The organism is Nocardioides sp. Z13_37, from assembly GCF_058355585.1.
Window position 1 is genome coordinate 1 of the sequence record NZ_JBZGDV010000010.1, and the last position, 56,045, is coordinate 56,045.

The 56,045-nt window shown below is 71.8% G+C and carries 56 protein-coding genes (1 of these 56 running past the window's edge); 39 read left to right on the forward strand and 17 right to left on the reverse strand.

Going from position 1 to position 56,045, the window contains the following annotated elements:
- Positions 1-239: 239 nt before the first annotated feature.
- Positions 240-884, reverse strand: coding sequence for a sulfotransferase family 2 domain-containing protein (locus tag AC4H2S_RS19335; protein ID WP_491498613.1), 645 nt, complete (start codon positions 882-884; stop codon positions 240-242).
- A gap of 91 nt (positions 885-975) precedes the next feature.
- Between AC4H2S_RS19335 and AC4H2S_RS19340 the strand changes: the two genes are divergently transcribed.
- Entirely contained in the window at positions 976-1,629 is a 654-nt protein-coding gene (locus tag AC4H2S_RS19340; RefSeq protein WP_491498614.1) for a hypothetical protein, read from the forward strand.
- Positions 1,630-1,634: 5 nt separating this feature from the next.
- Here the strand turns inward: AC4H2S_RS19340 and AC4H2S_RS19345 are convergent, their stop codons facing one another.
- A complete protein-coding gene (locus AC4H2S_RS19345) occupies positions 1,635-2,276 on the reverse strand; it encodes a sulfotransferase family 2 domain-containing protein (protein WP_491498615.1) in 642 nt (213 codons plus the stop codon).
- A gap of 63 nt (positions 2,277-2,339) precedes the next feature.
- On the opposite strand from AC4H2S_RS19345, the gene AC4H2S_RS19350 reads away from it, so the two are divergent.
- Positions 2,340-2,903, forward strand: a complete 564-nt coding sequence (locus tag AC4H2S_RS19350; protein ID WP_491498616.1) for a cytochrome b/b6 domain-containing protein — start codon at positions 2,340-2,342, stop codon at positions 2,901-2,903.
- Positions 2,904-2,924: 21 nt separating this feature from the next.
- Here the strand turns inward: AC4H2S_RS19350 and AC4H2S_RS19355 are convergent, their stop codons facing one another.
- The 3 genes from AC4H2S_RS19355 to AC4H2S_RS19365 are packed head-to-tail and all read right to left on the reverse strand — an operon-like array spanning position 2,925 to position 5,027.
- Positions 2,925-3,605, reverse strand: coding sequence for a thioredoxin domain-containing protein (locus AC4H2S_RS19355; RefSeq protein ID WP_491498617.1), 681 nt, complete (start codon positions 3,603-3,605; stop codon positions 2,925-2,927).
- Positions 3,606-3,639: 34 nt separating this feature from the next.
- On the reverse strand, positions 3,640-4,329 hold the full coding sequence (locus AC4H2S_RS19360) for an MBL fold metallo-hydrolase (RefSeq protein WP_491498618.1): 690 nt from the start codon (positions 4,327-4,329) through the stop codon (positions 3,640-3,642).
- Complete coding sequence (locus AC4H2S_RS19365; RefSeq protein WP_491498619.1) at positions 4,323-5,027, reverse strand: maleylpyruvate isomerase family mycothiol-dependent enzyme; 705 nt, start codon at positions 5,025-5,027, stop codon at positions 4,323-4,325. The genes AC4H2S_RS19360 and AC4H2S_RS19365 overlap by 7 nt, the downstream gene beginning before the upstream one ends.
- Before the next feature lie 130 nt (positions 5,028-5,157).
- Here AC4H2S_RS19365 and uvrA point away from each other — a divergent pair, with 130 nt between their 5' ends.
- The 11 genes from uvrA to AC4H2S_RS19420 all read left to right on the forward strand — a co-directional run bounded on the left by uvrA (position 5,158) and on the right by AC4H2S_RS19420 (position 17,594).
- Positions 5,158-8,259 carry an excinuclease ABC subunit UvrA gene (uvrA, locus tag AC4H2S_RS19370; protein WP_491498620.1) on the forward strand — a complete coding sequence of 1,034 codons (3,102 nt, stop codon included), beginning with the start codon at positions 5,158-5,160 and terminating at the stop codon, positions 8,257-8,259.
- Positions 8,260-8,304: 45 nt separating this feature from the next.
- A complete protein-coding gene (locus AC4H2S_RS19375; protein WP_491498621.1) occupies positions 8,305-8,781 on the forward strand; it encodes a Rieske (2Fe-2S) protein in 477 nt (158 codons plus the stop codon).
- 55 nt (positions 8,782-8,836) lie between these two features.
- Positions 8,837-10,813: an excinuclease ABC subunit UvrC gene (uvrC, locus tag AC4H2S_RS19380; protein ID WP_491498622.1), complete on the forward strand. Its 1,977-nt coding sequence runs from the start codon at positions 8,837-8,839 to the stop codon at positions 10,811-10,813.
- Between the two features lie 13 nt (positions 10,814-10,826).
- Positions 10,827-11,696, forward strand: coding sequence for an RNase adapter RapZ (rapZ, locus tag AC4H2S_RS19385; protein WP_491498623.1), 870 nt, complete (start codon positions 10,827-10,829; stop codon positions 11,694-11,696).
- A 1-nt stretch (position 11,697) separates the two neighbouring features.
- Complete coding sequence (locus AC4H2S_RS19390; RefSeq protein WP_491498624.1) at positions 11,698-12,666, forward strand: gluconeogenesis factor YvcK family protein; 969 nt, start codon at positions 11,698-11,700, stop codon at positions 12,664-12,666.
- Positions 12,667-12,734: 68 nt separating this feature from the next.
- On the forward strand, positions 12,735-13,721 hold the full coding sequence (gene whiA, locus AC4H2S_RS19395) for a DNA-binding protein WhiA (protein ID WP_491498625.1): 987 nt from the start codon (positions 12,735-12,737) through the stop codon (positions 13,719-13,721).
- A 161-nt stretch (positions 13,722-13,882) separates the two neighbouring features.
- A complete protein-coding gene (gap, locus tag AC4H2S_RS19400) occupies positions 13,883-14,878 on the forward strand; it encodes a type I glyceraldehyde-3-phosphate dehydrogenase (RefSeq protein ID WP_491498626.1) in 996 nt (331 codons plus the stop codon).
- Between the two features lie 5 nt (positions 14,879-14,883).
- Positions 14,884-16,113 (forward strand): phosphoglycerate kinase, encoded by a 1,230-nt coding sequence (locus tag AC4H2S_RS19405; protein WP_491498627.1) that lies wholly within the window; start codon positions 14,884-14,886, stop codon positions 16,111-16,113.
- 34 nt (positions 16,114-16,147) lie between these two features.
- Complete coding sequence (gene tpiA / locus AC4H2S_RS19410) at positions 16,148-16,918, forward strand: triose-phosphate isomerase (protein WP_491498686.1); 771 nt, start codon at positions 16,148-16,150, stop codon at positions 16,916-16,918.
- 43 nt (positions 16,919-16,961) lie between these two features.
- Positions 16,962-17,201: a preprotein translocase subunit SecG gene (gene secG, locus AC4H2S_RS19415; RefSeq protein ID WP_186342598.1), complete on the forward strand. Its 240-nt coding sequence runs from the start codon at positions 16,962-16,964 to the stop codon at positions 17,199-17,201.
- Between the two features lie 33 nt (positions 17,202-17,234).
- Entirely contained in the window at positions 17,235-17,594 is a 360-nt protein-coding gene (locus tag AC4H2S_RS19420) for an RNA polymerase-binding protein RbpA (RefSeq protein ID WP_491498628.1), read from the forward strand.
- Positions 17,595-17,730: 136 nt separating this feature from the next.
- Here the strand turns inward: AC4H2S_RS19420 and AC4H2S_RS19425 are convergent, their stop codons facing one another.
- From AC4H2S_RS19425 to tkt, 7 genes are all read right to left on the reverse strand, one after another.
- Positions 17,731-18,684 (reverse strand): type IV toxin-antitoxin system AbiEi family antitoxin domain-containing protein, encoded by a 954-nt coding sequence (locus AC4H2S_RS19425; RefSeq protein WP_491498629.1) that lies wholly within the window; start codon positions 18,682-18,684, stop codon positions 17,731-17,733.
- A gap of 160 nt (positions 18,685-18,844) precedes the next feature.
- Entirely contained in the window at positions 18,845-19,570 is a 726-nt protein-coding gene (pgl, locus tag AC4H2S_RS19430; RefSeq protein WP_491498630.1) for a 6-phosphogluconolactonase, read from the reverse strand.
- Positions 19,567-20,478, reverse strand: a complete 912-nt coding sequence (locus AC4H2S_RS19435) for a glucose-6-phosphate dehydrogenase assembly protein OpcA (RefSeq protein ID WP_491498631.1) — start codon at positions 20,476-20,478, stop codon at positions 19,567-19,569. Before AC4H2S_RS19435 ends, pgl begins: the two co-directional genes overlap by 4 nt.
- A gap of 129 nt (positions 20,479-20,607) precedes the next feature.
- Positions 20,608-22,131, reverse strand: a complete 1,524-nt coding sequence (gene zwf / locus AC4H2S_RS19440) for a glucose-6-phosphate dehydrogenase (RefSeq protein ID WP_491498632.1) — start codon at positions 22,129-22,131, stop codon at positions 20,608-20,610.
- A gap of 61 nt (positions 22,132-22,192) precedes the next feature.
- A complete protein-coding gene (gene pgi / locus AC4H2S_RS19445; RefSeq protein WP_491498633.1) occupies positions 22,193-23,857 on the reverse strand; it encodes a glucose-6-phosphate isomerase in 1,665 nt (554 codons plus the stop codon).
- Positions 23,854-24,969 carry a transaldolase gene (gene tal, locus AC4H2S_RS19450; protein ID WP_491498634.1) on the reverse strand — a complete coding sequence of 372 codons (1,116 nt, stop codon included), beginning with the start codon at positions 24,967-24,969 and terminating at the stop codon, positions 23,854-23,856. The genes pgi and tal overlap by 4 nt, the downstream gene beginning before the upstream one ends.
- Before the next feature lie 35 nt (positions 24,970-25,004).
- A complete protein-coding gene (gene tkt / locus AC4H2S_RS19455) occupies positions 25,005-27,119 on the reverse strand; it encodes a transketolase (RefSeq protein WP_491498687.1) in 2,115 nt (704 codons plus the stop codon).
- A gap of 225 nt (positions 27,120-27,344) precedes the next feature.
- Here tkt and AC4H2S_RS19460 point away from each other — a divergent pair, with 225 nt between their 5' ends.
- From AC4H2S_RS19460 to AC4H2S_RS19470, 3 genes are all read left to right on the forward strand, one after another.
- Complete coding sequence (locus AC4H2S_RS19460; RefSeq protein WP_491498635.1) at positions 27,345-28,310, forward strand: heme o synthase; 966 nt, start codon at positions 27,345-27,347, stop codon at positions 28,308-28,310.
- A gap of 281 nt (positions 28,311-28,591) precedes the next feature.
- The gene (locus AC4H2S_RS19465) at positions 28,592-29,686 is read left to right on the forward strand and encodes a hypothetical protein (protein WP_491498636.1); all 1,095 of its coding nucleotides are present in this window, start codon (positions 28,592-28,594) and stop codon (positions 29,684-29,686) included.
- Complete coding sequence (locus AC4H2S_RS19470; protein ID WP_491498637.1) at positions 29,683-30,165, forward strand: class F sortase; 483 nt, start codon at positions 29,683-29,685, stop codon at positions 30,163-30,165. Before AC4H2S_RS19465 ends, AC4H2S_RS19470 begins: the two co-directional genes overlap by 4 nt.
- A 30-nt stretch (positions 30,166-30,195) precedes the next feature.
- On the opposite strand, the gene AC4H2S_RS19475 is transcribed toward AC4H2S_RS19470, so the two are convergent.
- The 3 genes from AC4H2S_RS19475 to AC4H2S_RS19485 are packed head-to-tail and all read right to left on the reverse strand — an operon-like array spanning position 30,196 to position 32,911.
- Entirely contained in the window at positions 30,196-31,131 is a 936-nt protein-coding gene (locus tag AC4H2S_RS19475; protein WP_491498638.1) for a COX15/CtaA family protein, read from the reverse strand.
- Positions 31,131-31,976: an ABC transporter permease gene (locus AC4H2S_RS19480; protein WP_491498639.1), complete on the reverse strand. Its 846-nt coding sequence runs from the start codon at positions 31,974-31,976 to the stop codon at positions 31,131-31,133. The genes AC4H2S_RS19475 and AC4H2S_RS19480 overlap by 1 nt, the downstream gene beginning before the upstream one ends.
- The gene (locus AC4H2S_RS19485) at positions 31,973-32,911 is read right to left on the reverse strand and encodes an ABC transporter ATP-binding protein (RefSeq protein ID WP_491498640.1); all 939 of its coding nucleotides are present in this window, start codon (positions 32,909-32,911) and stop codon (positions 31,973-31,975) included. The genes AC4H2S_RS19480 and AC4H2S_RS19485 overlap by 4 nt, the downstream gene beginning before the upstream one ends.
- A gap of 64 nt (positions 32,912-32,975) precedes the next feature.
- Here AC4H2S_RS19485 and AC4H2S_RS19490 point away from each other — a divergent pair, with 64 nt between their 5' ends.
- The 10 genes from AC4H2S_RS19490 (at position 32,976) to AC4H2S_RS19535 (ending at position 41,586) form a co-directional block, all read left to right on the forward strand.
- Positions 32,976-34,025 (forward strand): ATP-binding cassette domain-containing protein, encoded by a 1,050-nt coding sequence (locus tag AC4H2S_RS19490; RefSeq protein ID WP_491498641.1) that lies wholly within the window; start codon positions 32,976-32,978, stop codon positions 34,023-34,025.
- Positions 34,022-34,846 (forward strand): ABC transporter permease, encoded by an 825-nt coding sequence (locus AC4H2S_RS19495; RefSeq protein WP_491498642.1) that lies wholly within the window; start codon positions 34,022-34,024, stop codon positions 34,844-34,846. Before AC4H2S_RS19490 ends, AC4H2S_RS19495 begins: the two co-directional genes overlap by 4 nt.
- A 92-nt stretch (positions 34,847-34,938) precedes the next feature.
- On the forward strand, positions 34,939-35,652 hold the full coding sequence (locus tag AC4H2S_RS19500) for a helix-turn-helix transcriptional regulator (RefSeq protein ID WP_491498688.1): 714 nt from the start codon (positions 34,939-34,941) through the stop codon (positions 35,650-35,652).
- A complete protein-coding gene (sufB, locus tag AC4H2S_RS19505; RefSeq protein ID WP_491498643.1) occupies positions 35,649-37,076 on the forward strand; it encodes a Fe-S cluster assembly protein SufB in 1,428 nt (475 codons plus the stop codon). The genes AC4H2S_RS19500 and sufB overlap by 4 nt, the downstream gene beginning before the upstream one ends.
- Positions 37,077-37,119: 43 nt before the next feature.
- The gene (gene sufD, locus AC4H2S_RS19510) at positions 37,120-38,340 is read left to right on the forward strand and encodes a Fe-S cluster assembly protein SufD (RefSeq protein ID WP_491498644.1); all 1,221 of its coding nucleotides are present in this window, start codon (positions 37,120-37,122) and stop codon (positions 38,338-38,340) included.
- Complete coding sequence (locus tag AC4H2S_RS19515) at positions 38,340-38,675, forward strand: non-heme iron oxygenase ferredoxin subunit (RefSeq protein WP_186342581.1); 336 nt, start codon at positions 38,340-38,342, stop codon at positions 38,673-38,675. The genes sufD and AC4H2S_RS19515 overlap by 1 nt, the downstream gene beginning before the upstream one ends.
- Positions 38,672-39,430 (forward strand): Fe-S cluster assembly ATPase SufC, encoded by a 759-nt coding sequence (gene sufC, locus AC4H2S_RS19520; RefSeq protein ID WP_491498645.1) that lies wholly within the window; start codon positions 38,672-38,674, stop codon positions 39,428-39,430. The genes AC4H2S_RS19515 and sufC overlap by 4 nt, the downstream gene beginning before the upstream one ends.
- Positions 39,431-39,501: 71 nt before the next feature.
- Positions 39,502-40,737: a cysteine desulfurase gene (locus tag AC4H2S_RS19525; RefSeq protein WP_491498646.1), complete on the forward strand. Its 1,236-nt coding sequence runs from the start codon at positions 39,502-39,504 to the stop codon at positions 40,735-40,737.
- A gap of 1 nt (position 40,738) precedes the next feature.
- Positions 40,739-41,194 carry a Fe-S cluster assembly sulfur transfer protein SufU gene (gene sufU / locus AC4H2S_RS19530; protein ID WP_491498647.1) on the forward strand — a complete coding sequence of 152 codons (456 nt, stop codon included), beginning with the start codon at positions 40,739-40,741 and terminating at the stop codon, positions 41,192-41,194.
- The gene (locus AC4H2S_RS19535; RefSeq protein WP_491498648.1) at positions 41,191-41,586 is read left to right on the forward strand and encodes a metal-sulfur cluster assembly factor; all 396 of its coding nucleotides are present in this window, start codon (positions 41,191-41,193) and stop codon (positions 41,584-41,586) included. Before sufU ends, AC4H2S_RS19535 begins: the two co-directional genes overlap by 4 nt.
- A gap of 31 nt (positions 41,587-41,617) precedes the next feature.
- Here AC4H2S_RS19535 and AC4H2S_RS19540 read toward each other — a convergent pair whose 3' ends face one another.
- Positions 41,618-42,577 carry an NHL repeat-containing protein gene (locus AC4H2S_RS19540; protein WP_491498649.1) on the reverse strand — a complete coding sequence of 320 codons (960 nt, stop codon included), beginning with the start codon at positions 42,575-42,577 and terminating at the stop codon, positions 41,618-41,620.
- A gap of 146 nt (positions 42,578-42,723) precedes the next feature.
- Here AC4H2S_RS19540 and AC4H2S_RS19545 point away from each other — a divergent pair, with 146 nt between their 5' ends.
- The 10 genes from AC4H2S_RS19545 (at position 42,724) to AC4H2S_RS19590 (ending at position 50,693) form a co-directional block, all read left to right on the forward strand.
- On the forward strand, positions 42,724-43,506 hold the full coding sequence (locus AC4H2S_RS19545; RefSeq protein ID WP_491498650.1) for an aminoglycoside adenylyltransferase domain-containing protein: 783 nt from the start codon (positions 42,724-42,726) through the stop codon (positions 43,504-43,506).
- Between the two features lie 18 nt (positions 43,507-43,524).
- Positions 43,525-43,908, forward strand: a complete 384-nt coding sequence (locus tag AC4H2S_RS19550) for a hypothetical protein (RefSeq protein ID WP_491498651.1) — start codon at positions 43,525-43,527, stop codon at positions 43,906-43,908.
- Positions 43,909-43,949: 41 nt separating this feature from the next.
- Positions 43,950-44,495: an NYN domain-containing protein gene (locus AC4H2S_RS19555; protein ID WP_491498652.1), complete on the forward strand. Its 546-nt coding sequence runs from the start codon at positions 43,950-43,952 to the stop codon at positions 44,493-44,495.
- Positions 44,496-44,558: 63 nt separating this feature from the next.
- Positions 44,559-45,485 carry an ABC transporter ATP-binding protein gene (locus AC4H2S_RS19560; RefSeq protein WP_491498653.1) on the forward strand — a complete coding sequence of 309 codons (927 nt, stop codon included), beginning with the start codon at positions 44,559-44,561 and terminating at the stop codon, positions 45,483-45,485.
- A gap of 1 nt (position 45,486) precedes the next feature.
- The gene (locus AC4H2S_RS19565; RefSeq protein ID WP_491498654.1) at positions 45,487-46,362 is read left to right on the forward strand and encodes an ABC transporter permease; all 876 of its coding nucleotides are present in this window, start codon (positions 45,487-45,489) and stop codon (positions 46,360-46,362) included.
- Positions 46,359-46,601: a helix-turn-helix transcriptional regulator gene (locus AC4H2S_RS19570; RefSeq protein ID WP_491498655.1), complete on the forward strand. Its 243-nt coding sequence runs from the start codon at positions 46,359-46,361 to the stop codon at positions 46,599-46,601. The genes AC4H2S_RS19565 and AC4H2S_RS19570 overlap by 4 nt, the downstream gene beginning before the upstream one ends.
- Before the next feature lie 20 nt (positions 46,602-46,621).
- Positions 46,622-47,227, forward strand: a complete 606-nt coding sequence (locus AC4H2S_RS19575; RefSeq protein WP_491498656.1) for an acVLRF1 family peptidyl-tRNA hydrolase — start codon at positions 46,622-46,624, stop codon at positions 47,225-47,227.
- Positions 47,228-47,261: 34 nt separating this feature from the next.
- The gene (locus AC4H2S_RS19580; RefSeq protein WP_491498657.1) at positions 47,262-48,179 is read left to right on the forward strand and encodes an ABC transporter ATP-binding protein; all 918 of its coding nucleotides are present in this window, start codon (positions 47,262-47,264) and stop codon (positions 48,177-48,179) included.
- Positions 48,176-49,753 carry an ABC transporter permease gene (locus AC4H2S_RS19585; RefSeq protein WP_491498658.1) on the forward strand — a complete coding sequence of 526 codons (1,578 nt, stop codon included), beginning with the start codon at positions 48,176-48,178 and terminating at the stop codon, positions 49,751-49,753. The genes AC4H2S_RS19580 and AC4H2S_RS19585 overlap by 4 nt, the downstream gene beginning before the upstream one ends.
- 10 nt (positions 49,754-49,763) lie before the next feature.
- Positions 49,764-50,693 carry a phosphotransferase gene (locus tag AC4H2S_RS19590; protein ID WP_491498659.1) on the forward strand — a complete coding sequence of 310 codons (930 nt, stop codon included), beginning with the start codon at positions 49,764-49,766 and terminating at the stop codon, positions 50,691-50,693.
- Positions 50,694-50,723: 30 nt separating this feature from the next.
- On the opposite strand, the gene ypfJ is transcribed toward AC4H2S_RS19590, so the two are convergent.
- Positions 50,724-51,659, reverse strand: coding sequence for a KPN_02809 family neutral zinc metallopeptidase (gene ypfJ / locus AC4H2S_RS19595; RefSeq protein WP_491498660.1), 936 nt, complete (start codon positions 51,657-51,659; stop codon positions 50,724-50,726).
- A 110-nt stretch (positions 51,660-51,769) separates the two neighbouring features.
- On the opposite strand from ypfJ, the gene AC4H2S_RS19600 reads away from it, so the two are divergent.
- From AC4H2S_RS19600 to AC4H2S_RS19610, 3 genes are all read left to right on the forward strand, one after another.
- The gene (locus AC4H2S_RS19600; RefSeq protein WP_491498661.1) at positions 51,770-53,368 is read left to right on the forward strand and encodes an ABC-F family ATP-binding cassette domain-containing protein; all 1,599 of its coding nucleotides are present in this window, start codon (positions 51,770-51,772) and stop codon (positions 53,366-53,368) included.
- Positions 53,369-53,417: 49 nt separating this feature from the next.
- Entirely contained in the window at positions 53,418-54,203 is a 786-nt protein-coding gene (locus tag AC4H2S_RS19605; protein ID WP_491498662.1) for an enoyl-CoA hydratase/isomerase family protein, read from the forward strand.
- A 90-nt stretch (positions 54,204-54,293) separates the two neighbouring features.
- Positions 54,294-56,045 carry the 5' portion of an ABC transporter ATP-binding protein gene (locus AC4H2S_RS19610; protein ID WP_491498663.1) on the forward strand. It continues 138 nt past the right edge of the window, so the window shows 1,752 of its 1,890 coding nt (coding positions 1-1,752); the start codon lies at positions 54,294-54,296; its stop codon lies off the right edge, out of view.

Sequence of the window (56,045 nt, forward strand, 5' to 3'; positions counted from 1 at the left end):
GAGATCACCCACCCAATCTGTCGGGGTGGCCTCGTTTTCGCCCGTCGCTATGGCCTCATTTTCGAGCGTCGTCGACATTGAGGGCGGCTACGCTCGCCCGGATCTGCCGCGATGAGCGCGCGATCTACCTGCGGGCTGCACGAACGCGCTCGGGCCGCGAGGTCATGGGAGCTGGCGTGCTCGTCCTCTGGGCAGGTGCCGGAACGTCGTAGCGATGCAGGCGGCCGAGCGGAGGGGTGTCAGAAGGTGTAGCCGAACGCCTCGAGGTCGGGGGCGTAGACCTCGGCGACCTTCGCCCGGGTCGCGTCGGTGTAGTAGTCGCGATAGCTGCCGTGCGGGGACCTGTTGCGGTGCGGCACGTGGACCGGCTCGCCGCCGAGGCGCCGCTCGACCTCGGCGAGGTCCTCGGCGAAGGTCTCGGTGCGTCCCACGAAGTCGACCTCGCGTCCGGGCGCGCGCAGGTAGGCCACCTGTGGCCGGCCGACCCGCGGCAGCTCGGCGGTGCCCCGCATCACGAACTCGTCGAAGCCCGAGTACGCCGCGGCCGCACGCCACATCTCGTTGCCGCGCATCCGGGTCGCCTCGGGTCCCTGCGGCCGGCCGCTCGACGGACCCCACTCGCGGTCCCAGTCCTGGATCATCGACCACCACGAGACCATCCGCGCCCACGGGTTGCGCACGAACGCGAACGACCAGTAGTCGGCCGTCTGCGGCTCGGCGCGCAGGATGCGGGCGTACGGCGCGTGCCGGCCGAGCGGGGGACGCACGCCGGGCGCCTTGCTCCGCGCGTCGGGGCAGCAGCGCTCGAACACGACCCCGACCGAGACCCCGCCGGTCTTCGGCACGTGCACGAACAGGGCGCGCCTGGTGTCGGAGATCAGCACGGGCGCGAGGCTAGCCCACGCACCTGTGGCAGGCCCGGCCTGCGGGGGAGGGTGGCGTCCCGCCGCGCCCGGGATGCGGGATGATCGGCCCGTGATGACGTTCCTCGAGCTCGGGCCGGGCCGGGACTTCGTGCTCCTCGCCCTGCCCAAGACCGCGAGCACGTCGCTCGAGCGGACGCTGTCGCCGTACGCCACCGAGGTCGTCGGCTCGCCGCCGGGCCGCAAGCACCTGCCGGCCCGCGGCTTCGTCCACACCAAGGCGCACGAGCTCGCCGCGCAGGGGCGCCCGCGCGAGTCCTACGACCTGGTCACCATGTTCCGCGAGCCGGTCGCCTGGCTGGAGTCGTGGTGGCGCTACCGGGCCCGCGAGGACAGCCGGCAGTCGACGGCCGAGATGACCTTCGAGGAGTTCGCGCTCCACTACCTCGCCGGCGACGACGAGGCGCCCGTGCCGAAGGGCCGCCCTGCGCGGTTCATCCACGCCCAGGGCAGCGTCGCGGTCGACCACGTGCTCGCCGTCGAGCGTCCCGACGTCTGGTCGTCGTGGTTCGCCGAGCGGATCGGCCGACCGCTGGAGTTCGAGCGGCGCAACGCCTCGTCCGCCGAGCGCGGCGAGCTCGGGTTCGCCACCCGCGAGGCGCTGGTGGCCCACTTCGCCCCCGAGTACGAGGTGTGGCGGCGCGTGGCCGACACCGGCGTGTGGTCGGGTGCGCGCGGCACCCGCCTGGAGTCGCTGGGTCAGTAGGTGGGTCAGTAGGTGTAGCCGAAGAGCTCGATGTCCTCGGCGTAGACCTCGGCGACCCGCTGGCGCGTCTCGTCGGTGTAGTAGTCGTGGTAGGTGCCGTGCTTGGACTTGTTCTTGTGCGGCGGCGTGGTCGGCTCGAGGCCGAGCTGCACCTGCACCTGCTGGAGGTCCTGCACGAAGTTCTCGGTGCGGCCGATGAAGTCGACCTCGCGACCGTGCTTCGGGGCGCGGAGGTACTTGATCTGCGGCGTGCCGACGCGGGGCAGCTCCTCGGTGCCGCGCATGACGAACTCGTCGAAGCCGGAGTACGCGGCCGCGGCCCGCCACATGTCGTTGCCGTCGCGCATCGAGTTGTGCTTGACGTCCTGCGGCTTGCCGCTGCGGGGGCCGTGCCGGCGGTCCCAGGCGGAGATCATCGAGTACCACGAGACCATCCGCGCCCACGGGTTGCGCACGAAGCCGAAGGTCCAGTAGTCGATCACCTGCGGCTCGTGCTTGATGATCTTGCCGAGCGTCGCGTGGCGGCCGATGGGGACGCGCGCCTTGCGGGCGTCGGGGCAGGCCTCCTTGACGGTCTCCTCGACCGACACGCCGCCCGTCTTGGGGACGTGGACGAAGAGCACCTTGCGCGAGTCGCTGATCAGCACGCGGCGAGGTTATCCCACCGCGACAGGGCTCCCACCGCGCCGCGGAGCACCTAGCATCGCGGCGTGACGACGACCGCACCGCCGCGCGGCTACCGGGCCTCCCAGAAGGTGCTGCACTGGCTGACGGTGCTGGCCGTGGCGGCGCAGTTCGCCGTCGGCTACGCCCTCGACCTCGACGGCGACTGCGACCCACCGGGGGAGGACCGCAGCGGCGGCGACACCACCGACGCCGAGGAGGAGCGGTTCGACCGGCTCGAGGAGGCGTGCGAGGCGCGCGCCGACGACTACGACCTGCTCGGCGGCGGGCTCGACCTGGCGGAGGTGCACCTCGGCCTCGGGCTGACGGTGCTGCTGCTCGGCGTCGTACGCCCGCTGTGGCGGCGGGTGGCCGGCCTCCCGCCGTGGTCGGACCACCTCTCCACGCGCCAGCGGCGCCTGGTCCACTGGACCGAGCGCGCCCTGCTCCTGCTGCTGGTCGTGGTGCCGTTGAGCGGGCTGCTGCTCGTCGGCACCGGGGACGACGCCTGGCTGCCGCTCCACATCGGGGCGCACGTGGCGTTCTTCACGGCCCTGGCGGCGCACCTGTCGACCAACCTGCGCCCGGTGATCCTGCGCCGGATGCTCTGAGCCGGCTCGCGGGCGGGCGCGTCAGCGCTCGAGCGGCCAGCCGCGCTGTGCCCAGCCGCCGGTGCCGCCGGCGACGTTGATCGCCGGGACGCCCTGGGCGCGCAGGTGGTCGACCACCTGACGGCTCCGGCCGCCGGACTGGCAGATCACGAAGACGGGCCGGTCGCGCGGCAGCTCGGCGACGTGGGCGGGCACGTCGTTCATCGCGATGTGGGTCGCCCCAGGCACGTGTCCGCCGGCGAACTCGTCGTCCTCGCGGACGTCGAGCACGAAGGCGCCCTCGCTGTGGGCGGCGGCGAACTCGTCGAGGCCGACCTCGTCCTGCGGTCCGTTGTCGGCGGCGTCCTGCGCGGTGGCGACCTCCTGGCGCACGGCGTCCATGTCGAGGCCGCGGGCCTGCTCGATCACCCCGGCCAGGGCCTGCGGCGGCAGCGCGCCGGCCTGGTTGAAGAGCAGGATGCCGTCGCGGAACAGCATCAGCGTCGGGATCGAGGTGATCGCCGCCATCTGCGCCAGCTGCTGCTCGGCCTCGGTGTCGACCTTGCCGAAGACGATGTCGGGGTTGTCCTCGGACGCCTTCTCGTAGACGGGCGCGAACTGCCGGCACGGTCCGCACCAGGCAGCCCAGAAGTCCACGAGGACGATGCCCTCACCGCTCACCGTCTGCTCGAAGTCGGCCAGGGTCAGCTCTCGCGTGCTCATGCCTCCACACTGCCACGGCGGTCGGAGCGAGGCCTCACCAGCCGCGGTCGCGCCACTCCGCGAGGTGGGGTCGCTCGTCGCCCAACCTGCCGTCGTTGCCGTGCCCGGGGTAGAACCACGTGTCGTCGGGCAGCCGGTCGAACAGCTTGGTCTCCACCTCGCCGATCAGCTGGGCGAACGCCTCGGCGTCGCCGAAGGTCGAGCCCACGCCGCCGGGGAAGAGCGAGTCGCCGGTGAACAGGTGCGGGCTGGGGGAGACGGCCTCGTCGTCGAGGAGCAGGCAGATCGAGCCCGGCGTGTGGCCGGCGACGGGGATCACCACCAGGTCGCACGTGCCCACGGCGACCTTGTCGCCCTCGCCGACCCGACGCTCCACGGCGACGCCCGTCTGCTCCTCGATCGCGTCGGCGTCGGGGGCGCCGGCGACCACGGTCGCCTCCGGGTGGGCCGCCTTCACGGCGGACAGTGCCCGGTGGTGGTCCCAGTGCTGGTGGGTCGTGACGATGGAGGTCAGGGACCGGTCGCCGATGAGCTCCAGCAGCCGCTCGGGCTCCGCCGCCGCGTCGACGAGCACCAGCTCGTCGGTCTCGGTGCAGTGCAGCAGGTAGCAGTTGTTGGACATCTCCGGGTCGACCGCCACCTTCGTCAGGGTCAGGCAGCCGAGCGGGCGCACGTCCGGCTCGCCGCCGGGTGACACCTCGCCGGTGTAGGACTCGTTCACCATGACTCCACCTCCGGGAGCTCGTCGGAATCGGACGTGAGGCCCTCGCCGGAGCCACGGCCGGTGAGCCACCAGCCGAGGGCGCCGGACCCGCCGCTGACGACGGGACCGGGGTCCCCCTGGCCGTAGCGCCAGGTGTGGTCGAGGTCGGTGGCCCGGACGGCGAACGGCCGGGGATACGCGCGCTTGGTCATCGACTCCAGCAGGATCACGCGGAAGTCGTCGGGCCAGTCGTCGGCCGTGTAGCCGGTGCCGAGGTCGGCGTGGTGGATCTCCACCTCCCGCAGTCGCATCAGCACGGCGGTGCGCAGCGCGAAGTCCGGCCCGCCGGGCGTGCGCTCGAACCTGCCCTCCCAGTCGTCGGGCCCCATCGCGGCGAGCGCCTCGCCGAAGCGGTTCGTCGAGGCCGCGAGGCGCTCGCGCAGCTCGCCCGGCGCGGCCGACGCGAGGTCCTCGATGTCGGTGTCGCGGGCCTGCGGCGAGGCGTACATGGGCTGGGGCCGCCCGGTGCGCGCCCCGTGCAGGACGCCCGCGAGGCCCTCGGCGTTGAGCGCGAGGTGCGCGAGCACGTGGCCGCGCGTCCAGCCGGGCAGTTGTGAGGCCTCGGCGTACTGGACGTCAGGGAGCGCCTCGACCGTGCGGGCGAGCGCTCGATCGGCTCGGGCGATGGTGTCCGGGCCAGGTCTCGGGAGGTCGATCACCCGACCATCGTGCCACCACCGGCGCCTCCGTGCGGTCCACCCTGCCGGGTGGACGATGGGGCGCTGTCGGTGCTGCGTGAGATGGTGGATCGGTGCGTCGACTTGATCGCGACGCCCCTCCGGGACGAACATGTGTTCGACTCCGTCAAATGCCAGAACGAGGACCACAGTGGCCGACCAGCTCATCATCCGGGGCGCCCGCGAGCACAACCTGAAGGACGTCTCGCTCGACCTGCCGCGCGACTCCCTCATCGTCTTCACCGGCCTGTCCGGCTCGGGCAAGTCGAGCCTCGCCTTCGACACGATCTTCGCCGAGGGGCAGCGCCGCTACGTCGAGTCGTTGTCGGCCTACGCCCGCCAGTTCCTCGGGCAGATGGACAAGCCCGACGTCGACTTCATCGAGGGCCTGAGCCCGGCCGTCAGCATCGACCAGAAGTCCACCTCGAAGAACCCGCGCTCGACCGTCGGCACGATCACCGAGGTCTACGACTACCTCCGGCTGCTCTACGCCCGCGCGGGCCGCGCCCACTGCCCGACCTGCGGCGCCCCGATCGAGCAGCAGACCCCGCAGCAGATCGTCGACCGCATCCTCGCACTCGAGGAGGGCCGTCGGTTCCAGGTGCTCGCGCCCGTGATCCGCGGCCGCAAGGGCGAGTACGTCGAGCTGTTCCGCGAGCTGCAGCAGCAGGGGTTCAGCCGGGTGCGCGTCGACGGCGCGACCCACACGCTCGACGACCCGCCGACCCTCGACAAGAAGCTCAAGCACACCATCGAGGTCGTGATCGACCGCCTTGCGGTCAAGGAGTCGTCCAAGCGCCGCCTGACCGACTCGGTGGAGACCGCGCTCGGCCTCGCCGGCGGTCTCGTGGTGTTCGACTTCGTCGACCTTGACGCCAAGGACCCGGGCCGGGAGATGAGGTTCTCGGAGAAGATGGCGTGTCCCAACGACCACCCCATCGACACCGACGACCTCGAGCCGCGCTCGTTCTCGTTCAACTCGCCGTTCGGCGCGTGCCCGGTCTGCTCGGGCCTCGGCACCCGGATGGAGGTCGACCCCGACCTCGTCGTCCCCGACCCCCGCGCCACGCTCGGCGAGGGCGCGATCGCCCCGTGGAGCGGCGCGCACGTCGCCGACTACTTCCTGCGCCTGATCAACGCGCTGGGCGAGGAGCTCGGCTTCGACCTCAACACGCCTTGGGAGGAGCTCCCAGCCAAGGTGCGCACCTCCCTGCTGGAGGGTCACAAGACCAAGGTCCACGTCGTCACCCGCAACCGCTACGGCCGCCAGCGGGCCTACTACGCCGCGTTCGAGGGCGTGCGCCCCTACGTCGAGCGCCGCCACCGCGAGGCCGAGTCCGACACGAGCCGCGAGCGGTTCGAGGGGTTCATGCGCGAGGTGCCGTGCCCGGCCTGCCGCGGCACCCGCCTCAAGCCGGTCTCGGTGTCGGTCACCCTCGGTGCCCGCGACCAGGGGGGCAAGAACATCGCCGAGGTGTGCGCCCTCCCGATCGACGAGGCCGCCCACTACCTCCGCACCGTGGAGCTCTCCGCGCGCGAGCGCCAGATCGGCGAGCAGGTGCTCAAGGAGATCCAGGAGCGCCTGCGGTTCCTGCTCGACGTCGGCCTCGACTACCTCTCCCTCGACCGGCCCAGCGGGTCGCTGTCGGGCGGCGAGGCCCAGCGGATCCGGCTCGCGACCCAGATCGGCGCTGGCCTCGTCGGCGTCCTCTACGTGCTCGACGAGCCCTCGATCGGCCTCCACCAGCGCGACAACCACCGCCTCATCGAGACGCTGCTCCGGCTCAAGGAGCTCGGCAACACCCTGATCGTGGTCGAGCACGACGAGGACACCGTCCGGGTGGCCGACTGGGTCGTCGACATCGGCCCGGGCGCCGGCGAGCACGGCGGCCAGGTCGTCCACTCCGGCACCGTCGAGGGCCTGCTCACCCATCCCGACTCGATCACCGGGCAGTACCTCAGCGGCCGCCGCGAGATCCCGCTCCCGGCCGTGCGCCGCCCGCGCACCAAGGGTCGCGAGCTCACGGTCCACGGCGCGCGCGAGCACAACCTGCAGAACGTCGACGTCAGCTTCCCGCTCGGTGTCTTCACCGCGGTGACCGGCGTCTCGGGCTCGGGCAAGTCGACGCTGGTCAACGACATCCTCTACACGTCGCTGGCCAAGCAGATCTACAACGCCCGCACCGTCCCGGGGCGCCACACCAAGATCACCGGCCTCGAGCACGTCGACAAGGTCATCCACGTCGACCAGTCGCCGATCGGTCGCACCCCGCGCTCCAACCCGGCCACCTACACCGGAGTCTTCGACCACGTCCGCAGGCTCTTCGCCTCCACCCCGGAGGCCAAGATGCGGGGCTACCTCCAGGGCCGCTTCTCGTTCAACGTCAAGGGCGGGCGCTGCGAGGCGTGCACCGGCGACGGCACGATCAAGATCGAGATGAACTTCCTGCCCGACGTCTACGTCCCGTGCGAGGTGTGCCACGGCGCCCGCTACAACCGCGAGACGCTCGAGGTCCACTACAAGGGCAAGACCATCGCCGAGGTCCTCGACATGCCGATCGAGGAGGCGGCCGAGTTCTTCGCCGCGGTGCCCGCGATCGCGCGCCACATGAAGACCCTGGAGGAGGTCGGTCTCGGCTACGTCCGCCTCGGGCAGCCGGCGACCACGCTCTCCGGCGGCGAGGCGCAGCGCGTCAAGCTCGCCAGCGAGCTGCAGAAGCGGTCCACGGGGCGCACGGTCTACGTCCTCGACGAGCCGACGACCGGCCTCCACTTCGAGGACATCCGCAAGCTGCTCGGCGTGCTGTCGAGCCTGGTCGACAAGGGCAACACCGTCCTGGTCATCGAGCACAACCTCGACGTGATCAAGACCGCCGACTGGGTCATCGACATGGGCCCCGAGGGCGGCTCTCGCGGCGGCACCGTGGTCGCGGAGGGGACGCCGGAGGAGGTCGCGGCGGTCCCGGAGAGCCACACCGGCTCCTTCCTCGCACCGATCCTCGAGGGTCGTGGCGCCCGGCAGCCGGGGGCGCCGCGCCGGCAGCCGGCCGTGGCCGCGAAGTCGGGGCCGGCGACGCGCACCGCGACGAAGTCCACGGCGAAGAAGGCGACGGCGAAGAAGGCGACGGCGAAGAAGGCGACGGCGAAGAAGGCGACGGCGAAGAAGGCCGCGGCCACGACGGCTCCTGCCACCAAGGCTGCGAAGAAGTCCTGAGGCGACCATCAGGTTCCTCACAGGTCCGCTGGCTAGGGTCGCCGCATGACCGCCCTCAACAGACGTCGCGCCCTCGCCGGATCGGCGGCGATCGCCGTCGGTGTCCCCGTCCTCGCCGCCTGCGGCTCCGACGACGACTCGACGGCCACCGACCCCGCCGACTCGGCCACGCCCTCGCCCAGCGACGACACGAGCTCGGCGCCTAGCACCGACGGCACCCAGACGCCGAGCGGCGGCGCGGCGCTGGCGAGCGCGTCGAGCGTGCCCGTGGGCGGGTGCGTCGTCAACACGGACGCGAAGGTCGTGGTGACCCAGCCGACCGAGGGCGACTTCAAGGCGTTCTCCGCCGTGTGCACCCACCAGGGCTGCCTCGTCCAGTCCAGCAGCGAGGGCGACATCCCCTGCCCGTGCCACATGAGCAAGTTCTCCCTCGAGGACGGCTCGCCGTTGTCCGGGCCGGCCTCCGCACCGCTCGCCGCGGTGCAGATCACCGTCGACGGGGACTCGATCACCGAGGCCTGATCGCCAGCGCCGTAGGGCCCTCCGGACTGTCGGGGGGCGCCCGTAGGGTTGAGTCGTGGCCACGCCGAGCTCCTATCGACCCCCACCGGGATCGATCCCGACCAAGCCGGGGGTCTACCGCTTCCGCGACGCCAAGGGCCGCGTCATCTACGTCGGCAAGGCCAAGAGCCTGCGGCCGCGCCTCTCGTCCTACTTCCAGGACATCGGCAACCTCCACCCGCGCACGGCCAGCATGGTCACCACCGGCGCCAGCGTCGAGTGGACGGTCGTCGACACCGAGGTCGAGGCGCTCCAGCTGGAGTACAGCTGGATCAAGGAGTTCGACCCCCGCTTCAACGTCAAGTACCGCGACGACAAGTCCTACCCCTGGCTGGCGGTGACCGTCGGGGAGGAGTTCCCCCGCGTCATGGTCGGGCGCGGCGCCAAGCGCAAGGGCACCCGCTACTTCGGCCCCTACAGCCACGCCTGGGCGATCCGCGAGACGGTCGACCTGCTGCTGCGCGTCTTCCCGATGCGCTCGTGCAGCAACGGCGTCTTCAAGCGCTCCGCGCAGATCGGACGCCCCTGCCTGTTGGGCTACATCGACAAGTGCGCGGCCCCCTGCGTCGGCAACGTCACCGCCGAGCAGCACCGCGAGATCGTCGACGACTTCTGCGACTTCATGGCCGGCAACACCGCCGCGTTCACCCGGCGCATCGAGCGTGAGATGTACGCCGCCTCCGAGGCGCTCGACTTCGAGAAGGCCGCCCGGCTGCGCGACGACCTCGGGGCGCTGACCAAGGCGCTGGAGAAGCAGGCGGTGGTGCTGCGCGACGGCACCGACGCCGACGTGATCGCACTCGCGGAGGACCCGCTCGAGGTGGCGGTGCAGATCTTCTACGTCCGCGGCGGCCGCATCCGGGGCCAGCGCGGCTGGGTCGCCGACCGCACCGACGAGGGCGGGACGCCCGAGCTGGTCCAGGACTTCCTCCTCCAGCTCTACGGCGGCGAGGACGACTCCATCCCGCGCGAGGTGCTGGTGCCGGCCCTGCCGCCCGACAGCGACGTGCTCGAGCAGCTGCTCACCGAGCGCCGGGGGAGCAGGGTCGTCATCCGGGTCCCGCAGCGCGGCGACAAGCGCGACCTCCAGCAGACGGTCGCCAACAACGCCGCCCAGGCGCTCGCCCTCCACAAGACCAAGCGCGCCAGCGACCTCACCACCCGCAACCGCGCCCTCGAGGAGATCCAGAAGTCGCTCGGCCTCGACGAGGTGCCGCTTCGCATCGAGTGCTACGACGTGTCCAACCTCCAGGGCACCGAGGTCGTCGCGTCGATGGTCGTCTTCGAGGACGGCCTGGCACGCAAGTCCGAGTACCGCCGCTTCGTCATCCGCGGCGTCGACGGGCAGAACGATGTCGCCTCGATGCACGAGGTGATCACCCGTCGGTTCCGCCGGCTGCTCGACGAGCAGGCCCGCAGCGAGACCGTCTCGACCGAGTCGGGTCCGATGCTCGTCGACCCCGAGACCGGGCGTCCCCGCAAGTTCGCCTACGCGCCCTCGCTGGTCGTCGTCGACGGTGGCCCGCCGCAGGTGGCGGCGGCCCAGCAGGCGCTCGCCGAGCTCGGCATCGACGACATCCCCGTGTGCGGGCTGGCGAAGCGCCTCGAGGAGGTGTGGCTGCCGGGGGAGGAGGACCCGGTGATCATGGCGCGCACCAGCGAGGGGCTCTACCTGCTCCAGCGGATCCGCGACGAGGCCCACCGCTTCGCGATCACCCACCACCGCGGCCGGCGCTCCAAGTCCATGGTGGAGAGCGCCCTCGACGACGTCCCCGGCCTCGGGGAGGTGCGGCGCAAGACCCTGCTCAAGCACTTCGGCTCCCTCAAGAAGCTGCGCGAGGCCGACGTCGACCAGATCGCGCTGGTGCCCGGCATCGGGCCGCGCACGGCGACCGCGATCAAGGACGCCGTCGCGCAGGCCGACGCGACGCGCAAGACTGCTCCCCGCGAGCCGAGCGTCAACACCGCGACCGGCGAGATCCTGGAGGACTGAGAGGCATGCCGCGATGAACGAGACCGATCCCGGCGAGCTGGTGATCGTCACCGGCATGACCGGTGCGGGCCGCAGCACCGCCGCCAAGGAGCTGGAGGACCTCGGCTACTTCGTGGTCGACAACCTGCCGCCCACCCTGGTGCGCGACGTGGTGCGGCTCGTCGACGAGAGCCGCGGCATCCACCAGCCGATCGCCGTCGTCGTCGACGTGCGCTCCGGCTCGTTCTTCGACTCGCTCCAGGCCAACCGCCACCAGCAGGTCACCGGCCGGCCCACCACGCTGCTGTTCCTCGAGGCGACCGACGAGGCGCTGGTGCGGCGCCAGGAGGCGGCGCGCCGGCCCCACCCGTTGCAGGGCGGCGGGCGGCTGCTCCACGGCCTCCACCGCGAGCGCCACGTGATGGCCGACCTCCGCGGCGACGCCGACGTGCTCCTCGACACCACCAACTTCAACGTCCACCAGCTCAAGGACCGCATCGCCGATCTGTTCGGCACGGCCGCCTCGACCCGGCTCAAGGTCACGATCATCAGCTTCGGCTTCAAGTACGGCATCCCCGTCGACGCCGACTGGGTCGCCGACATGCGCTTCCTCCCCAACCCGCACTGGATCCCCGAGCTGCGTCCCCAGAGCGGCCGCGACCCCGACGTGGCGGCCTACGTGCTGTCGCAGCCCGGCGCGGAGCGGTTCCTCGAGCAGTACCTCCCGGTCCTCGCGACCGTCGCAGACGGCTACCTCGCCGAGGGCAAGAGGTTCATGCAGGTCGCCATCGGGTGCACGGGCGGCAAGCACCGCAGCGTCGCGATGACCGAGGCCATCGCCGGCCGGCTCCGCGAGTCCGGCTACGACGTGCGCCCCGCCCACCGCGACCTCGGCCGGGAGTGACGTGGCCCGCGACACCGCGCAGGCCGCGGTCGCGCTCGGCGGCGGGCACGGCCTGTACGCCACCCTCTCCGCCCTGCGCCGCCTGCACGACGACCTCACCATCGACGACCTCACCGCGGTCGTGACCGTCGCCGACAACGGCGGCTCGTCCGGACGGCTGCGCGGCGAGTTCGGCGTGCTTCCGCCGGGCGACCTGCGGATGGCGCTCGCCGCGCTCTGCGGGGACGACGAGTGGGGCCGCACGTGGGCCGAGGTCCTGCAGCACCGCTTCGCCGGCCACGGCCAGATGAACGGCCACGTTGTGGGCAACCTGCTCATCGTCGGTCTCTGGGAGCTGATGGGCGACCCCGTGCGGGCGCTCGACTGGGTCGGGCGGCTGCTCGGTGCGCACGGCCGGGTCCTGCCGATGGCGACCACGCCGATGGACATCACCGCGCGGGTGCGCGGCGCGGAGGCCGAGCAGCCCGATGCCGTCACCGTCGTACGCGGCCAGGTCGAGGTCGCCACGACCGCGGGTCGCATCGAGTCGGTCGCCCTGGTGCCGGAGGACCCCCAGGCGTGCGCGGAGGCGGTCGACGCGATCCTCGCCGCGGAGTGGGTCGTGCTCGGGCCGGGCTCGTGGTTCAGCTCGGTGATCCCGCACCTGATGGTGCCCGGGCTGCGCCGGGCGCTCGCCGAGACCCCCGCGCGGCTCGTCGTCGTGCTCAACCTGGAGGCCCAGGCGGGGGAGACCACCGGCTTCGGCCCCGCCGACCACCTGGCCGTGCTGTTCGAGCACGCCCCCGACCTCACCGTCCACGCGGTGCTGGTGGACTCGTCCGCGCTCGCCGACGACCACGAGCGGCTCGCGAAGGACGTCGCCCAACGCGGCGCCCGGCTCGTCGTCGCCGACATCGCCGTGCCGGGCGAGCCGCGTCACGACCCCGACAACTTGGCGGCGGCGTTCCGTCGGATCGTGGAGGAGGCCTGAGTCACGCCGGCCGGGCGCTGGGCGCCGTTCCAGCCGAGGGTCGTTGACCAGCGTGGCAGGATTCGCTCATGGCTATGACGGCACAGGTGAAGGCAGAGCTCGCCTCCACCCAGATCACCAAGACCTGTTGCCGCAAGGCCGAAGTGGCCTCGATGCTGCGCTTCGCCGGGGGCCTGCACATCGTGAGCGGGCGCATCGTCGTCGAGGCCGAGCTCGACACCGGCGCCGCCGCGCGGCGGCTCCGCACGGACATCTCCGAGGTCTACGGGCACCCGTCCGACGTGGTCATGGTGCAGGGCAACGGCATCCGCAAGGGCAGCCGCTACATCGTGCGCGTGACCAAGGACGGCGAGGCGCTGGCGCGCCAGACCGGGTTGCTCGACCAGCGCGGCCGGCCCGTACGCGGCCTGCCGCCGGCCGTCGTCAGCGGCGGCGGGTGCGACGCGGTCGCGGCCTGGCGCGGCGCGTTCCTCGCCCACGGCTCGCTGACCGAGCCCGGACGCTCGTCCTCCCTCGAGATCACCTGCCCCGGCCCCGAGGCCGCGCTGGCCATCGTCGGCGTCGCCCGCCGCCTCGGCATCTCGGCCAAGGCCCGCGAGGTGCGCGGCGTCGACCGGGTCGTGATCCGCGACGGTGACGCGATCGGCGCGCTGCTGACCCGCCTCGGCGCCCACGAGTCGCTGATGGCCTGGGAGGAGCGGCGGATGCGGCGCGAGGTGCGGGCCACCGCCAACCGCCTGGCCAACTTCGACGACGCCAACCTGCGCCGGTCGGCCCGTGCCGCCGTCGCCGCCGGCGCCCGCGTGGAGCGGGCCCTGGAGATCCTCGGCGAGGAGATCCCCGACCACCTGCGCCAGGCCGGCCACCTGCGCCTCGAGCACAAGCAGGCCTCCCTGGAGGAGCTCGGGCAGCTGCACGAGCCGGTCCTGACCAAGGACGCGATCGCCGGCCGGATCCGCCGGTTGCTGGCGATGGCCGACAAGCGCGCCGAGGAGCTCGGCATCCCGGACACGGAGTCGTCGCTGACCCCGGAGATGCTGGCCGAGGACGCCTGAGACAGGCCCCTCCCGACCGGTTTGGATCGTTCCAAGTTACCGGTCCGTACCGCGGGAGACCCCGGGTCGGCGCGTCTCGGGTACCCAGTAGGGTCGTAGATGGTCACCAAAGGCCAACTGTCGACGGGGTCACCGAAGGCCCCACCAAGGAGGCACGGATCATGACTGTCCGCGTAGGTATCAACGGCTTCGGTCGCATCGGTCGCAACTTCTTCCGCGCGGTGCGCGCCTCGGGCGCCGACATCGAGATCGTCGGGGTCAACGACCTGACCGACAACGCCTCGCTCGCCAACCTGCTCAAGTTCGACTCGATCCTGGGCCGCCTCGACGCCGACGTCACCAGCGACGACACGTCGATCCGGGTCGGCGACCAGACGATCGCCGCGTTCGCCGAGCGCGACCCGTCCGCCCTCAAGTGGGGCGAGATCGGTGCCGACGTGGTCGTGGAGTCCACCGGCTTCTTCACCGACGCCACCAAGGCGCGCGCCCACGTCGACGCCGGCGCCAAGAAGGTCATCATCTCGGCGCCCGCCAAGAACGAGGACATCACCGTGGTGATGGGGGTCAACAACGAGCTCTACGACCCGGCTGCCCACACGGTCATCTCCAACGCGTCGTGCACCACCAACTGCCTCGCCCCGATGGCCAAGGCGCTCCACGAGGGCCTCGGCATCAACAAGGGCCTGATGACGACGATCCACGCCTACACCGCCGACCAGAACCTGCAGGACAACATCCACAAGGACCCGCGTCGTGCCCGCGCGGCCGCGCTCAACATGGTGCCGACCTCCACCGGTGCCGCGAAGGCCATCGGCCTGGTCCTGCCCGAGCTCAAGGGCAAGCTCGACGGCTACGCGATGCGCGTCCCGGTCCCGACCGGCTCCGCCACCGACCTGACCTTCGAGGCGTCCCGCGAGACCTCGGTCGACGAGGTCAACGAGATCGTCCGGGCTGCGGCCGACGGTCGCTACCTGAAGTACTCCACCGACCCGATCGTCTCCACCGACATCGTCACCGACCCGGCGTCCTGCATCTTCGACGCCCCGCTCACCAAGGTGATCGGCAACCAGGTCAAGGTGCTCGGCTGGTACGACAACGAGTGGGGCTACTCCAACCGCCTCGCCGACCTGATCACCTACGTCGGCACGTCGCTCTGACGCCGATGCCCGCCACCACTCCCGGCATCGACTCGCTCGGTGACCTGAAGGGCAAGCGCGTCCTGGTCCGGTCCGACCTCAACGTCCCGCTCGACGGCACGACGCCGGGCGAGACGAAGGTGGCCGACGACGGCCGGATCCGCGCAAGCGTGCCGACGATCAAGCAGCTCTCCGACGCCGGCGCCCGGGTGGTCGTCACCGCCCACCTGGGCCGGCCGAAGGGCGCGCCCGACCCGAAGTGCTCGCTCCGGCCCGTGGCCGAGCGGCTCTCCGAGCTGCTCGGCCGCCCGGTCGCGTTCGCCACCGACACGGTCGGCACGAGCGCCACGGAGACGGTGGAGGGCCTGCAGGACGGCGACGTCGCGGTGCTGGAGAACGTCCGGTTCAACGACGGCGAGACCAGCAAGGACGACGAGGTCCGCGCCGCGTTCGCCGACCAGCTCGCCCAGCTGGCCGACGCGTTCGTCTCCGACGGCTTCGGCGTCGTGCACCGCAAGCAGGCCAGCGTCTACGACGTCGCGCTGCGGCTGCCGTCGGCCATGGGCGGCCTGGTGGCGGCGGAGGTCGACGTGCTGCGCCGGCTCACCGAGGACCCCGAGCGGCCCTACGTCGTCGTGCTCGGCGGGTCGAAGGTCTCCGACAAGCTCGGGGTCATCGACAACCTCATCGACAAGGCCGACAAGCTGCTCATCGGCGGCGGGATGGTCTTCACCTTCCTCAAGGCCCAGGGCCACGAGGTGGGCAAGAGCCTGCTCGAGGCCGACCAGGTCGACACCTGCGCCCGCTACCTCACCGAGGCGGCTGACCGCGGCGTGGAGATCCTGCTGCCGACCGACGTCGTCGTCGACACCGAGTTCCCGTCGGGCGACCGTGAGCCGCACCCCACCGTCGTACCCGCCTCGGAGATCCCGGCCGACGCCATCGGGCTCGACATCGGGCCCCAGTCGGCGGCCGCCTTCGCGGCGGCGCTGGCCGACGCCCGCACGGTCTTCTGGAACGGCCCGATGGGCGTGTTCGAGACCGACGCGTTCGCCGCCGGCACCCGTGCCGTCGCCGAGGCGCTGACGAAGGTCGACGGCCTGTCGGTCGTCGGAGGTGGCGACTCCGCCGCGGCCGTGCGCAAGCTCGGGTTCGACGAGGCCGCGTTCGGCCACATCTCCACCGGCGGTGGCGCGTCGCTGGAGTTCCTGGAGGGCAACGAGCTCCCGGGCATCGCCGTACTCGAGAGGGGCTGACGTGGCCGGGAACAAGCAGAGCCGCACGCCGTTGATGGCGGGCAACTGGAAGATGAACCTCAACCACCAGGAAGCGGTGGTGCTGGTCCAGAAGCTCGCGTGGACGCTGGCGGACAAGCGCCACGACTTCGGCAAGGTCGAGGTCGTCGTGGTGCCGCCGTTCACCGACCTGCGCTCGGTGCAGACGCTGGTCGACGGCGACCGCCTCTCGATCCGCTACGGCGCCCAGGACGTCTCCGTCCACGACAACGGCGCCTACACCGGCGAGATCTCAGCGACGATGCTGGCCAAGCTGGGCTGCTCCTACGTCGTGGTCGGGCACAGCGAGCGCCGGATCTACCACAACGAGTCCGACGAGCTGGTCAACGCCAAGGCGCACAAGTCGCTGCACGCGGGGATGACGCCGATCGTGTGCGTCGGGGAGGGCCTCGACGTGCGGCAGGCCGGCGAGCACGTGCCCTTCACCCTCACGCAGCTCGACGGCTCGCTCGACGGGTTCACCGCCGAGCAGGTCGCCGGCCTCGTGGTCGCCTACGAGCCCGTGTGGGCGATCGGCACGGGGGAGGTGGCGACCCCGGACGACGCGCAAGAGGTCTGCTCGGCGATCCGCGAGCGCGTCCGGCACGTGCACGGCGACGGGGCCGCCGACGGCCTCCGGATCCTCTACGGCGGCTCCGTGAAGGCGGGCAACGTCGGCGGGATCATGGACAAGGCAGACGTCGACGGCTGCCTGGTCGGTGGCGCCAGCCTGCAGGTCGACGAGTTCGGCGGCATCTGCCGGTTCTACGACATGCCCGTGCTGTGAGGCGGCCTCCGGTCCCCGGCCTGCGTGACGTAGGCTGCGCCACGTGATTCTGCTCTTCACCATCCTGCTCGTCATCACGAGCGCGATCATGATTCTGCTCGTGCTCCTCCACAAGGGACGCGGAGGCGGCCTCTCCGACATGTTCGGTGGCGGTGTGTCCAGCAGTCTGGGGGGATCGTCGGTGGCTGAGCGCAACCTCGACCGGTTCACCATCGGGGTCGGCGTCATCTGGTTTGCGTGCGTCGTCGCCCTGGGCCTGCTCATGGCCTACCAGGGCAACTGAATCCCCCGAGCGTTTTCTTGAGAAGGAGTCGACATGGCTGGTGCTGGTAACGCGATTCGCGGTAGTCGAGTCGGAGCCGGCCCGATGGGCGAGGCCGAGCGCGGCGAGGCCGCGCCGCGGCAGACGGTCACCTACTTCTGCAGCCACGACCACCGCTCGGTGGTGACGTTCGCGATCGAGGCCGCGGCCCCGGAGTCCTGGGACTGCCCCAAGTGCGGCCTCCCGGCCAGCCTGGACTCGGAGAACCCGCCCCCGGCGCCCAAGATCGAGCCCTACAAGACGCACCTGGCCTACGTGAAGGAGCGTCGCAGCGAGACCGAGGCGGCCGACATCCTCGACGAGGCCGTCGCCCTGCTCCGCCGTCGCCGCAAGGCCGGCGAGATCATCTTCTGACACGTCGAGCAGGCGCGTACGTCGAGTCGGCGCGTCCTGACGCTCCGATCACGTCGAGTCGGCGCGTCTTGACGCGTGCGGCTCGTCGAGTCGGCGCGTCTTGGCGCTGCACGTGCGTCGAGTCGGCGCGTCCTGCTCAGGCGGCCTGACGCCCGCGGGCTCGACGTACGCCTTGCACGATGATGTCGTCGATCCGCCGGTCGTGGCCGTAGACGTCTGGTGACCAGACCGGCTCGATCAGCCAGTCGGCGTCCTGGCGGAGCCACCTGAATCGCGCCTCGTCGTCGGCCTCGTGCGCACCGGTGTGCCACTCCACGCCTTGGAACTCCACGCCGAAGCGCAGCGCTTCGTTGCCGACGTCGACGAACGCGATCCTGCCGTTCGCGCGCACCTCGATCTGAGGCTCGGGCGGGGGGACAGGCAGGTTGAGCCAGCGCCACCGGACGACCGTCTCGCCGCCGGACTGGGACCGGCCGTCGGTGTGCGGGGCGACCAGTCGCAGCGTCGTCACCCAGCGCATCCGGCTGAAGCGGTCGATCTCCGACAACAGTTCGCCGACGCTGAACGCGCCGAGCCGGTGGAGAGCGTCGAGCGCGGTGAGCGCCGGCTCCGGCCACCGCTGGCGCCCGAGGTCGAGCGCCGTGCGCAGCGGCGTCGTCATCCGGACGCCGCCCACCTCGATGAGGTCGCTGTCGCGCAAGGTCCGCTCACCACTCTCCGCGAGCTTGTTGCGGAGTCGGCCCCGGCCGTGGGGCAGGAACATGGCGATGGGCATCGCGTGGAGGTGCTCGTTGGGGTGCAGGAGCATGTCGGCGCCCTGTGCCCAGCCCGCGTGACGGTCCACGACGATCGCATCCGGGGGAGTCACCAGCCGCAGACACGCGAGGCGGCAGGCTGTGTCGTCGGGCACCTGCGAAGCGACGTACACGCCCTTGATCGGGGCGCGCAGGAGCCCGTCGCGGCACAGCAGCGTCAGCTCGCGCGCCGACACCCCTGCTGCCAGGGCGTCGCGCGTGGCGAACGGCGCATCCACGGGAAGCGGGAAGGTGTGATCGAGACCGGGCTGGGTGAGCCACCGAGACGCGCGCATGCTGGACGGATTCCCGGTCGGTGGCGGGTCCACTCCCGGCCGTTCCGGCCCTGTGGACAACGGTCAGGACACGCCGACTCGACCCCGTACGGCGGTCAGGATGCGCCGACTCGACCACGTACGGCGGTCAGGACGCGCCGACTCGACCCAGTGGGCTCCGTCAGAGGGCGGAGGCGGCGGCCTCGTCGAGCCACCACACGGTCTCCTCGCCGCGTACGCCCCGCGCGGGGGTCTCGGCGACGGACCCCTCGGGGGCCAGCGCCCGCGCGACGGCATCGGCCTTGCCGTCGCCGCTGGCGATGAACCAGACCGCACGGCACCGCTCCATCGCCTCGAAGGTGAGGGTGATGCGGTCGGGGGGCGGCTTGGGGGAGTCGTGGACGGCGACGGCGATCGCGTCGCGCGCCTCGAGCGCCGGGTGACCCGGGAAGAGCGAGGCGCAGTGCCCGTCGGGGCCGATGCCGAGCATCAGCACCTCGAAGAACCCGGTCCCGTGCTCGCGCAGCGCCGTGCTGTAGGCCGCGGCGGCGTCCTCGGCGGTCGCCACCTGGTCGCTCGCCGCCACCTCGTGGACGTTGGCCGGGTCGACCGGAACGTGGTCGAGGAGCGACTGGCGGGCCTGGACGGCGTTGCGGTCGGGGGAGTCGGACTCGACGAACCGCTCGTCACCCCACCAGATCACCACCCGGGACCAGTCGACCGACGAGTCCGCGGACCGGCGGGCGAGCTCGCGGTGGAGCTCCTCGGCGATGCTGCCGCCGGTGAGGCCGATCTGCGGCACCTCCCCGCGCGCCTGGGCCGTCTCGAGCCTGTCGAGCAGCGCGGACGCGACATCGCCGACGAGCGCGTCGGCGTCGTCGTGGCGGCGGACCTCGGGATCGTTCACGTCGTGCTCCTCAGCTTGACCAGGTGGGCGGCGACCTCCGCGTAGATGTCGTCCTCGTCGAGGCGCCGCAGCTCCTCGGCGAGGAGCGCAGGCACCTCGCGCCGCTTGAGCGCGATCGGCCGGTCGGGGCGGTTGGGCGAGCTGAACGTCGCCAGCCGACCGTCGGCGCGGGAGATCCGGATCGGCCCCTCCCGGGTGTCCATGCTGACCTCGGTGATCCCCGGCCCGTCGGAGGTGCCCCGGGCGACGTCGACCTTGAGGCGGTCGCTGAGCCAGGCCACCAGCAGGTCGGCGCTCGGGCTGATCCGCTCGGCGGTGACCTTGGCGCCGCGGACCTTGAGCGGGTGCTGGTCGAGGGCCGCGGCGAGCAGGGCGCGCCACGGCGTGAGACGCGTCCAGCTCAGGTCGGTGTTGCCCGGCGCGTAGGTCTGGCACTGCGTCAGCATCGCCGTGGCCTTGCCGCGCGGGACCGCCGCGGAGTCGGTGATCCGTCGCTGCGCCAGGGCGCCGAGCGGGTCCGCGGCCGGGTCGGCGGGCGCCGACGTCGGCCACCAGATGGCGACGGGGGAGTCGGGCAGGAGCAGCGGCAGGACGACCGAGTCGGCGTGCTTGACCACCTCGCCCTTGAGCCGGATCAGGGCGATCTCGCCGCCCCAGCCGTCACCGCTGCCGACCTGGGCGTCGACCCGGCCGGAGCCGCGCCCGTCGCCGAGGATCACCCCGAGCACCCGGGAGGGGTGCTCGCGGGAGGCCCGCTTGGCCGCGGCCATCGCCTCGGCGGCGTCCTCCTCCGGCGCGACGATGATCAGTGTCATCACCATGCCCATCGCCGGGCTCCCGGCCCGGGTGCGGGCGCGGACGATCTCGGCCGCGATCGCGGACGAGCTGGTGTCGGTGAGCTCGATCATCTCGGGGTCCCCTCGGAGGCGTGAGCGGAAGGAGCGGAGCGGGAGGAGCGAGCGGCTCCGTGGGGTGAGGTCATCTCGGGGTCCCCTCGGTGGCGGGAGCGGAAGCAGCGGCTGCGCGGCGCGGGGCCATCAGGGCCTCCGCCAGGTGCGCCCGTCGCGGGCGAGCATCTGGTCGGCCGACGCCGGACCCCAGGTGCCGGAGTCGTAGGGCTCCGGCTTGCCCTTCCTGGCCCAGGCGGCGATGACGGGGTCGAGGATCTTCCACGACAGCTCGACCTCCTCGTGGCGGGGGAACAGCGGCGGATCGCCGAGCAGCACGTCGAGGATGAGTCGCTCGTACGCCTCGGCGCTGGCCTCGGTGAAGGACCCGCCGTAGGCGAAGTCCATGTTGACGTCGCGGATCTCCATGGCGGTGCCCGGCACCTTCGACCCGAAGCGCATCGTCATGCCCTCGTCGGGCTGCACCCGGATCACGAGGGCGTTCTGGCTGAGGTCCTCGGTCGCGGTCTGGGTGAACGGCAGGTGCGGGGCGCGCTTGAAGACGATGGCGACCTCCGTCACGCGCCGCCCGAGCCGCTTGCCGGTGCGCAGGTAGAACGGCACCCCGGCCCAGCGGCGGGTCTCGACGTTGACGGTGATGGCCGCGAAGGTCTCGGTGGTGGAGGTCTTCTTGATGCCGTCCTCCTCGAGGAATCCCTTGACCTTCTCGCCCCCGGCCCACCCGGCGATGTACTGGCCGCGGGCCGTGGTGGTGTCGAGGCGCGGCGGGAGGGTCGCGGACGCGAGCACCTTCTGCTTCTCCAGGCGCAGGCTCTCCGCGTCGAACGCGATGGGCTCCTCCATCGCCACGAGCGCCATCAGCTGCAGCAGGTGGTTCTGGATGACGTCGCGTGCGGCGCCGATGCCGTCGTAGTAGCCGGCCCGGCCGCCGATGCCGATGTCCTCGGCCATCGTGATCTGCACGTGGTCGACGTAGTTGGCGTTCCAGATCGGCTCGAACATGTTGTTGGCGAAGCGCATCGCCAGGATGTTCTGGACCGTCTCCTTGCCGAGGTAGTGGTCGATGCGGAACACCGATCCCGACGGGAAGACACCGTCGAGGATCGCGTTGAGCTCGCGCGCCGACTCGAGGTCGTGGCCGAACGGCTTCTCCACCACGACCCGGCGCCACTGGTCCGGTGCGGGGTCGGCGAGGCCGTGCTCCTTGAGCTGGCCGACCACGTTGCCGAAGAACGCCGGCGGGATGGCGAGGTAGAACGCCATGTTGCCGCCCGTGCCGCGCAGCTGGTCGAGCTCCTCCACGGTGCGGCGCAGGTGGTCGAAGGCGTCGTCGTCGTCGAAGTCGCCCGGGACGAAGCGGAACCCCTCGGACAACTGGTTCCACACCTCCTCGCGGAACGGTGTGCGGGCGTTCTCCTTGACCGCGTCGTGGACGATCTGCGCGAAGTCCTGGTCGGCCCACTCGCGCCGGGCGAAGCCCACCAGGCTGAACCCCGGAGGCAGCAGGCCGCGGTTGGCGAGGTCGTAGATCGCCGGCATGATCTTCTTGCGCGACAGGTCGCCGGTCACGCCGAACAGGACCATGCCGCACGGGCCGGCGATGCGCGGCAGCCGTCGGTCCTGTGGGTCGCGCAGCGGGTTGACGTAGGTCATGCGGGGTCCCCTAGGGCGGTGTGCGGAGGAGTGGAGCGGCGAGAGGAACGTCTGGTGGTGCTCATCGGCCTCGGTTCTGCCGGTAGAACCGGATCAGCGCCTGGGTGGAGGGGTCCTGCCGGGCAGCGGCCGACGCGTCGCCGGCGACCGCCGGGCGCACCTCCTGGGCGAGCTGCTTGCCGAGCTCGACGCCCCACTGGTCGAAGCTGTCGATGCCCCACACGGCGCCCTGGACGAACGTGATGTGCTCGTAGAGCGCGACCAGCTGGCCGAGCACCGAGGGGGTCAGCGCCGGCGCCATGATGGAGGTGGTGGGCCGGTTGCCGGGGAACGTCCGCGCCGTCACCAGGTCCTCGTCGACGCCCTCGGCCCGGACCTCGTCGGCCGTCCTGCCGAAGGCGAGGGCCCTGGTCTGGGCGAGGAAGTTGGCCAGGAGCAGCTCGTGCACGTCGACCCGCTCGCCGTCGACCTCGTCGACGAGGTCGTACGCCGGCCGCGCGAAGGCGATGAAGTCGGCCGGCACGAGCCGGGTGCCCTGGTGGATGAGCTGGTAGAACGCGTGCTGGCCGTTGGTGCCCGGCTCGCCCCAGAACACCTCGCCGGTCTCGTAGTCGACCGCCGAGCCGTCCCAGCGCACGCCCTTGCCGTTGGACTCCATCGTGAGCTGCTGGAGGTAGGCGGGGAAGCGGTGCAGCAGCTGCGCGTAGGGGAGCACGGCGTGGGTGTGGGCGCCGAGGAAGTTGGCGTACCAGACGTTGAGCAGCCCCATCCGGAGCGGGACGTTGGCCTCCGGAGGGGAGGCGCGGAAGTGCTCGTCCATCGCGTGGAAGCCCGCCAGCATCTCGGCGAAGTGCTCGGGACCGATGGCCACGACCAGCGAGAGGCCGATGGCGGAGTCCATCGAGTAGCGCCCGCCGACCCAGTCCCAGAAGCCGAACGCGTTGGCGGGGTCGATGCCGAAGTCGGCGACCTTGTCGAGCGCGGTCGACACGGCCACGAAGTGCCGGGCGACCGCGTCCTGCGGGTCGCTGCCCTCGGGGAGCCGGTCGAGCAGCCACGCCTTGCAGAGCCGGGCGTTGGTGAGCGTCTCGAGGGTGCCGAAGGTCTTGCTCGAGACGATGAAGAGCGTGGTCTCGGGGTCGAGCCCGGCCAGCGCCTGGCCGGCGTCGGTCGGGTCGATGTTGCTGATGAAGCGGCAGGACAGCCCGTCCTGGCGGTAGGGCTCGAGGGCCTCGTAGGCCATCACCGGGCCCAGGTCCGAGCCACCGATGCCGATGTTGACGACCGTCTCGATGCGCCGGCCGGTGACGCCGGTCCACGCGCCGGACCGTACGCGCTCGGCGAAGTCGTAGACCCGGGCGAGGACCTCGTGGACCTCGGCGACGACGTCCTGGCCGTCGACGGTCAGCGACGTGTCGGCCGGCAGCCGGAGCGCGGTGTGCAGGACCGCGCGGTCCTCGGTGACGTTGATGTGCTCGCCGGCGAACATCGCGTCGCGTCGTGCGGCGACGCCGACCTGGTCGGCCAGTGCCAGCAGCGCGGCCTCCACGTCGGCGTCGACCAGGTTCTTCGACAGGTCGACGTGGAGGTCCGCCGCGGTGAGCGTCTGCCGCTCGACCCACGCCGCCGTCAGGTCGCGACGCAGGTCGGGCTCGTAGGCCTCGGCGAGCGCTGCCAGCCGCGCCCACGCCTCGGTGGTCGTGGGGTCGACGCCGCCGCCGCTCATGCCCGAGCGGCCTCGAGCGACTTCGAGAGGGTCGACTGCAGCTCGTCCCAGGCGACGACGAACTTCTCGACGCCCTCCTGGATCAGGACCTTGATCACGTCGTCGTAGTCGATCCCGGCCTCGGCCAGCGCCTGCATGTGGGCGTGCGCGTCGTCGTAGAACGGTCGTACCCGGTCGCCGCGCACCTCCCCGTGGTCGGCGACGGCGTCGAGGGTCTTCTCCGGCATCGTGTTGACGGTGTTCTCCACGACCAGGTCGACGACGTACATCGTGTCGTCGTAGTCGGGGTTCTTCACGCCGGTCGAGGCCCACAGCGGACGCTGCCTGCGCGCGCCCTTGGCCTCCAGCGCCTCCCAGCGCTCGCCGCGGAAGAACTCCTCGTACATCTGGAACGCCAGCCGGGCGTTGGCGACGCCCGCCTTGCCGCGCAGGGCCGGGTCGGTGCCGGGCCCCTCGGTCGTCGCCTCGAGCCGCTTGTCGATCTCGGAGTCGACGCGCGAGACGAAGAAGGAGGCGACCGAGTGGATGTCGGCGAGCTCGTGGCCGTTGGCGGCCGCCTGCTCGAGCCCGGAGACGTAGGCCTCCATCACGTTGCGGTACTGCTCGAGGCCGAAGATCAGCGTCACGTTGACCGAGATGCCGGCGGCGATGGTCTGGGTGATCGCCGGCCAGCCCTCCTTGGTGCCCGGGATCTTGATCATCACGTTGGGCTCGCCGACGGTCTCGTGGAGCGTGGCGGCCTCCGTGACGGTCTCGTCGGTGTCGTGCGCCAGGCCGGGGGAGACCTCGATCGAGACGCGGCCGTCGACGCCGTCGGTGGCGTCGAAGACCGGGCGCATCACCTTGCAGGCCTCGCGCACGTCGTCGGTGGTGATGACGAGCGTCGCACGGTCGACGTCGGCGCCGTCGGCGGCCAGCTCGCGGACCTGGGCGTCGTAGCGCTCGCCGTCGGCGAGCGCGGTCTGGAAGATGGCGGGGTTGGACGTCACGCCCACGACGTTGCTGTTCTTCACCAGGTCGGCCAGGTTGCCGGTCTCCAGGCGCTCGCGCGAGAGATCGTCGAGCCAGATGGACACCCCGGCGTCGGCCAGGGCCTTGAGACGGTCGTTCATGTGGTGCCTCCTGTGGGTCGTCGTGCGGGACGCGGTCAGTCGGTCAGGGTGCGCAGGCTGTCGCGGGCCGCGTTGGCCACGGCCTCGCCGGTGATGTCGAACTCCTCATAGATCCGCGCGAAGTCGGCCGAGGCGCCGTAGTGGTCGATGGAGACGATGCGGCCGTGGTCGCCGACGTAGTCGCGCCAGCCCTGCTTGACGCCGGCCTCGACCGACACGCGGGCCTTGACGGTGGGCGGCAGGACGGTCTCGCGGTAGGACGCCTCCTGCTCCTCGAACCACTCCAGGCAGGGGAACGAGACGACGCGGGCTCGGACGCCGTCGGCGGCCAGGAGCTCGCGGGCCGCGACCGCCACCTGCACCTCCGAGCCGGTGCCCATCAAGATCACGTCGGGCTCGCCGGCGCGGTCGTCGATGGTGGGGGCGTCGATCAGGACGTAGCCGCCGCGGTGGACGTTGGAGGTGTCGCTGAAGCCGTCCTCGCCGCGGGGGAAGACCGGCACGTTCTGGCGGGTCAGCGCGATGCCGGCGGGCCGGTCGGTGTGCTGGAGCACGGCGTGCCACGCGGCGGCGGTCTCGTTGGCGTCGGCGGGGCGTACGACGTCGAGGCCGGGGATCGCGCGCAGGGCGGCGAGGTGCTCGATCGGCTGGTGCGTCGGGCCGTCCTCGCCGAGGCCGATGGAGTCGTGGGTCCACACGTAGGTGACCGGCAGGCCCATCAGCGCCGCCAGGCGGACCGAGCCGCGCATGTAGTCGCTGAAGGTGAGGAACGTGCCGCCGAAGACGCGGGTGCCGCCGTGCAGCGCGATGCCGTTGAGGATGCCGCCCATGCCGTGCTCGCGGATGCCGAAGTGCAGCACCCGGCCGGCGAGCGGGTCTCCCGTCCACTGGTCGGTGGACCGGCTCTCGGGGATGAACGACGGGGCGTCCTCGATGGTGGTGTTGTTGGACTCGGCGAGGTCGGCGGAGCCGCCCCACAGCTCGGGCATCACGGAGGCGACCGCGTTGATGACCGCGCCGGAGGCCTTGCGGGTGGCCACGCCCTTGGGGTCGGCGTCGAAGCTCGGCAGCACGTCGGCGAGCCCGTCGGGAAGCGCACGGGTCTGCATCCGCTCGAACGTCTGGAGGACCTCGTCGGACGCGGCGGAGCGCCACGCGTCGAAGCGCTCCTGCCACGCGGCCTGCTGCTCCTTGCCGCGCGCCACCAGCGAGCGCGTGCGCTCGATCACGTCGGTCGGCACCTCGAAGTGCTTGTCGGGGTCGAAGCCGAGGACCTCCTTGGTGGCCGCGACCTCCTCCGCGCCCAGGGCGGAGCCGTGGGACTTGCCCGTCCCCTGGGCGTTGGGGGCGGGCCAGGCGATGACGGTGCGCAGCACGATGAGGCTGGGCCGGTCGGTGACCGCGTCGGCCGCGCGGACGGCGGCGTAGAGCTCGGGGACGTCCTCGACGTACTTCGAGCCGTCGTTGGTCCAGTCGACCTCCTGGACGTGCCAGCCGTAGGCCTCGTAGCGCGCGCCGACGTCCTCGGTGAACGCGACGTCGGTGTCGCCCTCGATCGAGATCCGGTTGGCGTCGTAGATCACGGTGAGGTTGCCCAGCTGCTGGGTGCCGGCGATCGAGGAGGCCTCGGCGCTCACGCCCTCCTGCAGGTCGCCGTCGGAGCACAGGGCGTAGACGTGGTGGGTGAACGGGGAGTCGGCCTCGGGGGTGTCGGGGTCGAGCAGGCCACGCTCGCGGCGGGCCGCCATGGCCATGCCGACCGCGTTGGCGACGCCCTGGCCGAGCGGGCCGGTGGTCGTCTCCACGCCGGCGGTGTGGCCGTGCTCGGGGTGGCCGGGGGTCTTGCTGCCCCAGGTGCGCAGCGTGCGCAGGTCCTCGATCTCGAGGCCCCACCCGCCGAGGAACAGCTGGGTGTAGAGGGTGATCGAGCTGTGCCCGCACGACAGCACGAACCGGTCGCGACCGGTCCAGTGCGGGTCGGCCGGGTTGTGCCGCATCACCTTCTGGAACAGCAGGTAGGCCGCCGGGGCCAGGCTCATGGCCGTGCCGGGGTGGCCGTTTCCGACCTTCTGGACCGCGTCCATCGCCAGGACCCGGGACGTGTCGACGGCCCGGCGGTCGATGTCGTCCCACTCGAGGGTGGCGGGCAGGGCGGACTTCTCGGTCAACGCAGTTCCTCTCGATGGGTGCAACCAGGTGCAGTGGAGATCACAGCCCGGCAGGCGTGGCCTCGACTGCGACCCTATCGTCGTGGCCGAGTAGACTCGACCTTGCTCGAGGGTCGTCCCGCACACCGGGAACCAGCTGGCAGCTCGTCCTCCGGTTCCCTCGCCGTCCGCGTTCCATCCGCTCCCGTCCTCCCGAGGTTCTCCACTGTGTCCCACGCCGGCCCGCACGCAGCCGCGTCCGCCCGGCCGTCGACCGGCGGGGGTGCCGATCCCGAGGGGCAGAAGACCTGGCGAGACGTCGTCGCCGCCTACGTCGGCCTCACCAAGCCGCGCGTCATCGAGCTGCTCCTGCTCACCACGGTCCCGGTGATGTTCTTCGCCGAGCGCGGGATCCCGCCGCTCGGCCTCGTGGCCGCCACGGTCGTCGGCGGAGCGCTCTCCGCCGGGTCGGCGTCGGCCTACAACTGCATCTACGACCGCGACATCGACGAGCAGATGCGGCGTACGCGCCGGCGGGCGTTGCCGCGCCACATCGTCTCGCCGGTCTCGGCACTCGTCTTCGCGACCGTGCTGGCGGTGCTGTCGACGGTCGTGCTGGCCCTGTGGGTCAACGTGCTCTCGGCGGTGCTGGCGGTGCTCGCCAACGCGTTCTACGTCTTCGTCTACACGATGCTGCTCAAACGCCGCACCACCCAGAACATCGTCTGGGGCGGCCTGGCGGGCTGCTTCCCGGCGCTGATCGGCTGGACCGCTGTGACCGGCGAGCTGGCCTGGACGCCGGTCGTGCTGTTCCTGGTCGTGTTCTTCTGGACGCCCCCGCACACCTGGGCCCTCGCCCTGCGCTACCGCGAGGACTACCGCAACGTCGACGTGCCGATGCTGCCGGTCGTCAAGCCCGCCGCCGAGGTCGGCCGCCAGGTCGTGATCTACAGCTGGGTGATGGTCGCGACCTCGCTCCTGCTCTGGCCGGTCGCCGACACCAGCCTCGTCTACCCGGTCGCCGCGGCCGTCCTGGGTGCGGTGTTCCTCCTCGAGGCACACCGGATGTGGAAGCGGGCCAAGGGCTCGGAGGCGCTGGTCGACATCAACCCGATGCGGCTCTTCCACGCCTCCAACCTCTACCTCTCGCTGCTCTTCGTCGCCGTCGCGCTGGACCCCCTGCTCGGTCGCTAGCGAAACGTCGGGCTTGTAGCCCAACTTCGAAGGTCTCGTCAGGCGAGTTCGGAAGATTTGGCCGTCTTCTTGAGGAAACGTTCCGGGCCCTTTGGCGCCAACCCCCGTTGAATGCAACATAGGGGGCGGCAGTGGGCCGCCTCCGTGGGAGCAGGGGGTAGTTCTGCATGTCTTCAGCACGAGTACGACGTGACCGGACCGCGGGGGGCGCGACCGGCACTGGGGTTCGTCCTCGCACGCTTCACCGGGGTGTCTCGAGGGTCCTCACCCTCGCCCTGGGGGTGGGTTTCGCGGTCGTCGGCATCGCCGGCGCGGCCAGCGCCCACCACAACACCATCACCGCATCGGTCGTCTGCAAGACGGGTGGCGGCTGGACCGTCACCTGGCGCGTCGTCAACAGCGAGCAGCGCACCGAGACGATCACCGCCAGCAACCGTCCCGCCGTCGTCCCGGTCGGCACGCAGCTGACCAGCGCGCAGGCGCGCACGTTCACCGAGACGGTCACCACCAAGCCGACCTCCACGCAGACGCTGACGCTGTCGGCGCGGTGGACCAACGGCTCGACCGCCACCAACTCGGGCAGCATCGCGGTGTCGAAGTTCTCCGACGGCTGCAACGTCACCACCGTGCAGCCCCCGACGATCCCCGTCATCGACGACTGCGGCCCGGGCAACGCGCGCTACGGCCAGGTGCCCTCGGGGCCGTGGACCTCGGTCACCAATCCCAACGGCAGCGTCACCGTGACGGCCACCGCCGGCAACCAGTTCCCGGGTGGCAAGAAGAGCATCACCTACCCGGTGCCGACCGACAGCAACGAGCCGTGCCCGCTCCCGACCGTGCAGCAGCCGACCGTCACGGTCGTCGACGACTGCGGCCCGGGCAACGCGCACTACGGCCAGGTCCCGGCCGGGCCCTGGACGTCGGTCACCAACCCCGACGGCAGCGTCACGGTGACGGTCACGCCGGGCAACCAGTTCCCCGGCGGACAGACGTCGATCACCTACCCGGCGCCGGTCGACAGCAACCAGCCGTGCCCGGTCGTGACTCCGCCGGTGGTCACCCCGCCGGTCGAGACGCCCGAGGTGCTGCCTGCCGAGGCCCGCATCGTGTCGGCCCGTGCTCGCATGATCGACAAGTGCGGCACCCGCGGTGACGTCTACAAGGTCCACAAGCGTGCCGGCGTGGTCTACACGTCCAACGGCAAGGTCCTGCGCCAGGGCGTGTGGCTCAAGGCCAAGTCGCGCCGCGTGGTCGTCCGCGCGCACGCGGCCGACGCGTCGTTCCGGCTGGAGGGCAAGCAGGTGTGGAAGATGACCTTCCGCACCCGTGCGTGCGCCACTGCACCGGAGGTCGCCCCCAACACCGGGCTGCGATGACGCGGGTCCGTGCTGCCTGGCTCGTGGCCGCGCTCACGCTCTGCGTGAGCGCGGTGGCCGGTCAGGGTGCGGCTCACGCCGCCCCTGACCGGCTCACGATCGCGCGCACCGGCACCGACGCCGTCGTGATCAAGGTGCCGGCGCGCAACGACACGCTCGCCGTCGGCAACCGGCTCCGCGGTGCCGTCTACACCTGGTCCAAGGGCGACCCGCCCTGCGACCCCACCGGCAGCACCGTCTACGCCGGGCACGCGTGGCGCGCCGGCAACGGGGTGGCCGACCGCTGGGCGACCCTGCGGCGCGGCGACAGGATCACCGTCGCCGGCTGCCGCTTCGAGGTCACCAAGCGCGAGTTCTGGCCGGCCAAGCGGCGGATGGGCTCGCTCTACTCCGTCGCGGGCCCGGCCCGCATCGTGCTCGTCGGCTGCAAGGCCGACGACTACTCCAAGCGGACGGTCGTCTTCGCCCGCAAGCTGTGACCGGTCGGCCCTCGTCCCTGCCGAGTACGCCTAGGACGGGCCGATGCGCGTGGCGGCGAGCCTCTGCGGCTCGCCGTCCGCGCGCGCCTCCGCGGAGCCCTGGTGGGGCAGCACGGCCAGCGCGATGCGGGCGAGCCCCGCCGCGAGCAGGCCGGCGCCGAGCATGTGCAGCGCCACCAGGCCGATCGGGAGCTCCAGCCAGTACTGGACCCAGCCGAGCACGCCCTGGAGCACCTCGATCAGCAGCACCAGCGCGGTGACCTGCGCCAGCCACCGGTGCCCGCCGCGCAGCGCCACGACGAGCAGCGCCACGGTCAGTGCGACGAGGACGTAGACCGCGATCGCGTGGACCTGCGACACGACGGCCGGGTCGAGGTCGTTGCGCGGGGAGTCGGTGTCGCCGGCGTGCGGACCCGCCCCGGTCACGACCGTGCCGAGGTAGAGCACCACCCAGCCGACCGCGAGGTTGGCCCAGGCGAGCGCGCGTGGCAGGGCCGGAGCGAGCCCTCGTGAGGGGCTGCGCAGCTCGTCGAGCAGCGCGACGCAGACCATGATGATCGCCATCGACAGCAGGAAGTGGCCCGACACGATCCACGGGTTGAGGTCGGTGAGCACGGTGATGCCGCCGAGCACGGCCTGCAGGGGGATCCCGAGGCCGATGACGAGCGCCAGCCGCGTCGCCCGCCGGTGCCGGGCGCCGACGGCGGCGAGGAAGCACAGCACCGCCACCGCCGCCAGCACGAAGGTGAGCAGCCGGTTGCCGAACTCGATGGCGCCGTGCATGCCGAGCTCGCCGTGGGCGACGTACGACTCGTCGGTGCAGCGCGGCCACGTCGGGCAGCCCAGGCCGGAGCCGGTCAGCCGCACGGCGGCGCCGGTGACGACGATGCCGATGTTGGCGAGCAGGTTGGCGACCGCGAGGGGCCAGAGGAACCGTGCGAGACGGTCGAGCAGGGTGTGTCCCATCATTCCCACCTGAAGGTCCGTGCAGTGAGCAGCGTGCCGAGCAGCGTCCACGCCGCCAGCACGAGCAGTGATCGAGCGTCGATGCTCGCGTGCACCAGTGCCGCGCGCATCGCCTCGCCGAGCGCGCCCGAGGGCAGCCACTCGACGACCGCGCCGGCGGCGCCGTAGGTGCTGGCGGGCAGGACGATGCCGCCGCCCGCCATGAGGAGCAGGTAGACGAGGTTGGCCAGCGCGAGCGTGGCCTCGGCGCGGAGCGCGCCGGCGACGAGGAGTCCGAGCGAGGCGAAGGCGGCGGTGCCGAGGGCCACGGCGAGCACCACGCCCAGCACCGTGCGTGCGGGGTCGTCGAGCGACGGCTCCCACCCCATGGGGAGGGCGACGGCGACGAGCACCACGAGCTGGAGCGCGACGACGCTGAGCAGCGCCACCACCTTGCCCAGCAGGAGGCCGTGGCGCGGCAGCGGCGAGGAGCCGAGCAGCTTGATCACGCCGTAGCGCCGCTCGAAGCCGGTGGCGATGGCGACCGAGGTGAACGCGGTCGACATGACGGCGAGCCCGAGCACGCCCGGGGTGAGGACGTCGATCGCCGCGCGGCCGTCGACCGTGCGGTCGAGGCGGGCGGCCGCCACGACGCCGCCCACGAGCACGATCACCGGGATCACGATGGCGAGCAGCAGTTGCTCGCCGTTGCGCAGCATCAGCCGCGCCTCCATCCGGGCCTGGGCCAGGACCATCGTCGCGAGCGATGCCGCACCCGGGTCGGGGGCGAACATGCCGCTCGACCGAGCGGAGCCGGCGGTGCCGACGGCGCTGAGGCCGGTCTCGGGGGGCGGTGTCGTGCTCACGGCGCCAGCTCCCGTCCGGTGAGCTCGAGGAACACGTCCTCCAGGGTGCGCTGACCGAGGGTCAGCGTCTGGGGAAGCACGTCGTGGAGCTCGCACCAGCGCGACACCCGACCGAGCGTGGAGGCGTCGGCCGGGCCGTGGATGAGCATGCTGACGTCGTCGAGCTGGCGGACCTCGGTCTCCGGGCCGAGCTCGGCGCGGAGCGACTCGGGCGCACCGTCGGGGAAGGGCCGGTTGACCACCAGCCGGATGGTCGCCGAGCGGCCGCCGCGGGTGAGCTCGGCCGGGGTGCCGCTCGTGATCACGGTGCCGCGGTCGATGATGTGGATCCGGTCGGCGAGGTGCTCGGCCTCGTCCATGTGGTGGGTCGTCAGCACGACGGTCACCCCGTCGGCGCGGACCTCCTCGAGCAGCTCCCACGTCGTGCGCCGCGCCTGCGGGTCCATGCCGGCGGTGGGCTCGTCGACGAACACGAGCTCGGGGCGCCCCACGAGCGCGATGGCGAGCCCGAGCCGCTGCTTCTGCCCGCCCGAGAGCCGGCGGTAGGGGGTGCGCCCGCAGTCGCCGAGGCCGAGCCGCTCCACGAGCATCCCCGTCGCGAGCGGACGGGCGTGCAGCGACGCCATGTGCTCGAGCATCTCCACCGCGCGTACGCCGCTCCACGCGCCGCCGCTCTGCAGCATGACCCCGATCCTGGGGTGGAGTGCCGCGCGGTCGCGCTGCGGGTCGAGGCCGAGGACGCGCACGGTGCCGCGCTGTGGGGCGCGGTAGCCCTCACACGTCTCGAGCGTGGTCGTCTTGCCCGCCCCGTTGGGGCCCAGCACGGCGGTGACCGAGCCGCGGGCCACCTCGAGCGAGAGCCCGTCGACGGCCACCTTGTCGCCGTAGGCCATCACCAGGCCGTCGATCTCGACGGCGGGGGAGGCTGGCGGCACGTCCCGATTCTAGGTGCGGGTTAATCAGGAGCGGTTGTCGGTCCCCGCGACTAGCGTGACGGCCATGGCACTCTCGTACGCGATCGAGGCCGAGGGCCTCGTCAAGCACTTCGGTGACACCGTCGCCGTCGACGGGGTCTCGTTCGTCGTCCCCCAGGGCTCGGTGCTCGGGCTCCTCGGCCCCAACGGCGCCGGCAAGACGACCACCGTGCGGATGATGACCACCCTGACCCGGCCCACCGCGGGCACCGGGCGGGTGGCCGGTCACGACATCCTGGCCGACCCGGCGGCCGTGCGGCGCAGCATGGGCCTGACGGGGCAGGCCGCGACCGTCGACGAGCTCCTCACCGGCCGGGAGAACCTCCGCCTCATCGGCAGCCTCTACGGCCTCGACCCCGCCTACATCCGGCGCGCCAGCGACGAGCTGCTGGAGCGCTTCTCGCTCTCCGACGCCGGCAACCGCACGGCCAAGACCTACTCCGGTGGCATGCGGCGACGCCTCGACCTCGCGGTCAGCCTCATCGCGACGCCTCCCGTGCTCTTCCTCGACGAGCCGACCACGGGCCTCGACCCCCGCTCGCGCGTGGAGCTGTGGGAGGTGCTGCGCGAGCTCGTCGCCGACGGCACGACCCTGCTGCTGACCACTCAGTATCTCGAGGAGGCCGACCAGCTCGCCGACAACATCGTGGTCATCGACCGCGGCACGGTCATCGCGGAGGGCACCCCGCTCCAGCTCAAGGACCAGTCCGGCGCCGCCGCGCTCGTCGTGACGGTCTCCCACGCCGGCGAGCTCGAGGCGGCCCGGACGCTGCTGCGCCCGCACGTGCGCGAGGTCCACGTCGACGCCGGCGCGCGCCAGCTCACCGCTCCCGCGGAGGGCCTGGGGCACATGACCCGCGTGGCCGCGATCTTCGACGAGAGCGACATCGTGCTCGACGACATCGGGCTCAAGAGGCCGAGCCTCGACGACGTGTTCCTCCACCTCACCGGGCACCGCGCCGAGCAGCCGACCGACGACCAGCTGACCGACGACCAGGAGGGCGGCGACCACGCCGACGGTGCCGGACACGCCGGCCGGGGTGCGGGGGAGACCGCCGGAGGGATGGCCCGATGACCACGCTCGAACGACCGGAGATCCGCACCACCGGGCTGCTGACGCAGTCGTGGGCCATCGCCCGGCGCAACTTCCTCCACATCAGGCGCATGCCCGAGATGCTGATGGACGTCACCATCCAGCCGGTCATGTTCGTGCTGCTCTTCGCCTACGTCTTCGGCTCCTCGATCGACGTGGCGACGCCCGCGGGCTACCGGGCGTTCCTGCTCGCCGGGATCATGGCCCAGACCGTCGCGTTCGCGTCCTTCATCGTCGCCGTCGGCCTCACCGCCGACCTCGACAAGGGGATCGTCGACCGGATGCGCTCGCTCCCGATCAACCCCGCTGCAGTCCTCGTGGGCCGCAGCATGTCGAGCCTGGTGCACGCCTCGATCGGCCTGGTGGTGATGTCGCTGACCGGCCTGCTGATCGGCTGGCGCATCCACACCAACGTGCTGGAGGCCGCCCTGGGCTACCTCCTGCTCCTCGGGTGGGGCTTCGCGATGATCTGGATCGGCATCTGGGTGGGCTCGGCGATGAGGTCGGTCGAGGCCGTCAACGGCGTGATGTTCGCGACGATGTTCCCGATCACGTTCCTGGCCAACACCTTCGCGCCCACCGACCGGATGCCGACCTTCCTGCGGGTGATCGCCGAGTGGAACCCGATCTCCTCGCTCACCCAGGCCGTGCGCGAGCTCTGGGGCAACGACCAGCCGCTGGCCGCGGGGGCGGCGTTCCCCATGCACCACCCGATCCCCTTCACCATCGGCTGGATCGTCCTCATCACCGCGGTCGTGGCGCCCCTGGCCATCCGCACCTTCCGGGCCCGCACCGCCGACTGAGTCGACCCGCCCGTCGTGGTGGCTCCGGTCACTTAGGTGACCCTTGCTTGAACCACGGGAAGCATTAACGACACACTTGCGTTGTGGAATTCGTGAGGACAGCCAACGGACAGCGTGAGGGCGATGCGCCCACGCGCGACCGCGTGGCCCGCACGATCCTCGAGAACGGCCCCTCCACGGCCGCCGACCTGGCGCTGCGCCTGGACCTCACGCCCGCCGCCGTGCGCCGCCACCTCGACCACCTCAGCGACGAGGGAGTCGTGGAGTCGCGCGAGCAGAAGGTCTACGGCACCCGCGGGCGCGGTCGCCCCGCCAAGGTCTTCGCCCTGACCCAGGCCGGGCGCGACAGCTTCGACCAGCAGTACGACGACCTCGCCATGCAGGCGCTGCGGTTCCTGGCCGAGACCCAGGGCGAGGACGCGGTCGTCGAGTTCGCCCGGCGCCGGGTCTCGTTCGTGGAGCGCGACTACGCCACCGTCGTCGCCGGCGACCCCGACCTCACCCCGGCCGAGGCCCTCGCCAAGGTCTTCACCCAGAACGGCTACGCCGCCTCGGTGCGCGACCTCGCGCCCGTGCGCGGCATCAGCGTGGGGGAGCAGCTGTGCCAGCAGCACTGCCCGGTCTCCCACGTCGCCCACGAGTTCCCGCAGCTCTGCGAGGCCGAGACCGAGGCGATCGCCTCCGTTCTCGGCACCCACGTCCAGCGGTTGGCGACCATCGCCCACGGCGACGGCGTCTGCACCACGTGCATCCCCCAGACCCTCAAGACGGACCCGAAGACGGACCCGACAAAGGAGCAGTCATGACCCAGAACCTGAGCATCGAAGACCTCAACCCGGAGCTCAAGGGCATCGGCCGCTACGAGTTCGGGTGGGCGGACAGCGACGACGCCGGCGCCACCGCGACCCGCGGCCTCAACGAGGACGTCGTACGCGACATCTCCGGCAAGAAGTCCGAGCCGCAGTGGATGCTCGACCTGCGCCTGAAGGGCCTCAAGCTCTTCCACCGCAAGCCGATGCCCACGTGGGGCTCCGACCTGTCGACGATCGACTTCGACAACATCAAGTACTTCGTGCGCTCCTCGGAGAAGCAGGCCACCTCGTGGGAGGAGCTGCCCGAGGACATCAAGAACACCTACGACAAGCTCGGCATCCCCGAGGCGGAGAAGCAGCGCCTCGTGGCCGGTGTGGCCGCGCAGTACGAGTCGGAGGTCGTCTACCACTCGATCCGCGAGGACCTCGAGGAGAAGGGCGTCATCTTCGTCGACACCGACACCGCGCTGAAGGAGCACGAGGAGCTCTTCAAGGAGTACTTCGGCACCGTCATCCCGGTCGGTGACAACAAGTTCGCCGCGCTCAACACCTCGGTGTGGTCGGGCGGCTCGTTCATCTACGTGCCCAAGGGCGTCCACGTCGACATCCCGCTCCAGGCCTACTTCCGGATCAACACCGAGAACATGGGCCAGTTCGAGCGGACGCTGATCATCGCCGACGAGGACTCCTACGTGCACTACGTGGAGGGCTGCACCGCGCCGATCTACTCCTCCGACTCGCTGCACTCCGCCGTCGTGGAGATCATCGTCAAGAAGGGCGCCCGCGTCCGCTACACGACGATCCAGAACTGGTCCAACAACGTCTACAACCTCGTCACCAAGCGCGCGACCTGCGACGCCGGCGCGACGATGGAGTGGGTCGACGGCAACATCGGCTCCAAGGTGACGATGAAGTACCCCGCCGTCTACCTGATGGGCGAGCACGCCAAGGGCGAGACGCTCTCCATCGCGTTCGCGGGCGAGGGCCAGCACCAGGACGCCGGCGCCAAGATGGTGCACGCGGCGCCCCACACGTCGAGCTCGATCCTGAGCAAGTCGGTGGCGCGCGGTGGCGGGCGCACGTCCTACCGCGGCCTGATCCAGGTCAACGAGGGCGCCTACGGCTCGAAGTCCAACGTGCTCTGCGACGCCCTGCTGGTCGACCAGATCAGCCGCAGCGACACCTACCCCTACGTCGACATCCGCGAGGACGACGTGTCGATGGGCCACGAGGCGAGCGTCTCGAAGGTCTCCGACGACCAGCTCTTCTACCTCATGTCGCGCGGCATGGAGCAGGACGAGGCGATGGCGATGATCGTGCGCGGCTTCGTCGAGCCGATCGCCAAGGAGCTGCCGATGGAGTACGCCCTCGAGCTCAACCGCCTGATCGAGCTGCAGATGGAGGGCGCGGTCGGCTGACCCACGCCGCCCGCCCTCGTCCGACGTACCAGAAAGAGATGTAGTGACCGTCACCACCGATTCCGTCCGCTCCGCCCTGGAGCAGGCACCCGCCGAGCGGGTCGAGAGCCACCTGCACCCCGCCGGCTCCTTCGCCGTCGCCGACCACGAGGTGCCGACCGGCCGTGAGGAGATCTGGCGCTTCACGCCGCTCAAGCGGCTCAAGGGCCTGCACGCCGACGCGCCGCTCGACGGGCGCAACGTCGACGCCTCCTGGACCGCCCCCGAGGGCGTGTCCGTCGGCGTCGTCACCGGCGACGAGGCCACGGCGCTGCGCGGCGTGAGCGGCTGGGTGCCCAACACCCGGTTCACCGCCCGCGTCCTCGCCGACGTGCCCGCGACGCTGCTCGTCGACGTCCCCGCCGACGTCGAGGCCACCGAGCCGATCGTCCTCGAGGTCGACGGCACCGACGCCGACGTCACCAGCGGTGCCCACGTCGTGCTGCGGTTCGGGCGCCACAGCAAGGCCGTCGTCGTGCTCAACCACACCGGCTCGGCCGCGGTCGCGGCCGTGGTCGAGGTCGTGGTCGCCGACGGCGCCGAGGCGAGCGTCGTCTCGATCCAGGACTGGTCCGACGACGCCGTCCACCTCTCGCACCACCAGGCGCTCGTGGGTCGTGACGCGACCTACAAGCACACCGCCATCTCCTTCGGCGGCGACCTGGTGCGGATGGACGCCAACGTCACCTACGACGGTCCCGGTGGCTCAGCCGAGCTGCTCGGCCTCTACTTCGCCGACGCCGGCCAGCACATCGAGCACCGGATCTTCGCCGACCACACCGCCCCCCGCACGAAGTCGCACGCCGTCTACAAGGGCGCGCTGCAGGGCGAGAAGGCGCACACCGTGTGGGTCGGCAACGTGCTGATCCGCAAGGTCGCCGAGGGCATCGAGACCTACGAGGAGAACCGCAACCTGGTCCTCACCGACGGCTGCCAGGCCGACTCGATCCCCAACCTCGAGATCGAGACCGGCGAGATCGAGGGCGCCGGCCACGCCTCGGCCACCGCACGGTTCGACGACGAGCAGCTGTTCTACCTCCAGTCCCGCGGCATCTCCGAGCAGGAGGCCCAGCGACTGGTCGTGCACGGCTTCTTCAACGACCTGATCCGCCAGGTCGGCGTCCCGTCCATCGAGGACCGGCTGCTCTCGACCGTCGAGGCCGAGCTCGCCAAGAACGTCCTCAAGGACGTCGGCTCGCTCGCCGCCTTCGGATCGGGGGCCTGATGGCGTTCGAGCGCGCCTGCTCCCTCGACGAGGTCTCGGCCGACCAGGGCCTCGCCGTGACCCTCGGACGCTACGAGATCGTCGTCGCCCGCAACGGCGACGAGGTCTTCGCGCTGGAGAACGAGTGCAGCCACGCCGCGGTCGCGCTCAGCGAGGGCGAGGTCGCCGACTGCCAGATCGAGTGCTGGCTGCACGGGTCGATGTTCGACCTGCGCACCGGCAAGCCGACCAACCTGCCGGCGACGGAGCCCGTCGCCACCTTCCCGATCGAGGTACGCGGCACCGACGTGTACATCGACACCGAGACCACCCTGAACGGAGTCACCCCCGCATGAGCAAGCTGGACATCCAGGACCTTCACGTCACCGTGGACACCGAGGACGGCCCCAAGGAGATCCTCAAGGGCGTCACCCTCACCATCAAGGACGGGGAGACCCACGCCATCATGGGGCCCAACGGCTCCGGCAAGTCGACGCTGGCCTACTCCATCGCCGGCCACCCCAAGTACACGATCACCGGCGGCTCGGTGACGCTGGACGGCCAGGACGTGCTGTCGCTCTCCGTCGACGAGCGCGCCCGCGCCGGCCTGTTCCTCGCCATGCAGTACCCCGTCGAGGTGCCCGGCGTCTCGGTCTCCAACTTCCTGCGCACCGCCAAGACGGCCATCGACGGCGAGGCCCCCAAGCTCCGCACCTGGGTCAAGGACGTCAACGGCGCCCTCGAGCGGCTCAACCTCGACTCGTCCTTCGGCACCCGCAGCGTCAACGAGGGCTTCTCCGGCGGCGAGAAGAAGCGCCACGAGATCGCCCAGCTCGAGCTGCTCGACCCCAAGGTCGCGGTGCTTGACGAGACCGACTCCGGCCTCGACATCGACGCGCTCAAGATCGTCGCCGAGGGCGTCAACCGCTTCCGCGCCCGCGAGGGCAAGGGTGTCCTGCTGATCACCCACTACACCCGCATCCTGCGCTACATCGAGCCCGACTACGTCCACGTGTTCGTCGACGGCAAGGTCGCCGAGTCCGGCGGCAAGGAGCTCGCCGACCAGCTCGAGGCCGAGGGCTACGACCGCTTCCTCACCGCGGCGCGCTGAGCAGCACGGCGCACCCTCGACCCTCCGCCGTGACCAGCACGGTGCCCCCCACCGCCCGAAAGGGGTACGACATGGAAGGACTGCTTCCGGATCTCGACGTGATCCGCAAGGACTTCCCGATCCTCGAGCGCACGCTCGCGGGCGGAGTGCCGCTGGTCTACCTCGACAGCGCCAACACCTCGCAGAAGCCGCAGATCGTCATCGACACGATGGTCGACCACCTCGAGCGGCACAACGCCAACATCGCCCGGGCGATGCACCAGCTCGGCGCCGAGTCGACCGAGGCCTACGAGGCGGCGCGCGACCAGGTGGCGGCGTTCCTCAACGCGCCCTCGCGCAACGAGGTCGTCTTCACCAAGAACGCCACCGAGGCGCTCAACCTGCTGGCCCGCACCATCGAGCTCGGCCCCGGCGACAACGTCGTCATCACCGAGATGGAGCACCACTCCAACATCGTGTCGTGGCAGCTCGCGTGCGAGCGCTCGGGCGCCGAGCTGCGGTGGTTCGGGCTGACCGACGACGGCCGGCTCGACATGGCCGACGCCGACCGGCTGGTCGACGAGCACACCAAGGTGGTCGCCTTCACCTGGGTCTCCAACATGCTCGGCACGATCAACCCGGTCACCGACCTGGTGGCGCGCGCCCGGGCGGTCGGAGCCGTGTCGGTGGTCGACGCCTCGCAGGCGGCGCCCCAGCTGCCCGTCGACGTCCAGGCCACCGGGTGCGACTTCCTGGTCTTCACCGGCCACAAGGTCTGCGGCCCGACCGGGATCGGCGTGCTGTGGGGCCGCGAGGAGCTGCTCAACGAGCTTCCGCCCTTCCACGGCGGCGGCGAGATGATCGAGACCGTGACCATGGCGCGCTCGACGTACGCCAAGGCGCCCCACCGCTTCGAGGCCGGCACCCCGCCGATCGTCGAGGCGGTCGGGCTCGGCGCGGCCGTCGACTACCTCCGTCACATCGGCCTGGACTCCGTCCACCGCCACGAGCAGGCGATCACGGCGTACGCCCTCGAGGGCCTGCAGACCGTCCCGGGCCTCACGGTCCTCGGCCCGCTCGACGCGGCCGACCGCGGCGGCGCGATCGCCTTCGAGCTCGAGGGCGTGCACCCGCACGACATCGCCCAGGTGCTCGACTCGCGCGGCGTCGCCGTGCGCGCCGGGCACCACTGCGCCAAGCCGGCGCACGCCCGGTTCGGGGTGCAGAGCTCGACGCGGATGTCGTCCTACCTCTACACGACCCCCGCCGAGATCGACGCGCTGGTCGAGGGCCTCCACCACACCCGCAGCTACTTCAAGGTGGGCTGAGATGAGCACCGACCTCGACGCGCTCTACCAGGAGATCATCCTGGACCACTACAAGAACCCGCACCACAAGGGCCTGCGCGACCCCTTCGAGTCCGAGGTGCACCACGTCAACCCGACCTGCGGCGACGAGGTCACCCTGCGGGTGCACCTGTCGGACGGGGTCGTGGAGGACGTGTCCTACGACTCGGTCGGCTGCTCGATCTCCCAGGCGTCCGCGTCCGTGATGGCCGACCTGGTGATCGGCAAGCCGGTCGACGAGGCGATGACGATCCACCAGAGGTTCCTCGAGCTGATGCAGGGCAAGGGTCAGGTCGAGCCCGACGAGGACGTCCTCGAGGACGGCATCGCCTTCGCCGGTGTCGCCAAGTTCCCCGCGCGCGTGAAGTGCGCACTGCTCTCCTGGATGGCGTGGAAGGACGCGACCAGCCAGGCCCAGACCGAAGGAGAGACCCGATGACCGAGTCCACCCACCAGACCGACCACAGCGACCTGCCCGAGGTGCCCGAGGCCATCGGTGCTGGCGCCACAGGCGGCACGTCGACGGTCACCGTCGACGACGTCACCGAGGCGATGAAGGACGTCGTCGACCCCGAGCTGGGGATCAACGTCGTCGACCTCGGCCTGGTCTACGGCGTGCATCTCGACGAGCACAGCAACGCCGTGCTCGACATGACGCTCACCTCGGCGGCCTGCCCGCTGACCGACGTCATCACCGACCAGACCGAGTCGGCCCTCGAGGGCCTCGTCGGCGACGTCGCCATCAACTGGGTGTGGATGCCGCCGTGGGGCCCCGACAAGATCACCGACGACGGTCGCGAGCAGCTGCGCGCGCTCGGCTTCAACGTCTGAGGCCGACCCGTCGGGAGGGCCGGGCCGACGCTCAGCTGCCGGCTCGCGCGGACACCTTCGTCACCCAGTAGGGCGTGGTCGGTGTCGGGGTGGTGCTGAACCGGGCGTTGGGCAGGTAGAGGTCGCCGCGGTAGCGGGCGACCGTGGTCGGCACGTCGAAGCTGGTGTCCTCATCGAGGTCGGCGGCGGTGATCGTGCGGACCAGTCGACCGCTGAGCCCGCTGCGTGAGAGGCGCAGGACGGCGACCTCGTTGAGCCGGTTGCGCACGACGTAGAGCGTCTGGCCGTGGCGCAGCATGCCGTCGCCCATCGTGAGCGATGCGCCACCCAGGTCGACCTCCGTGGCCGCCCCGGTGCCGGGGTCGACCCGGTAGAGCAGCCCGCTGGTCGAGTTGACCACGAGGAGGTGGCGCCCGCTCGGCGTGGTGCTGATGCCGTTGGCCCCGAAGCCCGTGCCCTGCACCCAGTCGCCGGTGAGCGGGAGGGTGGTGGCCGTGGCGGCCGGTCCCCGCGCGCCGCGGGCGAGCCGATAGAGCTGCGGCTGCGAGGAGTCGGTGAACCAGGCGGCATCCCGGGTCAGGACGACGTCGTTGACGAACGCGGGCCCGGTGGTGAGGGCCAGGTCCGCCACCACGGCGCCGGTGTCGGTGTCGACGACCCGGGCCGTGCCGGACGTGCCGCCGGCGACGTACAACAGGCCGCTGCGGTCGGACTTCAGCCCCACCGACGGCGTGCCGGGGCCTTGGCTGATGACCTTCCCCCGGCCGGTGCGCAGCGACACCTCGTAGATGTCGCCGTCCGCTCTCGAGCCGAACCAGGCCGTCGGCCCCGGTCCGATCGCGATCCCCTCGGGCTGGAAGCCGTCCGGCAGCGCGATGCGGGAGGGGAAGGCGCCGTCGAGCGGCACGGCCCGGGCCGTGGCGGGTGGCGCGCTGGTGAGCACGGTCAGGCCGAGCACAGCAGCGGCGCCGGAGACGAGCAGACGACCCATGGTGCACCTCCGAGTAGGTGGGACCTTCGACCGTAGCCCTGTCCTGGTGGTCGGACCAGGGCCATGGCGCTGCCACCGCCGCGACGGCCGCCTGACCTGCGGATATTGCGTGGCGGAGGGAGCCGTCGCAGGCGCACACTCCATCCGTGCTCAACCCCCACCCGACGCGCTACGCCGAGCTCAACGGCGTGCTGCACGACCTCGTCACCGGCGCCCACGACGCGCTGGGTGAGTCGATGGTCGGCGCCTACCTGCAGGGGTCGTTCGCCCTCGGCGCCGGGGACGAGCACAGCGACTGCGACTTCCTGGTCGTGGTGCGCGAGCGGCCCGACGCCGGGCAGGAGTCCGCGCTGCGACGCCTCCACGGCGACCTGCCCCACCGCGCCGGCTTCTGGTGGGGCCACCTCGAGGGCTCGTACGCCGTCGCTGCCGACCTGCGCACGACCGCCGGGCTGGGCCGCGAGTGGCTCTACGTCGACCACGGGTCGGACCGCATGCAGTGGTCGACGCACTGCAACCAGCCCTGGACCCGATGGATCCTGCGCGAGCACGGCATCACGCTGGCCGGCCCGTGCTCGGTGGAGCTGGTCGAGCCGGTGCCCGTGGAGGTGCTGCGCGACACGGCGCGCGCGGGCCTGGCGACGCTCGTCGACGAGGTGCTCGGCTGGTGCCCGCCGACGGTCGCGTGGTGCCAGCGCTACCTGGTCGTGCAGGCCAGTCGCAGCCTCTACACGGTCCGCACCGGCGAGGTGGCCAGCAAGCGCGACGCGCTGCGGTGGGCGATGGTGCACGGCGATCCCGCGTGGCGGCCTCTCCTGCAGCAGGTGCTGGCCGACCGCGACCTCGGCCTCGACCCGCAGGCGCCGCCGCGGCCAGGGGCGATGGAGGCCGCGCGCGAGTTCGCGGCGTACGTCGCGCGCGTTGCCTGACTCGCTACCCTTCGCAGCATGCATCCCGAGGTCGACCCGCCCGAGACCGACTTCGACCACGAGGAGCTGCGCGCCTTCTGGGACCTCGCCCGCTTCCACGCCAAGCTCAACGCGGCCCCGAGCTACTTCGGCCCCACCGCGCTGGAGTCCGTGCCGCCGCCCGCCTGGGCCTACGGCGAGACAGCGGGGGAGTCCGACGCGTTCGTCGCCCAGGTGCTGGCCGACGAGAAGGGAGCGACGACCGCTCCCGCCGTGGAGTACGCCGGCGAGCTGCCCGAGGTCGGTGTGCTGTCGATCCTGTGCGACGGCGCCGGCAAGCCCCGCGCGCTGGTCCAGGTCTCCGACGTCACGCTGTCGGGCGACGACGTCGCCGAGTCATTCACGGTCGTCTACAGCGCCTGATCCCGCGCACTGCGCGCCGGCGCGTGTGGGAGAGTCCTCGCATGGCTGAGCGGATGACCTACCTCCTCGTCGACGGGGAGAACATCGACGCCACCCTGGGCACCTCGATCCTGGGTCGGCGTCCGCGTCCGGAGGAGCGTCCCCGCTGGGACCGCCTGCTCGAGTGGGCCGAGCGTGCCTTCGACCAGGACGTGACCGGCCTGTTCTTCCTCGCCGCCACCACCGAGCTGCCGACCAGCTTCGTCCAGGCGCTGCTCGCGATCGGCTTCAAGCCGATCCCGCTGAGCGGCGAGGGCAAGATCGTCGACATCGCCATCCAGCGCACCGCCGAGGCGCTGGTGCACCGCGAGGCCGACGTGGTGCTGGTCAGCCACGACGGCGACTTCGTCGACCAGGTCTCCGCGCTCTGCGACGGCAGCCGACAGGTCGGCGTCATCGGGTTCACCGAGTTCGTCAACTCGCAGTTCCGCAGCCTGCCCGGCGTGCGGATCTTCGACCTGGAGTACGACCTGGGTGCCTTCAACTCCCCGCTCCCGCGCGTGCGGGTCATCCCGATCGACCAGTTCGACCCCCTCGACTTCCTCTGAGCCCTTCATCTCGATGGTGTAGCACTCTTGCTATCTCGATAGCACGAGGACTACATTCGGGCGATGAGCACCACACGGGGGACGGTCATCGAGGTCAGCGACCTCCGGATGCGCTACGGCGACAAGGACGTGCTGAGCGGCGTCGAGTTCGCCATCGAGGCGGGCGAGGTGGTCTGCCTGCTCGGGCCCAACGGGGCCGGCAAGACCACGACCGTCGAGATCCTGGAGGGGTTCCGCGCCCCGTCCGCCGGCGACGTCCGGGTGCTCGGCGAGGACCCCCGCCGGGCCAGCCAGGCGTGGCGGGCCCGCACGGGCGTGGTGCTGCAGTCGTGGCGCGACCACGCGCGGTGGACCCCGCGCACGCTGCTCGACCAGATGGGGGGCTACTACGCGCCCTACTCCACCGACGAGCGCACACGCCCGGTGCCGACCGACGAGCTGCTCGAGACGGTCGGCCTCGTCGACCTCGCCGACCAGAAGATCGTCACCTTCTCCGGCGGCCAGCGTCGCCGCCTCGACGTCGCCATGGGCATCATCGGCCGCCCCGAGGTGCTGTTCCTCGACGAGCCGACGGCCGGCTTCGACCCGCAGGCACGGCGCGACTTCCACCAGGTCGTCCACCGCCTGGCCGACCTCGAGCACACCACGATCCTGCTCACCACCCACGACCTCGACGAGGCCGAGAAGCTCGCCGACCGGGTGCTGGTGCTCGCGGGTGGCCGGATCGTCGCCGACGACACAGCCGAGCGGCTGGCGTTGCGCGCCTCCCTCGGGGTCGAGGTGAAGTGGACGCGCGGCGGCGAGCGCTTCGTGCACTCGGCCGAGGACCCCACCGACTTCGTCCGCAGGCTCCTCAACGAGCCGGGTGAGCCGGTGGTCGACCTGGAGGTGCGTCGGGCCAGTCTCGAGGACGCCTACCTCGACCTCGTGCAACGGCACGAGGCGGCGGAGGCCGACGAGGCCGTCCGCGCCTTCTCGAGGGCGGTGTGAGATGGCGACGCTGACGACACGGGGGACCGCCGGCACGGCGCACGCCGTACGCCTCGGGCTGGGTCGCGGGTGGACCGAGTTCGTCCAGGGCCTGCGCAGCACCCAGGACCAGTGGTTCTACCTCTCCACGGCGTTCCTCGCCGTGGGCTACCTCTACCTGCGCCGCGACACCGTGGTCGACGGGTCCGGCCTGCTCCTGCCGTCGGTCGCCCTGCCCAGCATCCTCGCCGGCCTGATCGTCTTCGGGCTCGTCATCGGCCCGGCCTACAGCCTGGCCATGGAGAAGGAGGACGGCACCCTGCTGCGCGCGAAGGCCGTGCCGCGCGGCCTCACGGGCTACTTCACCGGACAGCTCGTCCTCCACTCGGCGAGCCTGGTCCCGCAGACCGTCGCCGTGCTGGTGCCGAGCTTCCTGCTCTTCGACGACCTGATGGCTCATCCGAGCGGCTGGTTCACCATCGCCTGGGTGATGGTGCTGGGGCTCCTGGCCGCCCTGCCCATCGGCATGATGATCGGCGCGCTGGTGCCGTCGGTGCAGAAGGTCGGCATGTGGGGCATGCTCCCGGTCATGGCGCTGGCCGGGATCTCCGGCATCTTCTACCCGATGCAGGCGCTGTGGGGCTGGGTGCAGGTCGTGGCGCAGGTGTTCCCGATGTACTGGATGGGTCTGGGCATGCGCTCGGCGTTCCTGCCCGACTCCTACGTCGGCGCCGAGCTCGGCGAGTCGTGGCGCACGGCCGAGACGGTCGCCGTGCTCGGCGCGTGGGCCGTCCTCGGCGCCCTCGTCGCGCCGGCGCTGCTGCGCCGCATGGCCAACCGCCAGTCGGGCTCGCAGGTCGCCGCCGCACGCGAGGCCGCCACCCAGTGGGTCAAGTGAGCGAGTCGGTGCACAACCGCATCGCCCTGCTGCGCGCCGAGCAGGGCGTCTCGCGCCGCGAGCTCGCCTCCGCCCTGGGGGTCCACTACCAGACGGTGGGCTACCTCGAGCGCGGCGAGAACAGTCCCAGCCTCGACCTCGCGCTGCGCATCGCGGAGTTCTTCGGGGTCCCGGTGGAGGCGGTCTTCTCGCTGAGGCCGTTCCCCCGGATCAGTGACCAGTCCGGGCACATCGCCTGAGCGCCCGCTAGCGTGCGGGCGTGCCCGTCGTCCTCGTCCCGACCGCCCGCTGGGAGCGGTGGGTCGCCAACTTCACCGCGAGCCACGGCGGGGCGGAGCTGACGGTCGCCGACGGGACGCTCCGGGGACAGGCGGGCGACGGCTCGCACTTCACCGCCCGGCTGCCGTTCGGGGCGACGTACGCCGGAGCGCCGGAGGCCGGTGCCTTCGCAGCGGCGGCCCGCCCGCCGGGGGAGTGGGGCGTGCTGCTCGTGCGCAAGGGCGGCTTCGCCGTCGCCCGGCTGCGCGGTGACTCGATGGTCGAGCGCAAGATCGGGCAGCGGCACGTGCAGGGCCGCACCAAGGCCGGCGGCCAGAGCCAGCAGCGCTTCGCCCGCCGTCGCGACAACCAGGCGCGGCAGGCCTACGAGGCCGCGGCCGACCACGCCGCGCGGATCCTGGCCGGGGTGCGCGTCGCCGTCGCCGGCGGCGACCGTGGCGCGGTCGACGCCGTCCTGGGCGACCCGCGGCTGTCGTCGCTCGCCCTCGTCGACCCGTGGCTCGCGGTGCCCGACCCGAGGCGGGCGGTCCTCGACGCGGCGGTCCTGGACGCCCAGGCGATCGAGGTCGACGTCGTCAACGCCTGACGCGCCGCAGCGACACGCCCTATCCTCCCTGGGTGTGAGCACTCCGATCGAGGTCCGCAGCCTGGTCAAGACCTTCGGGAGGACGCGAGCGCTCGACGGGCTCGACCTCGAGGTGGCTGCCGGGGAGGTGCACGGCTTCCTGGGGCCCAACGGGTCGGGGAAGTCGACCACGATCCGGGTGCTGCTCGGGCTGCTTCGCGCCACCGCGGGGGAGGCCCGGCTGCTCGGCGGCGACCCGTGGGCCGACGCCGCCCGGCTGCACCGGAGGCTGGCGTACGTCCCGGGCGACGTGACGCTGTGGCCCAACCTCACCGGCGGCGAGGTCATCGACCTGCTCGGCCAGCTGCGCGGCGGCGTCGACGAGCGGCGTCGCGCCGACCTGGTCGAGCGCTTCGAGCTCGACCCGTCGAAGAAGGGCCGCACCTACTCCAAGGGCAACCGGCAGAAGGTCGCCCTGGTCGCGGCGCTCGCCAGCGACGTCGAGCTGCTGCTCCTCGACGAGCCCACCAGCGGCCTGGACCCGTTGATGGAGGCGGTCTTCCAGCAGTGCGTCGAGGAGTTCCGCTCCGCCGGCGGCACCGTCCTGCTCTCCAGCCACATCCTGGCCGAGGTCGAGCGGCTCTGCGACCGGGTGAGCATCATCCGCGCCGGGCGCTGCGTGGAGTCCGGCACCCTCGCCGAGCTGCGCCACCTCACGCGGACGACGGTGCGCGCCGAGACCGCCCGGCCGGTGGACCGGCTGGCCGGGATGGACGGCGTGCACGACCTGGCGTCGGACGGCCAGCGGGTCGCGTTCGAGGTCGACGCCGCGGCGCTGCCCGACGCGCTCGCCGCCCTGCAGGACGTCGGCGTCGTGGCCCTCACCGCGACGCCGCCGACGCTCGAGGAGCTGTTCCTGCGCCACTACGGCGACGATGTCACCGCGGGTGCGGGGCCGGAGGGACCCCGGTGACGGGGACGCTAATCCTCCTGCGCCACTTCCTGCGGCGCGACCGGTGGATGATCCTCGCCTGGTCGGCCGGCATCACGCTCCTCTACTGGGCGCAGGCGGTCAGCGTCGAAGGGCTCTACGCCACGCAGGAGGAGCTCGACCGGGCGGCCGCCGCGATGCAGGGCAACGCCGCCTTCGTCGCGATGGCGGGACCGGCGCGGGCGCTGGACACGGTGGGTGGCCAGGTCGCGTGGCAGGCGACGGCGTTCGGCGCGATCTGCGCCGGGTTGATGTCGATGTTCCTGGTCGTGCGGCACACGCGGGCCGAGGAGGAGTCCGGTCGCGACGAGCTGCTGCGCGCTGCCGCGGTCGGCCGGACGGCCCCCACCGCGGCCGCGGTGCTGGTGGCGGTGGTCGCCAACGTCCTCACCGGCGCCCTCGTGGCCGCCAGCCTCGTGGTCTTCCCCCTCGCCGCCGCCGACTCCGTCGCCCTGGGGGTCGGGCTCGCGGCCGTCGGCCTGGTGTTCGCCGCGGTGGCCCTGCTCGCCGCGCAGCTCACCTCCGGCCCGCGGGCGGCGTACGGACTCACCGGGGCGGTGATCGGCGCGGCGTTCGTGCTGCGGGCGATCGGCGACGTCGGATCGCCCGTGCTCACCTGGCTCTCGCCGATCGGCTGGTACCAGGGGATGCACGCCTTCTCCGGTCTGCGGTGGTGGCCGCTGCTGCCGCTCGTCGTCGCGGCGGCGGCCACCGTCGCGGCCGCAGCGTGGGCCTTCGGCCGCCGCGACCACGGTGCCGGGGTGCTCGCCGCCCGCCCCGGCCCGACGAGGGCCGCGCCCCGGCTCGGCACGCCGCTCGGGCTGGCCTGGCGGCTCCAGCGCGGCACGCTCGTCGGATGGAGCCTCGGCCTGCTGGTGACCGGGCTGGCCTACGGGTCGCTGGGCAGCGACGTCGGCGACCTCCTCGGCGACTCGGCCGCCACCGAGGAGATCCTCGCCCGCGGCAGCGCGGACCTCGTCGACGGCTTCTACGCCACCTCGATCCTGATGCTGGCCCTGATGGCGTGCGGATACGCCGTCTCGACCGCGCTCCGCCCGCGCCACGACGAGGCCACCGGCGTCGTCGAGGTGCTGCTGGCGACCGGCCTGTCCCGGCGCCGCTGGCTGCTCGCCCAGACCGTCCTGACCGTGGCGGGGTCGGCGGTCGTGGTCACCGCGGCCGGGCTGGGGCTCGGGGTGGGCTACGCCCTCACGACCGGCGACTCGGGCGCGGTCGGCACCTATCTCGTCGCCTCGCTGCCCTACCTCGCCCCGGTCCTGGTGATGAGCGCGCTGGCGCGCCTGCTCTTCGGCCTCCGCCCCCGCCTCGCGTCGCTGGCGTGGCTGGCGCTGCTGCTCGCCGTGGTCGTGATGCTCTTCGGCGAGCTGCTCCGGATGCCCGGGTGGCTGCAGGACCTCTCGCCCTTCCACCACCTCGCGCTCGTCCCGGCGGAGGACTTCCGGTGGAGCCCGTTCCTGGTCCTGCTCGGCGTCGCGGGCGCGCTCAGCGCCGCGGGCCACCTGCTCTTCGGCCGCCGCGACGTCGAGGTGCGCTAGGTTCGCGCGCATGGACGGGTCGACCGCGGCGGTCTGGCAGCCCGAGCCCGGGTGGCAGCGGCTGTCGGGAGCGGGCCCGGCGACCGTCGGCCTCTGGGCAGCGACCCACCGGGGTCGCGAGGTGGTGGTGAAGCGGCTCGGCAGGCCCGACCCGCACGACGCCCCGGGCGTCCTGGTGCCGTCCGACGTCAACTACTGGCGCCGAGCCGCCGACGTCGCCCTCAGCGGGGTGGTGGCCGGCTCGCCCGGGCTGCGCGAGGCCCCCGTCGTGCGGGTGGAGGAGGACGACGAGGGCATCACCCTCGTGCACGAGCGGGTGGCGACCACCGACCCTCCGGGCCTGTGGCTGGCGGCCTGCCTGGGCCGTTTCGCCGCGGTCGACCTCGGCGACCACGCGTGGCTGGCTCGCGAGCAGCTGCGCAGCCGCCTGCGCCTCGTCGAGCGCCGCGGCGGCTGGCGCACGCTGGCCCGCACGCCGGTCGCCGACATCGCCGACCACCTCTGGGCCCGTCGTACGAGCTGGCTCGACCGGTGCGACGCGCTGCCGCAGGTAGCGCAGCACGGCGACCCCTCGGCCGCCAACATCCCGGGCCGCCACGGCGACGGCGCGGTGGCGATCGACTGGGCGCACCTGGGCCGGGGGCCGGTGGGCTCCGACCTGGGCTACCTCTCCCTCGCCACCCGCGAGGACATCGACCCGCTCGTGGAGGCGTACGTCGACGCGCTGCCCGCCGGGCTCGCGAGCCGCGCCGACGTGGTGACCGGCGCCCGGGTGATGGCCGTCTACACCGCGCTCACCCGGCTCGACTGGGCGCTCGCCCGGGTCGCCGACGGCGAGGGCGCGCTGGCCGGCAAGTTCCGCCACCCCAGCGTGGCGCCCTACATCCACTCCATGCAGCGCCAGATCGCCCAGATCGAGGCGCTGCTCAGCGACGCCTGACCGGCTGGGGCGCGAGGGCCGGCGGGCGGCTCAGAGCCGGGGGGCCGAGAAGGTGTCGCACGACTCGAGGGTGCCCTCCTCGTAGCCGCGGGTGAACCATGCCATCCGCTGGGCGGCCGACCCGTGGGTCCACCCCTCGGGGTCCACGCCCTGGCCCGACTTCTGCTGGATCCGGTCGTCGCCCACGGCCTTGGCCGAGTCGAGGGCCTCCGCGATGTCGCCCTGGTCGAGGTCGGCGAGGATGCCGTCGCCGTCGCTGGCGTCGCGGGTCCACATGCCGGCGTAGCAGTCGGCCTGCAGCTCGAGCCGGACGGCGTCGGAGTCGGCGCCCTGCTGCGTGCGGACCTTGCCCATCGTGCCCATCAGGTTCTGGATGTGGTGGCCGTACTCGTGGCCGAGCACGTAGGGCTCGACGAAGTCGCCGCCCTGGCCGCCGAGCTGGTCCTGCAGGACGTCGTCGAAGAACGTGGTGTCGAGGTAGATCTGCTGGTCCGGCGGGCAGTAGAAGGGGCCCACCTGCGACGACGCCTCGCCGCAGCCGGTCGACACGGCGCCGGAGAAGGTGTTGATGGCCGCGGGGGAGAACTCCGTGCCGGCCTGCGCGGGCAGGGTGTCGGCCCAGTAGTTCTCCAGCGAGAGCGCCACGGCCACGCGTGCGCAGTCGGGGTCGTCGTTGGCATCGGCGCCGGTGCGGCAGTTGGCGTAGCGCTCGTCGCCGGTGTCGATGCCCTCGGGCTGGGCCTGGCCCTGGGAGCCCGTGCCCCCGCCGTCCGACATGAGGCCGGTGCACTGGGTGAGCACCACGAACAGCACGATGATCAGGATGCCCCCGATGCCGCCGCCGGCCCGGGCGCCGCCCGGCATCGGCATCCGCATCCCGCCTCCGGCCGCACCACCGCGTCCACCGCCACGGCCCGCGTCGCTGACCCGGCCCCTGCTGATGTCGGCCTTCGGGTTGAAGCGCATGGACGTCGCCTTTCCGCGGTCGATGACGGTCGTACCGACCTGCGGGGAGGCTATCGCGTGCGTCGCCGATGGGGCTCCGGCCTTCACCCCTTCGTAGGATGTCGCCCGAGATGATCACCGCCCAGAAGCTCGAGGTCCGAGCCGGCGCGCGACTCCTCATGGAGGACGTCACCTTCCGCATCGCCGCAGGCGACAAGGTGGGCCTCGTGGGGCGCAACGGAGCCGGCAAGACGACCCTCACCCGAATCCTCGCCGGCGAGGGCCAGCCCGCCTCGGGCCAGGTCCTGCGCACCGGCGACGTCGGCTACCTCCCGCAGGATCCCCGCGTCGGCGACCCCGAGGTCCTCGCCCGCGACCGCATCCTGTCGGCCCGCGGCCTCGACGACGTCGTACGCCGCCTGCGCGAGGCCGAGATCGACATGGCCAGCGAGGACCCCCGCACGCACGAGCGCGGCATGAAGCGGTGGACCCGCGCGGACGCCGAGCTGCACGCCGGCGGCGGCTACGCCGCGGAGTCCGAGGCCGCCCAGATGGCCGCGGCGCTCGGCATCGAGGAGCGCCTGCTCGCCCAGCCGATCGGCACGCTGTCCGGCGGCCAGCGACGCCGCGTCGAGCTGGCCCGCATCCTCTTCTCCGGCGCCGAGATCATGCTGCTCGACGAGCCGACCAACCACCTCGACGCCGACTCGATCGTCTGGCTGCGCGACTTCCTCAAGGCCCACCGCGGCGGGTTCGTGGTCATCAGCCACGACAACGCCCTGCTCGAGCAGACGGTCAACAAGGTCTTCCACCTCGACGCCAACCGCGCCGTGATCGACATCTACAACATGGGCTGGCACAACTACCTGACCCAGCGCGAGGACGACGAGAAGCGCCGCCGGCGCGAGCGCCAGAACGCCGAGAACAAGGCCAAGGTGCTCACCGACCAGGCCAACAAGATGCGCGCCAAGGCCACCAAGGCCCAGGCCGCGCAGTCGATGCTCAAGCGCGCCGAGAAGATGATGGCGGGCATCGAGACCGAGCGGCAGGCCGACAAGGTCGCCCGGATCGCGTTCCCGGAGCCGGCTCCCTGCGGCAAGACACCGCTGATGGGCACCGACCTGTCGAAGTCCTACGGCTCGCTCGAGGTCTTCACCGCCGTCGACCTGGCGATCGACCGGGGCAGCCGCGTGGTGATCCTGGGCCTCAACGGCGCCGGCAAGACCACGATGCTGCGCATCCTGGCCGGCGTCGACAAGCCCGACACCGGCGAGGTCGTGCCCGGCTACGGGCTCAAGATGGGCTACTACGCCCAGGAGCACGAGACGCTCGACGTCAACCGGACGGTGCTGGAGAACATGCACAGCGCGGCCCCGGAGCTCACCGACACCCAGGCCCGCTCGGTGCTCGGGTCGTTCCTCTTCTCCGGCGACGACGCCCACAAGCCGGCCGGCGTCCTCTCCGGCGGGGAGAAGACCCGGCTCGCCCTGGCGATCCTCGTGGTCTCCAGCGCCAACGTGCTGCTCCTCGACGAGCCCACCAACAACCTCGACCCGGCCTCCCGCGAGGAGGTGCTCCACGCGATCCGCAGCTACACCGGCGCGATCGTCCTGGTCACCCACGACGAGGGAGCGGTGCGCGCGCTCGACCCCGACCGGGTGCTCCTGCTGCCCGACGGCGACGAGGACCTCTGGAGCGACGAGTACGCCGACCTGGTGTCCCTCGCCTGACCGCTCGCGGACGTCCACCGACGTTACTGACGAGTAGTAACCTGTCGGCATGACTCCCGAAGAGCTCGCCGCGGTCGGCCTCCGTCTCGACGTCGTCGACGCCGTCGCCACGATCACCCTCGACCGGCCCGAGGTGCGCAACGCGCAGACGCCGGCCATGTGGCTGGCCCTCGCCGAGCTGGGCGCCGCGTTGCCCGCGGAGGTGAAGGTCGTGGTCGTCACCGGGGAGGGCGAGACGTTCTCCGCCGGCCTCGACCGGGCGATGCTCGACCCGGCCAACTCAGGCGAGGGCACCGTGCTGGGGCTGCTGGCCCTCAGCGACGAGGAGGCGTCCGCGCGGATCGAGGAGTTCCAGCGCGGCTTCACGTGGCTGCGCGACCCGCGCTTCGTCTCCATCGCGAAGGTGCGCGGCCACGCCATCGGGGCCGGCTTCCAGCTGGCGCTGTCGTGCGACCTCCGCGTGGTCGCCGACGACGCCAAGCTGTCGATGAAGGAGTCGGCCCTCGGGCTGGTGCCCGACCTCACCGGCACCAAGCCCCTGGTCGAGCACGTCGGCTACGCCCGGGCGCTGGAGCTCTGCGCGACGGCCCGCGTGGTGACGGGGGAGGAGGCCACGCGCATCGGGCTCGCCACGGCGTGCGTCCCGGCCGCCCAGCTCGACGCCGCGGTCGCCGACCTGGCGTCCGCGCTGGTCGCCCCGATGCCGGGGGTGCTCAGCGAGACCAAGGCGCTGTTGCGGGGCGCGGCCGACCGCGACCTCGACGAGCAGCGCCGCCTGGAGCGGGAGGCGCAGGTACGCCGGTTCCGCGCGGTCGCGGCGGCGTTCGCGGGCTGAGGCGCCCACCGCCGTCGGTGGTGTCGGCGCCGCGAGGAACAATCGGGCCCCGCCGCGGGTTGACGCGGGTGGACCTCAGGAGGAGTTGGCATGTCGATGGGACCGGGTGCGGGTGGCCCGCCGTGGCGACACCTGCGCAGTGACCGGAGCGTCGTCGACAACAAGATCGAGCGCAGCACGCTGCGCCGGGTGCTCGGCTTCGCCCGCCCACACCGCAGGCTGATCGTCGCGTTCCTCGCCGTCACCGTCGTCGACGCCGCCCTCGTGGTGGCGCCCCCGCTGCTGCTCAAGGCGATCATCGACGACGGCGTACGCACCGGCGACATCTCGCTCGTCGTCCTGCTGGCCGCTCTCGTGGCGGTCGTGGCGGTGCTGAGCGCCGGGTTCGGCCTGATCACCGGCTGGCTGTCGAGCCGGATCGGTGAGGGCCTGATCTACGACCTCCGCACCCGCGTGTTCGCCCACGTGCAGCGCCAGTCGCTCGCGTTCTTCACCCGCACCCAGACCGGTGCTCTCGTCAGCCGGCTCAACAACGACGTGATCGGTGCGCAGCGAGCGTTCACGTCCACGCTCCAGGGCACCGTCTCCAACATCATCGCCGCCGTGGTGGTGGGCGTCACCATGCTGTTCCTGAGCTGGCCGGTGACGCTGCTGTGCCTCGCGCTCTTCCCGATCCTCCTGCTGGCGTCGCGCTGGGTGGGCAACCGCCTGGCCGACCTGTCGCGCGAGCAGATGGACGGCAACGCCGACCTCGGCAACGCCATGACCGAGCGCTTCAACGTCGGCGGCGCGATGCTGCTCAAGCTCTTCGGCCGGCGCGAGGCCGAGGACGTCGCCTACGCGCAGAAGGCCGCGGTCGTCCGCGACCTCGGCATCCGGATCTCGCTGCTGACCCGCATCTTCTTCGCCGCGATGACGCTGGTGCCCTCCCTCGCCACCGCTCTGGTCTACGGCATCGGCGGCTGGCTCGCCATCCGCGGCGACCTCTCGGTCGGCACGATCGTCGCGCTCGGCGTCCTGCTCACCCGGCTGCTCGGCCCCCTCCAGGGCCTCTCCAACGTGCGCATCGACGTGATGACGGCCCTCGTCAGCTTCGACCGGGTCTTCGAGGTGCTCGACCTGCCGTCCCTGATCCAGGAGAAGCCGGACGCCGTCGTGCTGCCCCCGACGGCGTCACGGCTGGAGTTCGACCACGTCGCGTTCACCTACCCGCGTGCCGACCAGATCTCCCTCGCCTCGCTCGAGACCGTCGCGCGCACCGAGTCGCGCGACACCGGGCAGGTGCTCCACGACGTCAGCTTCACCGCCGAGCCCGGGCAGATGGTCGCCCTCGTGGGGCCGTCCGGCGCCGGCAAGACGACCGTGACGCACCTCGTGGCCAGGCTCTACGACGTCGAGTCCGGAGCGGTGCGCGTCGGCGGCCACGACGTGCGCGACGTGACCCTCCAGTCGCTGGAGGACGTCGTCGGCTACGTCACCCAGGACGCCCACATGTTCCACGACACCATCCGGGCCAACCTCCTCTACGCCCGCCCGGAGGCGAGCGACGCCGACGTCTGGGCGGCCCTCGAGGCGGCGCAGATCGCCACGCTGGTGCGCTCGCTGCCCGACGGCCTCGACACCGTCGTCGGCGACCGGGGCTACCGGCTCAGCGGGGGAGAGCGGCAGCGGCTCGCGATCGCGCGCCTGCTGCTCAAGGCGCCGGCGATCGTGGTGCTCGACGAGGCCACCGCCCACCTCGACAGCGAGTCGGAGGCGGCCGTGCAGCAGGCGCTCGACGCCGCGCTCGAGGGGCGTACGTCGCTCGTGATCGCCCACCGGCTGTCCACGGTGCGCAATGCC

Bases quoted from the DNA above. Each gene is read 5' to 3' on its own strand.
- AC4H2S_RS19405 (WP_491498627.1), top strand. From the start codon at position 14,884: ATGCCCGCCACCACTCCCGGCATCGACTCGCTCGGTGACCTGAAGGGC.
- AC4H2S_RS19560 (WP_491498653.1), top strand. From the start codon at position 44,559: ATGAGCACCACACGGGGGACGGTCATCGAGGTCAGCGACCTCCGGATG.
- AC4H2S_RS19525 (WP_491498646.1), top strand. From the start codon at position 39,502: ATGGAAGGACTGCTTCCGGATCTCGACGTGATCCGCAAGGACTTCCCG.
- ypfJ (WP_491498660.1), bottom strand. From the start codon at position 51,659: ATGCGCTTCAACCCGAAGGCCGACATCAGCAGGGGCCGGGTCAGCGAC.
- AC4H2S_RS19590 (WP_491498659.1), top strand. From the start codon at position 49,764: ATGGACGGGTCGACCGCGGCGGTCTGGCAGCCCGAGCCCGGGTGGCAG.
- AC4H2S_RS19360 (WP_491498618.1), bottom strand. From the start codon at position 4,329: ATGGTGAACGAGTCCTACACCGGCGAGGTGTCACCCGGCGGCGAGCCG.
- AC4H2S_RS19600 (WP_491498661.1), top strand. From the start codon at position 51,770: ATGATCACCGCCCAGAAGCTCGAGGTCCGAGCCGGCGCGCGACTCCTC.
- sufB (WP_491498643.1), top strand. From the start codon at position 35,649: ATGACCCAGAACCTGAGCATCGAAGACCTCAACCCGGAGCTCAAGGGC.
- AC4H2S_RS19565 (WP_491498654.1), top strand. From the start codon at position 45,487: ATGGCGACGCTGACGACACGGGGGACCGCCGGCACGGCGCACGCCGTA.
- gap (WP_491498626.1), top strand. From the start codon at position 13,883: ATGACTGTCCGCGTAGGTATCAACGGCTTCGGTCGCATCGGTCGCAAC.
- pgi (WP_491498633.1), bottom strand. From the start codon at position 23,857: ATGAGCGGCGGCGGCGTCGACCCCACGACCACCGAGGCGTGGGCGCGG.
- uvrA (WP_491498620.1), top strand. From the start codon at position 5,158: ATGTGTTCGACTCCGTCAAATGCCAGAACGAGGACCACAGTGGCCGAC.
- AC4H2S_RS19355 (WP_491498617.1), bottom strand. From the start codon at position 3,605: ATGAGCACGCGAGAGCTGACCCTGGCCGACTTCGAGCAGACGGTGAGC.
- AC4H2S_RS19605 (WP_491498662.1), top strand. From the start codon at position 53,418: ATGACTCCCGAAGAGCTCGCCGCGGTCGGCCTCCGTCTCGACGTCGTC.
- whiA (WP_491498625.1), top strand. From the start codon at position 12,735: ATGGCTATGACGGCACAGGTGAAGGCAGAGCTCGCCTCCACCCAGATC.
- sufU (WP_491498647.1), top strand. From the start codon at position 40,739: ATGAGCACCGACCTCGACGCGCTCTACCAGGAGATCATCCTGGACCAC.
- AC4H2S_RS19435 (WP_491498631.1), bottom strand. From the start codon at position 20,478: ATGATCGAGCTCACCGACACCAGCTCGTCCGCGATCGCGGCCGAGATC.
- AC4H2S_RS19420 (WP_491498628.1), top strand. From the start codon at position 17,235: ATGGCTGGTGCTGGTAACGCGATTCGCGGTAGTCGAGTCGGAGCCGGC.
- AC4H2S_RS19515 (WP_186342581.1), top strand. From the start codon at position 38,340: ATGGCGTTCGAGCGCGCCTGCTCCCTCGACGAGGTCTCGGCCGACCAG.
- AC4H2S_RS19470 (WP_491498637.1), top strand. From the start codon at position 29,683: ATGACGCGGGTCCGTGCTGCCTGGCTCGTGGCCGCGCTCACGCTCTGC.
- AC4H2S_RS19535 (WP_491498648.1), top strand. From the start codon at position 41,191: ATGACCGAGTCCACCCACCAGACCGACCACAGCGACCTGCCCGAGGTG.
- AC4H2S_RS19375 (WP_491498621.1), top strand. From the start codon at position 8,305: ATGACCGCCCTCAACAGACGTCGCGCCCTCGCCGGATCGGCGGCGATC.
- AC4H2S_RS19495 (WP_491498642.1), top strand. From the start codon at position 34,022: ATGACCACGCTCGAACGACCGGAGATCCGCACCACCGGGCTGCTGACG.
- AC4H2S_RS19550 (WP_491498651.1), top strand. From the start codon at position 43,525: ATGCATCCCGAGGTCGACCCGCCCGAGACCGACTTCGACCACGAGGAG.
- rapZ (WP_491498623.1), top strand. From the start codon at position 10,827: ATGAACGAGACCGATCCCGGCGAGCTGGTGATCGTCACCGGCATGACC.
- tpiA (WP_491498686.1), top strand. From the start codon at position 16,148: ATGGCGGGCAACTGGAAGATGAACCTCAACCACCAGGAAGCGGTGGTG.
- AC4H2S_RS19425 (WP_491498629.1), bottom strand. From the start codon at position 18,684: ATGCGCGCGTCTCGGTGGCTCACCCAGCCCGGTCTCGATCACACCTTC.
- sufC (WP_491498645.1), top strand. From the start codon at position 38,672: ATGAGCAAGCTGGACATCCAGGACCTTCACGTCACCGTGGACACCGAG.
- AC4H2S_RS19540 (WP_491498649.1), bottom strand. From the start codon at position 42,577: ATGGGTCGTCTGCTCGTCTCCGGCGCCGCTGCTGTGCTCGGCCTGACC.
- zwf (WP_491498632.1), bottom strand. From the start codon at position 22,131: ATGACCTACGTCAACCCGCTGCGCGACCCACAGGACCGACGGCTGCCG.
- AC4H2S_RS19555 (WP_491498652.1), top strand. From the start codon at position 43,950: ATGGCTGAGCGGATGACCTACCTCCTCGTCGACGGGGAGAACATCGAC.
- AC4H2S_RS19475 (WP_491498638.1), bottom strand. From the start codon at position 31,131: ATGGGACACACCCTGCTCGACCGTCTCGCACGGTTCCTCTGGCCCCTC.
- AC4H2S_RS19490 (WP_491498641.1), top strand. From the start codon at position 32,976: ATGGCACTCTCGTACGCGATCGAGGCCGAGGGCCTCGTCAAGCACTTC.
- tal (WP_491498634.1), bottom strand. From the start codon at position 24,969: ATGAACGACCGTCTCAAGGCCCTGGCCGACGCCGGGGTGTCCATCTGG.